The sequence below is a fragment of the Vibrio sp. 1-Bac 57 genome (assembly GCF_037546855.1).
In the GTDB taxonomy this organism is placed as follows: Bacteria; Pseudomonadota; Gammaproteobacteria; order Enterobacterales; family Psychromonadaceae; genus Psychromonas.
Window position 1 is genome coordinate 1 of the sequence record NZ_JALAAC010000033.1, and the last position, 49192, is coordinate 49192.

Annotated in this window: 40 protein-coding genes, 1 pseudogene and 1 riboswitch; of the genes and pseudogenes, 17 read left to right on the forward strand and 24 right to left on the reverse strand. The window is 38.5% G+C overall.

Annotated features, from left to right (window positions below):
- Positions 1-260: 260 nt before the first annotated feature.
- Positions 261-358, forward strand: a riboswitch (guanidine-I (ykkC/yxkD leader).
- Positions 359-407: 49 nt separating this feature from the next.
- The 11 genes from MT391_RS16685 to MT391_RS16735 all read left to right on the forward strand — a co-directional run bounded on the left by MT391_RS16685 (position 408) and on the right by MT391_RS16735 (position 13174).
- Positions 408-1511, forward strand: a complete 1104-nt coding sequence (locus tag MT391_RS16685; protein WP_499440980.1) for a putative urea ABC transporter substrate-binding protein — start codon at positions 408-410, stop codon at positions 1509-1511.
- A 177-nt stretch (positions 1512-1688) separates the two neighbouring features.
- Positions 1689-2501: an ABC transporter permease gene (locus MT391_RS16690; RefSeq protein ID WP_499499097.1), complete on the forward strand. Its 813-nt coding sequence runs from the start codon at positions 1689-1691 to the stop codon at positions 2499-2501.
- Entirely contained in the window at positions 2501-3289 is a 789-nt protein-coding gene (locus MT391_RS16695; protein WP_499440981.1) for an ATP-binding cassette domain-containing protein, read from the forward strand. The genes MT391_RS16690 and MT391_RS16695 overlap by 1 nt, the downstream gene beginning before the upstream one ends.
- A gap of 8 nt (positions 3290-3297) precedes the next feature.
- Positions 3298-4068, forward strand: coding sequence for an urea amidolyase associated protein UAAP1 (locus MT391_RS16700; RefSeq protein WP_299665378.1), 771 nt, complete (start codon positions 3298-3300; stop codon positions 4066-4068).
- Positions 4065-4703, forward strand: a complete 639-nt coding sequence (locus tag MT391_RS16705; protein WP_499499099.1) for an urea amidolyase associated protein UAAP2 — start codon at positions 4065-4067, stop codon at positions 4701-4703. The genes MT391_RS16700 and MT391_RS16705 overlap by 4 nt, the downstream gene beginning before the upstream one ends.
- Positions 4704-4804: 101 nt before the next feature.
- Positions 4805-8407 (forward strand): urea carboxylase, encoded by a 3603-nt coding sequence (gene uca, locus MT391_RS16710; RefSeq protein WP_499499101.1) that lies wholly within the window; start codon positions 4805-4807, stop codon positions 8405-8407.
- 11 nt (positions 8408-8418) lie between these two features.
- Positions 8419-10236, forward strand: coding sequence for an allophanate hydrolase (gene atzF, locus MT391_RS16715; protein WP_499499102.1), 1818 nt, complete (start codon positions 8419-8421; stop codon positions 10234-10236).
- Between the two features lie 135 nt (positions 10237-10371).
- A complete protein-coding gene (locus MT391_RS16720) occupies positions 10372-10533 on the forward strand; it encodes a helix-turn-helix domain-containing protein (protein ID WP_499499104.1) in 162 nt (53 codons plus the stop codon).
- A 40-nt stretch (positions 10534-10573) separates the two neighbouring features.
- On the forward strand, positions 10574-11281 hold the full coding sequence (locus MT391_RS16725) for a substrate-binding domain-containing protein (protein WP_499499106.1): 708 nt from the start codon (positions 10574-10576) through the stop codon (positions 11279-11281).
- Positions 11282-11387: 106 nt separating this feature from the next.
- Positions 11388-12476 (forward strand): putative urea ABC transporter substrate-binding protein, encoded by a 1089-nt coding sequence (locus tag MT391_RS16730; RefSeq protein ID WP_499499108.1) that lies wholly within the window; start codon positions 11388-11390, stop codon positions 12474-12476.
- Positions 12477-12481: 5 nt separating this feature from the next.
- On the forward strand, positions 12482-13174 hold the full coding sequence (locus MT391_RS16735) for a cysteine hydrolase family protein (RefSeq protein WP_499499109.1): 693 nt from the start codon (positions 12482-12484) through the stop codon (positions 13172-13174).
- 117 nt (positions 13175-13291) lie between these two features.
- On the opposite strand, the gene MT391_RS16740 is transcribed toward MT391_RS16735, so the two are convergent.
- The 3 genes from MT391_RS16740 to MT391_RS16750 all read right to left on the reverse strand — a co-directional run bounded on the left by MT391_RS16740 (position 13292) and on the right by MT391_RS16750 (position 18368).
- The gene (locus MT391_RS16740; protein WP_499499111.1) at positions 13292-16624 is read right to left on the reverse strand and encodes a mechanosensitive ion channel domain-containing protein; all 3333 of its coding nucleotides are present in this window, start codon (positions 16622-16624) and stop codon (positions 13292-13294) included.
- 424 nt (positions 16625-17048) lie between these two features.
- Positions 17049-17972 carry a VOC family protein gene (locus MT391_RS16745; protein WP_499499113.1) on the reverse strand — a complete coding sequence of 308 codons (924 nt, stop codon included), beginning with the start codon at positions 17970-17972 and terminating at the stop codon, positions 17049-17051.
- 12 nt (positions 17973-17984) lie between these two features.
- On the reverse strand, positions 17985-18368 hold the full coding sequence (locus MT391_RS16750; protein ID WP_499499114.1) for a YybH family protein: 384 nt from the start codon (positions 18366-18368) through the stop codon (positions 17985-17987).
- Positions 18369-18497: 129 nt separating this feature from the next.
- Between MT391_RS16750 and MT391_RS16755 the strand changes: the two genes are divergently transcribed.
- Both MT391_RS16755 and MT391_RS16760 read left to right on the forward strand, forming a co-directional pair.
- Positions 18498-19424: a LysR family transcriptional regulator gene (locus MT391_RS16755; RefSeq protein ID WP_499499151.1), complete on the forward strand. Its 927-nt coding sequence runs from the start codon at positions 18498-18500 to the stop codon at positions 19422-19424.
- A 263-nt stretch (positions 19425-19687) separates the two neighbouring features.
- The gene (locus MT391_RS16760) at positions 19688-21139 is read left to right on the forward strand and encodes a hypothetical protein (protein ID WP_499499115.1); all 1452 of its coding nucleotides are present in this window, start codon (positions 19688-19690) and stop codon (positions 21137-21139) included.
- Between the two features lie 799 nt (positions 21140-21938).
- On the opposite strand, the gene MT391_RS16765 is transcribed toward MT391_RS16760, so the two are convergent.
- The 14 genes and pseudogenes from MT391_RS16765 to MT391_RS16830 form a co-directional block, all read right to left on the reverse strand.
- Positions 21939-22544, reverse strand: a complete 606-nt coding sequence (locus MT391_RS16765; RefSeq protein ID WP_499499117.1) for a DUF3157 family protein — start codon at positions 22542-22544, stop codon at positions 21939-21941.
- 765 nt (positions 22545-23309) lie between these two features.
- On the reverse strand, positions 23310-23711 hold the full coding sequence (locus MT391_RS16770) for a hypothetical protein (RefSeq protein WP_499499119.1): 402 nt from the start codon (positions 23709-23711) through the stop codon (positions 23310-23312).
- A gap of 204 nt (positions 23712-23915) precedes the next feature.
- A complete protein-coding gene (locus tag MT391_RS16775; RefSeq protein ID WP_499499121.1) occupies positions 23916-24743 on the reverse strand; it encodes an HNH endonuclease in 828 nt (275 codons plus the stop codon).
- Between the two features lie 16 nt (positions 24744-24759).
- Entirely contained in the window at positions 24760-24933 is a 174-nt protein-coding gene (locus MT391_RS16780; RefSeq protein WP_499499123.1) for a hypothetical protein, read from the reverse strand.
- Between the two features lie 12 nt (positions 24934-24945).
- The gene (locus MT391_RS16785; RefSeq protein WP_499499124.1) at positions 24946-25872 is read right to left on the reverse strand and encodes a COG2958 family protein; all 927 of its coding nucleotides are present in this window, start codon (positions 25870-25872) and stop codon (positions 24946-24948) included.
- 8 nt (positions 25873-25880) lie between these two features.
- Positions 25881-26657, reverse strand: coding sequence for a M48 family metallopeptidase (locus MT391_RS16790; RefSeq protein ID WP_499499126.1), 777 nt, complete (start codon positions 26655-26657; stop codon positions 25881-25883).
- Entirely contained in the window at positions 26657-29935 is a 3279-nt protein-coding gene (locus MT391_RS16795) for a type I restriction endonuclease subunit R (protein ID WP_499499127.1), read from the reverse strand. The genes MT391_RS16790 and MT391_RS16795 overlap by 1 nt, the downstream gene beginning before the upstream one ends.
- 14 nt (positions 29936-29949) lie before the next feature.
- Positions 29950-32892, reverse strand: a complete 2943-nt coding sequence (locus tag MT391_RS16800; protein WP_499499129.1) for a reverse transcriptase domain-containing protein — start codon at positions 32890-32892, stop codon at positions 29950-29952.
- A gap of 34 nt (positions 32893-32926) precedes the next feature.
- A pseudogene (locus MT391_RS16805) lies at positions 32927-33130 on the reverse strand (hypothetical protein); the annotation flags it as partial.
- A gap of 20 nt (positions 33131-33150) precedes the next feature.
- Entirely contained in the window at positions 33151-33852 is a 702-nt protein-coding gene (locus tag MT391_RS16810; RefSeq protein WP_499499131.1) for a DUF6933 domain-containing protein, read from the reverse strand.
- Positions 33853-33863: 11 nt separating this feature from the next.
- Positions 33864-34907: a PDDEXK nuclease domain-containing protein gene (locus tag MT391_RS16815; RefSeq protein WP_499499132.1), complete on the reverse strand. Its 1044-nt coding sequence runs from the start codon at positions 34905-34907 to the stop codon at positions 33864-33866.
- The gene (locus MT391_RS16820) at positions 34907-36175 is read right to left on the reverse strand and encodes a restriction endonuclease subunit S (RefSeq protein WP_499499133.1); all 1269 of its coding nucleotides are present in this window, start codon (positions 36173-36175) and stop codon (positions 34907-34909) included. Before MT391_RS16820 ends, MT391_RS16815 begins: the two co-directional genes overlap by 1 nt.
- Positions 36165-37676, reverse strand: a complete 1512-nt coding sequence (locus MT391_RS16825; RefSeq protein ID WP_499499134.1) for a type I restriction-modification system subunit M — start codon at positions 37674-37676, stop codon at positions 36165-36167. The genes MT391_RS16820 and MT391_RS16825 overlap by 11 nt, the downstream gene beginning before the upstream one ends.
- 13 nt (positions 37677-37689) lie before the next feature.
- Entirely contained in the window at positions 37690-38253 is a 564-nt protein-coding gene (locus MT391_RS16830; RefSeq protein ID WP_499499153.1) for a restriction endonuclease subunit S, read from the reverse strand.
- A gap of 205 nt (positions 38254-38458) precedes the next feature.
- Here MT391_RS16830 and MT391_RS16835 point away from each other — a divergent pair, with 205 nt between their 5' ends.
- The 3 genes from MT391_RS16835 to MT391_RS16845 are packed head-to-tail and all read left to right on the forward strand — an operon-like array spanning position 38459 to position 40609.
- Positions 38459-38749, forward strand: coding sequence for a hypothetical protein (locus tag MT391_RS16835; RefSeq protein ID WP_499499136.1), 291 nt, complete (start codon positions 38459-38461; stop codon positions 38747-38749).
- Between the two features lie 15 nt (positions 38750-38764).
- Positions 38765-39100, forward strand: coding sequence for a hypothetical protein (locus tag MT391_RS16840; protein ID WP_499499137.1), 336 nt, complete (start codon positions 38765-38767; stop codon positions 39098-39100).
- A gap of 42 nt (positions 39101-39142) precedes the next feature.
- Positions 39143-40609 carry an HNH endonuclease signature motif containing protein gene (locus MT391_RS16845; protein WP_499499139.1) on the forward strand — a complete coding sequence of 489 codons (1467 nt, stop codon included), beginning with the start codon at positions 39143-39145 and terminating at the stop codon, positions 40607-40609.
- Positions 40610-40921: 312 nt separating this feature from the next.
- Here MT391_RS16845 and MT391_RS16850 read toward each other — a convergent pair whose 3' ends face one another.
- Both MT391_RS16850 and MT391_RS16855 read right to left on the reverse strand, forming a co-directional pair.
- Positions 40922-42325 (reverse strand): DEAD/DEAH box helicase, encoded by a 1404-nt coding sequence (locus MT391_RS16850; RefSeq protein WP_499499140.1) that lies wholly within the window; start codon positions 42323-42325, stop codon positions 40922-40924.
- Entirely contained in the window at positions 42316-42870 is a 555-nt protein-coding gene (locus MT391_RS16855; RefSeq protein WP_499499142.1) for a VspR family transcription factor, read from the reverse strand. Before MT391_RS16855 ends, MT391_RS16850 begins: the two co-directional genes overlap by 10 nt.
- A gap of 97 nt (positions 42871-42967) precedes the next feature.
- On the opposite strand from MT391_RS16855, the gene MT391_RS16860 reads away from it, so the two are divergent.
- On the forward strand, positions 42968-43186 hold the full coding sequence (locus tag MT391_RS16860) for a helix-turn-helix domain-containing protein (RefSeq protein ID WP_499499144.1): 219 nt from the start codon (positions 42968-42970) through the stop codon (positions 43184-43186).
- Positions 43187-43440: 254 nt separating this feature from the next.
- Here MT391_RS16860 and MT391_RS16865 read toward each other — a convergent pair whose 3' ends face one another.
- The 5 genes from MT391_RS16865 to MT391_RS16885 form a co-directional block, all read right to left on the reverse strand.
- Entirely contained in the window at positions 43441-45615 is a 2175-nt protein-coding gene (locus MT391_RS16865; RefSeq protein WP_499499146.1) for an AAA family ATPase, read from the reverse strand.
- On the reverse strand, positions 45612-46049 hold the full coding sequence (locus MT391_RS16870; protein WP_238740584.1) for a VPA1267 family protein: 438 nt from the start codon (positions 46047-46049) through the stop codon (positions 45612-45614). Before MT391_RS16870 ends, MT391_RS16865 begins: the two co-directional genes overlap by 4 nt.
- A gap of 56 nt (positions 46050-46105) precedes the next feature.
- Positions 46106-46528, reverse strand: coding sequence for a hypothetical protein (locus tag MT391_RS16875; RefSeq protein ID WP_499499147.1), 423 nt, complete (start codon positions 46526-46528; stop codon positions 46106-46108).
- A gap of 9 nt (positions 46529-46537) precedes the next feature.
- Positions 46538-48853 carry a hypothetical protein gene (locus MT391_RS16880; RefSeq protein WP_499499148.1) on the reverse strand — a complete coding sequence of 772 codons (2316 nt, stop codon included), beginning with the start codon at positions 48851-48853 and terminating at the stop codon, positions 46538-46540.
- A gap of 2 nt (positions 48854-48855) precedes the next feature.
- Positions 48856-49192: hypothetical protein (locus tag MT391_RS16885; protein ID WP_499499150.1), on the reverse strand; the 337-nt coding region annotated here is incomplete at its 5' end.

Below are 49192 nucleotides of genomic sequence, written 5' to 3' on the forward strand. Positions count from 1 at the left end.
ATTAATCTTTTAGCGAACTTTTAAGTGGGCTTTTCAATTAGTTGATCTGAGATAGAAAAATTATGAGTTAAAATATGTTTATTTCAGCTCTATTTTGGTGCCTTGATTGTGCTCTTTCGGTGCGTAAATATATTTGAAAATCAAACTCTATATTCTTAGTTATTGATAATTAATAGTTTTTAAGGGTGGCACAGTTGTTGCTAAAGTTAATTAACTCGTATGAGAGATATTGGTAAGTCAATTGTCAATATGAAAATTTAATAATAGACATCTAGGGTTCCGACTATATTTTTAGTGACTGGACCGAGAGTTGTCGACCTTTTCTAAGGTTACACGGAGGGATAAAAGCCCGGGAGATGACAATTCAATGTCTCTCATGCTTTTAATGTGTAACTAAGGAGAAAAAAATGGAATTTACAACAAAGCTATTTACTAAGTACCTATGTAATTCAACCTCAAAACTACTTTCTATTAGCGCCTTATGCGCAGTGTTAATTTTCGCCCCTTCTACTGCATCTGCAGAGTCAAAACCTAAATTTCGTTTAGCTTGGACTATTTATGTTGGTTGGATGCCTTGGGATTACGGTGCAACCTCTGGCATTGTTAAAAAATGGGCTGATAAGTACGAGATAGACATCGAAATTGTACAAATCAATGATTATGTCGAATCAATCAATCAATATACTGCTGGTCAATTTGATGCAACTGTAATGACAAATATGGATGCTCTGACTATTCCTGCTGCAAGTGGTGTTGACTCTACGGCGGTAATCATTGGCGACTTCTCAAATGGTAATGATGCTGTTGTACTAAAAGGTGCAGCTAAATTAACTGATGTCGAAGGGAAAAACGTTAACCTAGTCGAACTCAGTGTTTCTCATTATTTACTTGCTCGTGCATTAGAAACTGTTTCATTAACAGAGCGAGATATTCGCGTTGTGAATACTTCTGATGCGGACTTAGTAGCTGCCTTTACTACCGATGATGTAACTGCGGTTACAACATGGAACCCTCTTTTAAGTGAAATCACTGCGATGCCAAATAATACTAAAGTATTTGACTCATCAATGATTCCTGGTGAAATCATTGATCTGTTAGTTGTAAACAGCAAAACCCTTTCTGAAAACCCTAAACTAGGTAAAGCATTAACGGGGGCTTGGTATGAGATCATGTCCACGATGAAAGGAACTGATAAAGCGGCGTTAGCAGCGCGTACTGAAATGGCTGAAGCTTCAGGTACTGACTTAGCTGGCTATGATGCTCAACTTGCATCTACAAAAATGTTTTTTGAAGCAAAAGACGCAGTTGATTTTAATAACAGCTCAGCGTTAACAACAACAATGGGGAAAGTTGCTGAATTCTCATTTAAACATGGTTTATTAGGTGAAGGTGCTGCCGACGCTAAATTTATTGGTGTAGAAACGCCAACGGGTGTTTACGGTGATAAAAGTAATATTAAATTACGCTTTGACCCAACTTATATGCAAATGGCTGTTGACGGTAAACTATAAGTTTTAGATTGTGTGTCTTATGAACACTAGCCGTGAACGATTAATAATATAGAAAAACGCTACATGATCATTCTTGCATGTTTGCCGGATCATTGAGTCATGTTTTCTTTCCTCAATTATAGGTAAGTTAAAACTCCAACTTATACTAAAGGATTAAATTTTTAGCCTATGCGTTTAATGAATAGCAAGCCGAGTCGTAGTATGCGACTCGCTTTAACCTTACTGCCATTTGCGTTGCTAGTGATTGTTTATACACTCGCCTCAGATGCGCGCTTATTAGAAAACCCAAGTGATAAGTTGTTACCCGCTTGGTCTAGTTTCTATGATGCGATACAGCGTATGGCTTTTGAACCAAGCAAACGCACGGGGGAATACCTATTATGGGTCGATACTGCCGCTAGTTTACAGCGCTTATTATTAGGTGTTGGTATTAGTGCGCTAATTGGTTTAGTCATTGGTGTCGTTAATGGCATGTTACCTATCATGCGAGCAACGTTTTCACCTCTAATTACAGCCATTTCATTGATTCCTCCAATGGCTATTTTACCCATTCTGTTTATATCATTTGGTTTAGGTGAGCTATCCAAAGTGATGCTAATTATTATTGGCATTTGTCCAATACTCATTCGTGACCTACAAATGCAAACGCAATCATTACCATCTGAGCAACTGCTTAAAGCGCAAACTTTAGGTGCTAATAGTTGGCAAATAATGGTTCGTGTCGTACTACCACAAGTATTACCTGCTTTATTTAATGCAATACGTTTAACGTTAGGTAGTGCATGGTTGTTTTTAATTGCTGGTGAAGCAATTGCTGCAACAGAAGGGTTAGGTTACAGAATATTCCTTATCCGTCGTTACTTATCGATGGATGTGATTTTGCCTTATGTTTTTTGGATTGCAGTTTTGGCTTTCATAATGGATGCATTATTACGCCTATTTTCAAATCGTGCATTCCCTTGGTATCACGGTAAACGAGGGAGTGAATAATGGATAATGCAATTATTAAAATGAATCAAGTGTGGAAAGAATATGGAGCCCATGTGGTGCTAGAGAAGTTAGATCTAACAGTACAAGCAGGAGAGTTTGTAAGTATTGTTGGTGCCTCTGGGTGCGGTAAAACATCCTTGTTAAATATGCTACTCGGTACTGAATCACCAAGCCGAGGCAGTATTTTACTTGATGGTAAAACAATGCCTAAAGAGCCTAATGAAAGTCGTGGGATTGTGTTTCAAAAGTACTCTGCTTTTCCACATTTAAACGCACTAGAAAACGTCATGTTGGGTGGTGAATTTTCTGCTTCTCCATTACTTGGAAAAGTTTTCGGTAGCAAACGCCAAAAACTAAAAGAAGATGCATTAGAAATGTTAGTTGCAGTTGGTTTAGGTGATGCAGCTTTGCGTTATCCAAATGAATTGTCTGGTGGGATGCAACAACGTCTTGCTATTGCTCAAGCACTAATTAAAGAACCTCGAATACTATTATTAGATGAACCTTTTGGGGCGCTGGATCCTGGCATTCGAAAAGACATGCATAAGCTAATTCGCGAATTATGGAAAAAACGAGGTTTAACCATTTTCATGATCACACATGATCTATCTGAAGGTTTTAGTCTTGGGTCGAGAGTTTGGGTATTAGATAAACCACGTATCGACCCTCAGGAGCCAGATCGTTTTGGAGCGCAAATTGTCTATGATATCCAACTCGATTCTAAACAAAAAATACCAAGTTCATTACAGCATTTAATGAGTATAGAAACACAGCCAGAAGCTGTTTAGGAAAAAATATGACAAATTTAAATACAAGCATTATTTATGAAGAAACTATTCCCGGTGCAAGTCATTGGTCAATGGTTGTTCCTGCAGGGCATACGTTAACCTTAACTGACCCGGAAGGTGGCAGTAATGTTTCTATGTTGTTTTATAACCCAAATAACTTATTAGAACGTTATAACGCGCCTGATACTTTAAAATGTCAGCACACTTTTAAGCTCACTAAAGGTCATTGCTTGTATTCAGATATGGGGCGTATTTTTTGCTCTATTATTCATGATGATACGCAGTGGATTGATAGTGTTGGTGGCGTTGCTAATAAGCAAAAAGTACAAGACAAATGGGGTGCTCGTGATTACCAAACAGATCGTAATGCCTGGTTACAAAATGGCTATGACAGTCTATTAGTTGAAGTGGCTAAATACGGATTAGGTAAACGCGATTTGGCTGCTAACATTAATATTTTCAGTAAAGTGAAAACCGATGATGAAGGTGCATTAAGTTTTGTTGAAAGTCATAGCAAAGCAGGCGACCAAGTCCAATTACGCTTTGAAATGGATACCTTAGTGGTATTAACAACTTGTCCTCATCCTATGAATCCTGCAAGTGAATATCCGAACTTGCCGACTGAATTATGCTTAACTAAATCCGCACCAATCAGTGAAAATGATGAATGTCTGACCTCATGTGATGAAAATGGCCGAGGTTTTGAAAATAATCGTCGTTACCAGTGTACTCACTCTCACCATCATACTTCACCTACTTTATCGGGAGCACAATCATGATCACACCAAGTTCTTTACAAGCTGAACAAGCCATTCGTCGTGACATCGTACCTGCTGGCGATTATTACATGAAAGTCTTAAAAGCAGGTGAAACACTACGTATTTTAGATATCGAAGGTAACCAAGCCGCGGATACTTTATTTTATAACGCTAAGGATCCGAGTGAACGTTACAGCGCAATGGATACGATTCGCGAACAAGGTAATGTTTACCTTACTGCGGGTACTAAGTTGTTATCCAATGATGGCAATGCCATGTTAGAAATCACCGCAGATACCTGTGGTCGACATGATACTTTAGGTGGTGCCTGTGCTACGGAAAGTAATACCGTACGATATGCGATTGAAAAAAAATGTATGCATGCCTGTCGCGATAGTTGGTTGTTAGCGGTAGCTGAAAACCCACAATACGGGTTAAGTAAGCGCGATATTACCCACAATATTAATTTCTTTATGAACGTGCCAGTTAATAGTGAAGGTGGTTTAAGTTTTGCTGATGGGATCAGTGGTGCAGGTAAATACGTAGAAATGAAAGCATCAATGGATGTAATTGTTTTACTGTCTAACTGTCCTCAATTGAATAACCCTTGTAATGCTTATAATCCCACACCTGTTGAAATGATTGTCTGGAATTAAATAACACGTCATTCAAAATTACTAAATGAGAAAATTGGGACGGCCCAATTTGTCAATCTCAGTTTGTTTCGGGACGACCCTACCTTAATAAGGTCAACAATATGTTTACTAAAATATTAATTGCCAACCGTGGCGCGATTGCTTGCCGCATCATCAGAACATTATCAGCAATGGGCATCGAAAGTGTTTCTATTTACAGCCAAGCTGATGCAGATAGTTTACATGTTTCACAAGCCGACCATGCTTATTCATTAGGTGAAGGCGGTGCAAAACAAACTTACCTAGATATTGATAAAGTCATTGCCATCGCCAAAGAGTCTGGTGCTCAAGCGATTCATCCTGGTTATGGATTTTTAAGTGAAAATGTTGAGTTTGTAACAGCCTGCGAAGCAAATGGTTTAGTATTTTTAGGCCCCACAACAGAGCAAATGCTTCAGTTTGGTTTAAAGCATCGGGCTCGTGAATTAGCTGAACAAGCAAATGTTCCTCTCCTACCTGGTAGTGACCTTTTAGTGGACCTTGATGATGCGCTTAAATGTGCAGAAAAAATTGGTTATCCAGTGATGTTAAAAAGTACAGCTGGCGGCGGTGGTATTGGCATGCAACGCTGTAATAGTGCCTTGGAATTAAGCCAAGCTTATGACTCAGTTAAACGATTAAGTGAAAATAACTTTAGTAACAGTGCGCTCTTCTTAGAAAAATTTATCGTTCAAGCTCGCCATATAGAAGTACAAGTTTTTGGTGATGGCAATGGTAATGCTATCGCATTAGGTGAACGAGATTGTTCTGCACAACGTCGTAATCAAAAAGTAATCGAAGAAAGTCCTGCGCCAAATTTAAGCGATGAATTAAGAGAGCAATTGCATTCAACGGCAACACGTTTAGCTGCTATGGTAAATTACCGTAGTGCAGGTACTGTTGAGTTTGTATTCGATCAACAAGCGCAACAATTTTATTTTCTCGAAGTAAATACTCGCTTACAAGTAGAGCACGGTGTGACTGAAATGGTTTATAACGTCGATATCGTAAAGTGGATGGTAAGCCTTGCTGCACAAACATTAGCGCCATTATCTGAACTTGAGAATAATCTAGTCGCAACGGGACATGCCATTCAAGTGCGTTTGTATGCGGAAGATGCAAATAAAGACTTCCAACCCAGTGCAGGATTAATCAGCCATGTGAAATGGGCGACTGAGGTTGATCAAGGTAAATTACGAATTGATCACTGGTTAGAAAGTGGCACAGAAGTATCTCCTTTCTTTGACCCAATGCTAGCAAAAGTCATTTGTCATAGTGAAACTCGTGAGCAAGCATTAAACGGTTTAAAACAAGCCTTGATACAGAGTGAAGTTTACGGCATAGAGAGCAATAAAGATTATCTCTATCAACTGCTTGGAAATGAAATTGTTGAAGCAGGTTTATTACTGACTCAAACATTGAACCAACTTACTTATTATCCTACCTCGATTGATGTGCTTGCTGGTGGCACGCAAACAACCATTCAAGATTATCCGGGCCGTAAAGGTTATTGGGATATTGGTGTTCCACCATCAGGTCCAATGGACAGTGTTAGCTTTTGTCTTGCTAATACCATTCTAGGTAACAGTGAAAAAGAAGCGGGTTTAGAGATCACAATAAGTGGTCCAACATTACGTTTTAACAGTGCAACCCGTATTGTGATCACGGGGGCAACAATTCAAGCTGAATTAGATGATGTTAAAGTGGCTAATGGCCAAGTTATTGAAATAGCTGCCGGTCAAACCTTAACGCTGGGTAACATCATTAGTGCAGGTGCACGTGCTTATCTTGCTGTGCAAGGTGGTATCCAATGTCCTGATTATCTAGGTAGTAAATCAACCTTTACGCTTGGTCAATTTGGTGGTCATGCGGGTCGTGCTATTCGTACCGGTGATGTATTACATCTTGATAGTTCGGTTGAACCTTCATTAACCACTATTACAACACCTAAACTTCCAGAAATTAGTGACGAATGGATTATCCGTGTTATTTATGGCCCACATGGTGCACCTGATTTCTTTTGTCCTGAAGACATCGATGCCTTCTTCGATGCAACGTGGAAAGTACATTTTAACTCAAGCCGTACCGGTGTTCGTTTAATGGGGCCTAAACCTAAATGGGCCCGTAATGATGGTGGCGAAGCTGGATTACATCCTTCAAATATCCATGATAACGCTTATGCAGTGGGCACAATCGACTTTACCGGAGATATGCCTGTTATTTTGGGGCCGGATGGCCCAAGTCTAGGTGGTTTTGTTTGCCCTGTAACAATTATAAAAGCTGATTTATGGAAAGTAGGGCAGTTAAAAGCTGGCGCAACAATCTGTTTCCAAGCTGTGTCGATCGACGATGCTCAGCAGTTTGAGCGTCAACAATTAGATTTAATGGCTAAAGGCGAATATGTTGCCGCTGAAATGGCAACGGAACAACCAAAAAGTGCGGTTATTAAAACCATAGAAAAAACAGCGGAAAATGAAAAAGTTGTTTATAGAGCGAGCGGTGAAGATTACTTATTAGTTGAATATGGTGATCAAATTTTAGATGTGGCACTTCGTTTTCGTGTTCATGCACTAATGCTTAAACTGCAGAATATGGATGTTGCTGGCGTTCAAGAGTTAACGCCGGGTATTCGTTCATTACAAATCCATTATGATAATTTACAGTTACCTTTAACTGCACTGTTAGCAATTTTAGCCGAAGCAGAAGATGCATTAGGTGATGTAAGCCAATTAACAGTGCCTTCAAGAATCGTTAATATTCCTTTGTCATGGGATGATTACGCAACACGCCTAGCAATCAAAAAATACGATGAGCTAGTGCGTAAAGATGCGCCATGGTGCCCTGATAATATCGAATTCATTCGCCGTATCAACGGACTGGAATCTGTTGAGCAAGTGAAAGAGATCGTATTTAACGCAAGTTATTTAGTAATGGGTTTAGGTGATGTTTACTTAGGTGCACCAGTAGCAACGCCACTTGATCCTCGTCATCGTTTAGTCACAACGAAATATAACCCAGCTAGAACATGGACACCTGAAAATGCAGTAGGTATCGGTGGTGCTTATCTTTGTGTCTATGGCATGGAAGGGCCGGGTGGTTATCAGTTTGTTGGGCGTACATTACAAATGTGGAATCGTTACCGTCAAACAGAAGAGTTTAAAAAACCGTGGTTATTACGTTTCTTTGACCAAATTCGTTTTTACCCTGTAAGCAGTGAAGAGTTAACACAAATACGTAGCGATTTTCCGCGTGGTGATTACCCGTTAAAAATCGAAGAAACCACTTTTAGTCTTGCTGATTATCAAGCGCAGCTCGTTGAAAATGAAGAATCGATAGTGAGCTTCAAAGAAACGCAGCAAAAATCATTTGAAGCAGAACGCCAGCGCTGGCAGGAAACTGGGCAGGCTAACTTTGTGGCAAAAGAAATGACGCAAATTGAAACTGATATTGCGACGTTAACAACACAACAGCGTGGTGTTGATAGTCATGTTGCCGGTAATATCTGGCAAGTTTTAGTTAAACCTGGAGATGTGGTTAAAGCGGGACAAACATTATTGATTCTTGAAGCAATGAAAATGGAAATTGAAGTTGTTTCGCCTGCTGCTGGGAAAGTAGTGAGTGTTGTACAAAAAGAAGGTTCACAAGTACATGCAGGACAACGCTTAATGATTTTGGAAAAACTATAATGGAAAATTTAATGATAGAACAAAACATGAACATCAATGTGCTGCAAAATGCTTATCGTAGTGGTGAGTTAAATGTAAAAGACTTTTTATTAGCAAAATTAGCACAGGCTAAAAGTGATACAAGTAACGTTTGGATCAGTACTATTTCTGAATCTCAACTAGTAAAAATGTTGGATGTGCTTGATGGTAAATCAATTGATGAATTACCTTTGTATGGTGTGCCATTTGCAGTTAAAGACAATATTGATTTTGCTATGTTACCAACCACAGCAGGTTGTGAAGCATATACTTTTCAGCCAGATAAATCATCGACGGTTGTACAGTTATTAATTGATGCGGGTGCAATTCCATTCGGTAAAACTAATTTAGATCAGTTTGCTACTGGGCTTGTTGGAGTTCGCAGTCCTTGGGGAGCAGTTAACAATAGTTTTGATTCTGAATATGTTTCCGGCGGCTCAAGCTCAGGCAGTGCGGTGGCAGTAGCAACAGGTCAGGTGAGCTTTTCATTAGGGACTGATACAGCTGGCTCTGGAAGAGTACCTGCTGCCTTAAATAATATTGTTGGTATGAAAGCGACAAAAGGGTTACTAAGTTGCACTGGAGTCGTACCTGCTTGTAAAAGCTTAGATTGTGTCACTATTTTTGCCAATAGCGCTAATGAAGTTAATTTATTGCTTAATATTACAGGTCAATGGGATGAAACAGATTGTTTCTCTCGTGAAAATAAAGTTACTAATAGCATTGATTATTTCCAACCTAACAAAAAATTATCAGGGCTAAAAGTTGGGTTACCTGCCCCTGAACAGTTAAGTTTTTTTGGCGACCAGAGTGCGCAAATATTATTCTCAGAAAGCGTTAAACGCCTTAAAAAAGAAGGTGTTGAGATTGTTAATATTAACTTTCAACCTTTCTTGGATGCAGCAAAATTATTGTATGAAGGTCCTTGGGTCGCAGAACGATATGCAGCAATAGAAGACTTTTTTAAAGCTGATCCAAAACAATGTTTACCTGTGATTGAAACTATTATTGGTGGGGCAACGGCATATACAGCTGTGGACACCTTTAAAGCAATGTATCGTTTACAAGCTTATAAAATACAATGTGATGCTATTTTAGCGCAAGTAGATTGTGTGCTCACACCAACAGCAGGCTGTGCATATCGAATTAAAGATGTTGAAGCAGATCCCATTCAATTAAATTCAAATTTAGGTTATTACACTAACTTTATGAATTTATTAGATTATGCCGCTATAGCATTGCCTGCTGGAATATTAGCTTCTGGATTACCATTTGGTATTACATTATTTGGTCCTGCTTTTAGTGACCGTTTATTACTTAGTGTTGGCGCTCAATGGCAAAAATTAACTGACTTAACGCTAGGTGCAACTCAACAAAAAGTGATTAATACAGCGCAGGTATTAAGTTCAAGTGCAGCAGATAGCCAAATTGATATCGCGGTTTGTGGTGCACATTTATCTGGTTTCCCATTAAATAATCAATTAACAGAGCGTGGAGGTGTGTTAGTTAAAACGTGTAATACTTCTACAGACTATCGTTTTTATGCACTGGCTGGTGGCCCTCCATTCCGCCCTGGTCTTATACGTGTTGATGATGAATCAGGCTCTGCTATTGAAGTAGAAGTTTGGCGTTTGCCTGTCTCAAATATTGGCACTTTTTTACAAGGCATCGAACAACCTCTTGGATTAGGAAAAGTACAGTTAGATGATAATTCTTGGGTAAGTAGTTTTATCTGTGAAGGTTATGCGATTAACACTGCCGAAGATATTACTCATTTTGGTGGCTGGAAAGCTTATATAAAAGCGAAGTAAAGCTGATTAAAAACATACCCTCATGTTTATCCTGCGGGTATGTTTTGAAAAATAGCTTCAAATAATAAATAATAAGTGCTTAATAATAAGGAGGGCTGCAAACAATTTATATCTAATTAACAAGAGGGATAAATAATGCACATGGATAGTAGTTATATTAAGGATCTGCAAATATTCCTAGCAGTCGTTAATGCGAATGGAGTATCTAATGCTCAGTCAGTACTGAATAAAGATGCTTCAGCGATTAGTCGTTCACTTAATACGCTTGAAACACGTCTGGGGATTGATACTGTGTGAACGTGGGCGGCAAGGGTTTAAAATTACACCTGAAGGAAGTGTGATAATAGAACAAACACAAGTTTTGTTTGGTGCTTTTCGAACTTTTGAAAACAATGTGATGATTGCCTGTGGTCAAAGTGCGAGTCGTCTTTCAATTGGCATTATTGATAACATTATTACTGATGATAATTGTCCTCTTCAATCTGCTCTTAATCGTATTCATGATCAGTTTTCATCTGACTTTGAGCTAGCTATACATACTAAAAGCCCACATAGGTTAGAAAAATTATTATTAAATAAAGAGATAGATATCGCACTCGGTATATTTGATAATCATCATCGTTCCCTGAATTATTCCGCCTTATATTCTGAAACAGATTATTTATATTGTGCGTCACATAACCCGGTTGCAAGGTTACTTGAACAGGGGGGAAAGCAAAAGCAGTTAATCGACTGTATCAGAACACAAAATTTTTGTGCACGTAGTTTTTTAAATGAAGCTGACATTAAATGTCTTGGTTTTCAATTATTAGGTAAAACGACTTTTACTTCTAATTTAGAGGCAATTACTTTTCTGATTTTAAGTGGATCTTATATTGGCTTTATCCCGCACCATTTTGCTCAGCGTTTTGTAGATGAAGGCAAATTAACTCCTATATTAGCGTCGACTATTAAGCGAGTTTCAACATTGGAATTAGTTCACCGAAGAGATGAAGACAAAAATAGTAGTGTACTAAAGCGAACCCTTGAACTATTAAGAATATAGATAAAAGCTACATGATCATTAGTGCATGTTTGCAGGATCATTACGTCATGTTTTCTTTCTTCAATGATAGGTAAGTTATAACTCTAACTTACACTTAAAGGACTAAATGATGACTTTATCCAAATTATGCACCCTAGCATCAGGCGTGTTACTTGCAACAAGCCTTTCTTTTAATGCCCATGCTAAAGAAACTTATAAGATAGCCTGGACTATTTATGCAGGCACTATGCCCCTTGGTTATGCACAAGATCATCAAATATTAAAAAAGTGGGGTGATAAATTTGGGTTTAATTTAGAAGCTGTCCAGCTTAATGATTATATTGAAGCACAAACTCAATTTACGGCTGGTAGTTTTGCTGGCTCAGTCGCTATTACACTTGATGCATTAACAATACCTGCAGGCTCTGGTGTTGATACAACCGTGTTAGCACCATTAAGCACATCGATGGGTAGTGACGGTATCGTGCTCCGTGGTAAAGGAAAAACCGTTGCAGACTTAAAGGGGAAATCAATTAATTTAGTTGAGCTATCTGGCTCGCATTATATGTTAGCGCGTGCTTTAGATACAGTTGGTTTGAGCGAACGAGATGTAAATATTATTAATACATCAGATAGTGATATAGGTTCGATATTTTTTGATAGTAGTGCAGAGGCTGTTGCTACATGGAAGCCTCAATTAAGTGAAATTTTAACGCAGTTTCCTGACAGTACATTAGTTTTTGATTCTTCAGATATTGCAGGTGAGATAGTTGACCAATTAATAGTACATACAGCCTTACTGAAAAAAGAACCGAATTTGGGTAAAGCAATTATAGGTGCTTGGTATGAAACAATAGCGATGCTTGAACCAAGTCACCCTAAGCATAACGAGATCATGGCTTACATGAGTAATGCTTTAAATACGGATCAGGCTAACCTTAAGTCTCAGTTATCTACAATAGATTTTTTTAATCCTAAAACTGCGCAAACTTATATTAAAAGTAACTCTTTTAAGCAATCCTTAAAGGATATCTCTACTTTTGCTTTCGCGCATGGCTTACTTGGTGACAATGTACCTGATGCGGGATATATCGGAATGGAAGCTGGTGATGGAACACTGATTGGTAACAGCAACAATATTAAACTACGTTTTTCAGATACATGGATCTCTCCTTGGGCTGATAAATTTAATACGCCTGCTTTGGTTAAGGAGTAAATATAATGAGCCAATTTTCAGCACTTGAATTTTCGATTCCTTATTCTTGGCCTTTGTCTGGTTGTTGGGATAGTAGTAATACAGCTGTGATTGTGATTGATATGCAGCGAGATTTTCTAGATCCACTTGGCTATTTTAGTAGTCTAGGAGAAGATGTAAGCCATTTACAACGCACCATTGAACCTGCAAAAAAATTACTCAAAGCGGTGAGAAAGCACGATTTTTTAGTATTGCATACGCGTGAAAGCCATCGTCCTGAATTGGTTGATGTTACTGCTAATAAAGGCTTAAAAGCTGCTAGCCAAGGCGCTGCGATAGGTAAACAGGGACCGTTAGGACGTTTGCTTGTACGAGGTGAGGAAGGCTCTGATTTTTATGATGGCTTTGTGCCTGAGCCAGGAGAAATAACCATTGATAAACCTGGTAATAGTGCATTTTATGCTACTGACTTAGAGCATATATTAAGGGTACAACAGATACGTCATTTGGTGATTCTTGGAGTGACATCAGATGTGTGCGTATCAGCAACGATGAGAGAAGCAAACGATCGTGGATTTGATTGTTTGTTGCTAGAGGATTGTTGCGGTGCGGCAACCAGCGATTTGCATGATTCATTGATTGCTAGCCTTGAGCATGAAGGTGGTATTTTTGGCGCACAAGCTCAAAGTCAGGAATTTATTGAATACTTAAAAAATTAACAAATCTAATGGGAGAGAATTAAGATTTAAAACTCAATTCAACTAGGTTGGATTGAGTTTTTTGATAAGGAGCTTTTAACTAATAATTAAATTTCTTTTAAATTTAAAAGAAATTTATTATGTCTCACCTTGTTCGCCTATTTGCCCTGAAACAATATGTAGATCTCGCTGTGGGAAAGGTATCGATATATTGTGTTGTGCAAGGATTCGATTAAAACCAGTGTTAATAGCATGGGTCATTGGTAGGCGATGCTCAGTTCTTTCAACAAATACTCGCGCTTCAAAATTAAGCGAACTATCCCCATGTTCTAAAAAGAAAACCTGTGGCGCAGGTTGAGTTAATATATCTTCTTTATCCGTAAGCACTTGCATCAACAGGTCTCGCACTTTATCCACATCAGAGCCATAAGCAACGCCTATTTTAATCACTACGCGCGTAATAGCATCATTTAAGGTCCAATTAGTCACGTTCTCAGTGATAATCGACTTATTTGGAAGTAGAACCTCACGGTTGTCGAAATCAGTTAGTGTTGTCGCTCTAATAGCAATATTGGTGACGGTGCCCGATTGATCGCCAATGGTAACTAAATCACCGACTCTAATCGGCCTCTCAAATAAGATGATGATACCCGAAACAAAGTTAGCCACAATTTCTTGTAAACCAAAACCTAAACCGACACCCAAAGCGGCAACAATCCATTGTAATTTTGACCAATCTATCCCTAATAAAGAGAAGCCAACAACAACACCTGTTCCTATTAATACATAGCCTAAAATAGTCACTATTGCATAACGCGCACCGTTATCCATAGCAAACCGTTCAAAGAATCCAATTTCAATGACGCCGCGAATATTTCTGGCCGCGACCACGCCTCCAACCATAAAACCAATTCCTAGAATAACTTGCCACAATGTCACACCGCTAGATAACTCTACGCCATCGACAATGGTAGTTTGTTGCCAAAGCACAATGTCTTCAACAATGCCTAATGCGGGCAATAAGGGTTTCCAGACAAACCACAAGCAAACTATAAACAGTAATCTGGTGATCCAGTGTATAACTGCTCTGCTTTGCCGAACGACTTCGTCTTTATTTATATTGTTATTTATGGTCTGTGGTGGGATTAAATCATCACTGTTTTGTGCTGCAGATTCTTCTTGCTGAAGTTTCGCTTCTAATGCTTCTAAGCGTTTCTTTCTTACTATATAACGTCGAAAAGTAACCAAAAAGGTACGCAACATAATGCCATATACCACCGCGGCCAGCACCAGTAAGATACCTGACAAAAATAATTTTGATTGCAATTCGACTGCCGTATCAAAAAAGCCAAATAATGGAAGTAAGCCAATTGCGAACGGAGAAATAACAACAATTGGGAAAGATAAAATAGCTAAGGTGCTGGCTGCGGTACGTCCTTCGACACTGGTTGCTACACCGCTTTTAGGTTGAAAGAACTGATAACTAAATATTGTAATAAAAATAGACCCAATGATGAATGCAATAATAGCGATACCATATCGCAAGTCTGGTTCATCACTGGCGATGGCACTTGCGAAGATAAAGGTTACCAAAGACTGTATCCACACAAACCACGTTAACATTTTTCGAAGTTTATCTCGTGCAATATCACTCCAACCAAAATGTTTATCAAATATGCCATCTTCACGACACATTGAGTGAAAAAATAGTAAAATCAAACTTACAGATGCCATTGATGCAAGGCCTGTGGCAATGCCTGTTGAAAAGCTGCTAGGTTCAGCATTATTGAAGATAATTCCTGCAATCGTGAATAAAAAAATGGGTAGGGGGAAGGCTAAGATAAAGGTTAATACTAGAGCAAGAGGGGTTGTAAGATAAGTATCTTTTCCTACTTTACCAACTTGTTCAACCAATGACCGTAAAACACCTTTAATTCTAGATTGTAGCAGCAAAATTGTAATGGGGAGGGTGAGTAAAAGTAAAGCAGGTACCGTTAATACACCAGCATACACGATATTGATTAAATTCCACCAAGAACTGGGCGATGTATACCACTCAATATTATTAACGAAATTAATGAGCAGATCACCAGATTTTTCTGAGTTTGAAGGTAACCAAATAAGTCTTCGATCTAGAAGTTCTCTCAGCTCGGCACTTGATAACAACAACTGGTTAATCAGTAATTTTTCTTCTGCTATGCTATCAGATTGTTCACTTGATACTTCAATTAAAAGGGTCAATAACTCACGACGCGCTTGCACCAGATTTTTAGCCACTTCTATATCAGCGTTTGTGAATTCAATATCGATATCACTTTTTTCTTTTACTAAATTATCTTTATTTTCTTGACGTGCATCGGTCAGAAATTGTTTAGCGGCAACTTCAATTTGAGCTGTATTACGTAAACTTTCTTGCCACAATATGACATCAAGTTGATTACGAACAGCATCTTCCTCAATTTTATATTTACGTTTCTCAATACGTGCTTCGTTGGGTAAAGACGTTCGTAATCTACGTAATAATTCCCCTAGTTCATCGGTTACTCTTCCTGTTGCCAATACGCGCTCGATGGTTTCAGATGATTGTTCAACTTCTCGTTTTTGGCTACGTAAAGCACTTATGTTTTTTTTGTTATGAGATGAATTGGCCTGCTTGTTGGCGAGTAGTTCTGCAAGCGACAAGTTTTCTTTCGCAATAACAGAAAGCGTTGGCTTTAGTTCAAGTTGACTCAGCATTTCTTTGCTTTGTTTTAAGGTGTTCTCTACTTCTACATTACGGCTTTGCGATAAATAATTTTGTACCCCCAAAATTTTCTTTTCAGAAAGTTCACTTTGTAACCGCATCTGCATAAGTTCTGCATCTACTAATGCTTCTCTTACAGGGATGGTGGCTATTTCTCGTTCAAGTGCTTTTATTGTTGCCGCAAGCTTCTCAATAGTTGCACTTTTTTTATAAAAATCAGCTCTCTCATCAGGACTTGTATCTTGGTTTGGCTGCTTGGTGATCGTATCACTAATTGCTTTTTTATCTGCTAGGGCAGCACTCAGTTCATTTGCAATTTCACTCGCGCGAACACTCAAGTTATCTTGCTCTGTCTGCTTTTCACCCTGTACCCTCAAACGGTTTTCTTGTTCCGCAAGGTCTATTAATAGTTGGTTTTCTAATTTATCAGTCGATTGATCGGGGGTGATTGTTATTGTTTGATTTTTTAAGCGATTATTTTCATTTTGAATCGCTAATATTTTTTGAGGTGCGGTAGCGGCTTTTTCACTGAAGGTATTAGCTAACTTTGTTTGCTCGTCTGCTTTGGTAAGTATTTTTCGAGCATCTTCTAGTGTCGTGAGAATTGGTTTTTTTTGTTCATCAAGTAATTCTGTGTTTTTGTCTAAACGTTCTATTTCGTTAACTATTTTTTTATCGAGACTATTTTGCTGTGCAAATCCAAACGGGGCAAATAAGGTAAGGCTCATCAATAGGAGTATAAAAAATTTTATGTTGTAAAATCCGTTGTATGATTTTTTTATCTTGTACAAAAGCACTCCGAAAGCGTTAGTTATGATTTTATGGTATTTATTATGCAAATCTAGGAATAGAATAAATTAATATGTCATCATAATTAATCTACCTTAAATCCCAATCGTTAATCTACCCTAACCCTCAAAAATTATTTCATACTATGGTCACAGGTAAGCGTTTTGATTGGTTCAGATATAAATAATTAGATCGAAGTAAACTCGATTATTACTATGGGTTTATGCATTAACACCGGGCAGTTGACTGTGGTTACCCTATTTATATTGATACTCTCTCATAAAGAAAAGGCAGAACCTGACCTCCCTGAACCTTTTTTAAAGGGCTCATGGGAAAGTGATTAGGGTGCTTGTAAGTTGTGTATCAAAGTCGTTTAGGTGAGAATTCAGCATTAATTATGAGATACCCATCAGGATCAATTAAATGACTCTTTGTTTGAAGGTTCTGCTCACTGGTTTGAATTGAGGAAAGGTTACTTTGTCTGGGGTTTTTGTTATTAGTGATCGTTAAACCTAAAAAACCATTTTTAATATCAGTGTTATAGCTAAAATTAACATCCTCTTGTGTCCCATCAAATTGTTGAAATTCTAATAGGGTGTCAGAGTATTGCCATAATGTTTCTACAATATTATCTGAATGTTTTATTTCATTAAATGAATCAGACTGCTTATTTGCTAAAAAATACAATGTCATCGCGCGTTCATCGGAGCGGTAGGTATAAACCAGTTCAAAGCCTAATCGTTGATAGAAGGGTAAGCTATGTTTCAGATCTTTGATTCTAAGTGTTGATAAGTTTATATGTGCAACCGAACCTAAGGGAAAATCGATGTCGTCTAGTTTAATTAAATCAGTCTGTGTGTTTTCAATTAAATGAGTTTGAATTAATTCAATACAATAACCATCGGGATCTGTTAGATGGCATAAATAAGCTAAATTAGGAATGACCGTACATAAGCTGACTTTAATACCATTATCTAATAATTTCTGGTGCGCAGTCGCTAAGTGACCAACCGCGATAGTGAATTTCCAATAACCTGATTGTCGATTAGGCTGAGCGGGTACTGAAAATTTTTGTTGTGGATTGAAAACCAGCTCAAGTTGAGCATGGAGAGTCTTATTTATTGTTTCATCACTGCAGCCTCTTTGGTCATAACAATATTCAAGAATATAATGAAGGCCTTGTGTTGATTCATAATGATGAATCAACTGCATACCCATAATATCTAGATAAAAGGTTAATGACTTTTCAGGATTACTGATTTGTAAACGGTGCTGAGTTATCTGCATTTTATGCTCCTTTTAGCGTTCACCTTGTACTTCGAATTCGTCACTAGCAAGTCTAGCATGGCCATCTGCTTCTAAGACCCAGTGCTCACGATGGACAACCCCGAATGCATTATTCATGGTCCAATGTGATGTTAAAATATAACCTTCATCCTCAGCTTCCCAAGTGACCTGTGTGTAATTCACATCTTTAAAACCTTGATCCATTATACCTTGCCAAAAGTCTTGAATTGCCTGACGCCCCTCAAACACGCCGAAAGGTCTTGCTGTCATTACGCAATGTTCTTGGTATTGTGCTGCGCACCCTTTAGCATCTGAATTGTTGAAAGCAGTTTGCCAAGCTGAAATACCTTTTTTACATGCGATTAACGTTATGTTGTCTGTTGTTGCATTAGTCATATAATTATCCTTGATAGAAGTAGTGCCCTGATTGAAATGAACAATAGCTGAGACGAACAATAGCGCTATAATTACTGAAGAAAAACAGCTATATTCATAAACACTGTTTAATAAAAGTAAACAATGACCATGATTAGATTACGTCAAATGTCGGTTTTTGCGCATATAGTGGAAACAGGATCAATCACCGCAGCTGCTGAATTACTCACATTATCAAAGTCTGTGGTGAGTCAGCACCTCAAGTCTCTAGAGACTGAATTAGGCATCATGTTGTTAAAACGTACGACGCGTAAACAAATATTGACCGTCGCTGGGCAACTGTTTTATCAACAGTGTAAAACCCTTAATCAAGTGGCCAGTGATGCATGGAATGATGCTCAACAAATGAAAGCTATCCCGCAAGGAAGAATTAGGATCACCGCTCCCAATGCGCTAATGGAAACCTTAGTCACGCCCGCCATAGCAGATTTATTAGCACAATATCCGTTATTAAACCCAGAGTTAATTAGTCATGATCATCACTTGGATCTGATATCGGAAGATATCGATTTAGCAATAAGAGTAGGGCAATCCCAAGAAAGCGGGCTAAAGCAAAAACGCATTGGTGAGTTTCGAGATGTACTTTGTGGGAGACCTGAATATATTGCTTCTAAGCCGTGGCAAGAGCTAGCGTATATTGGTAATACTTGGCAAGGACATCAGATACGCCATCAGTTTAATCATCATGCAAAGTATCAAGCTGTTTCTTCTAAAGCACTAAAAGTTAAGCAAGGAGATCAAAAAATCGATAGTTTTATTTACAATACTAATAGCCATTGTATTTCAAACTCTTTTTATACTTGCTTAGCATTAATTAAATCTGCATCGGGGATAGGAATTATACCTGATTTTCATTTGAAAAATTTAGTGACAGAACTGCATGAAGTGTTTCCGGAACATCAATTACCATTGAATACTGTCTATGCACTGCATCCCTTTAATAACCAAATGCCGCTGAGTGTTAAGGTCTGTTTACAAGCCATTACGGCTCAATTGAATAACACTACGGAAATGTAGTCGTATTGGCTAAACAGCCAGATGATGGTCGCGCAGTTAGTTTAAACACGATGCTGCGGGACTTAGTTTCCTAATGTTCTTTGGGACATAAACGAAGATAGCCAATTTATATTCAGCCATTAAAAAGGCCACCATTTTTAGGTGACCTCGAAGTTGTGCGTAAAACGGGTCTTATGGTAAATACTGAAATATGCCTAAGGTACTTTCTCCCCTGATGGTATTATTTTACATTCAATAAGTTATCTCTAAATGAGAATGAAAGAATGTTAAAAAGTAAAGTTTATGCATCAGAGTTAATTATTAAGGCTGCACGTAAAGCCCCTTTACTATTCCCTAAGTGGTTAGTAGAGAATATTTGTGAAGAACGACCTGAAGGGTTTGAAAAATCTGATAGGGAAAAAACTCAGGATGGATATAAAACAGCTAGTTTTTTAGAAGGTGATTTTAACTGGAAAGCTATAGCAGTAACCGTTCGAGTTAGTGAATCGGATATTCACTCGATGCATAGATGGATGAAAAAACACACATCGAATTTTAACTATGTTTTAGGCCGGTTTGATGATATTTCCCCTAAATATACAAGCAGAGGAAATGAGAATACCGTTGGATGGGTGCAATATAATAAACCAGAACAGTTATACCATTCCCTTATGAATGTCGAAGATGTTAACTCATATTGCAAGTCTTGTTATGTGTCTATATCCACATTATCAAAAGGATTTAGTTACCTAAACCTATATTTTTTCCTCACAGAAAAAGCTACTAGCGAAGTTCATAATGTCAACGTTGAACATATAAAAAAAAGAACAGAGTTCTACACACTGAATCCATTTTCTAAACAGTTTAAAATTTTAAATTTCTATGATCGTACTCACCTGATCAATAAACTAATTAATCAAAGAATGGAGTGTATAACCAGTAATGTCGTAACAAATGCCAGTGACTTGCTAAAAATATGGGGAATTAGAAAGTCTAATTCTGAATTTGTTGTTATTTCAGATATCTATAGAAACAACGAGTCTCCATACTTTTCTAGTAATAGGAAAATTAAAGCTTGTTCAGAAGTTTTTTTAATAGAAAAGTACTTTGAACACTATGACCTAAATATTTCTGAGGATACGTCCGAAAGCTTTTGTCAATTTAACAAACACGATGAAATTAATACTGGCGCTGATGCAATCTATATAAAAAGCCAATTAAAAGAAACATTTGTTCAACACGAAGATTTTAGCATTAATGGAATGACTGCCTATAATTCACATTTAGTCATAGCTTTACTTATCGATTGTCAAAAACAATACAGAGGTATTTCAGCCAGAGTAAACTCTGTTCTTTTAGATAACTCGAAATCCCCAGAGTCTAATCACAAAACTTTATTTAAGGCATTACTAGACTTAAATAAACTTAATGAAAATCTAACATCGACAAGGAAAATAGCCAATAACGGTTGTCGTAAGAAATACTCTAAGTTTGTAATAACCTCTTCCGAATATTTGCTCAAATTGACAGAAGAGCTTATCGATAGTGTAAAAATAAGAAAAGAAAGTTCCAGAGATGATTTAGAGGTGAAAAATATTCAATTCCACAAATGGTATGCAGGAGGAGTCGGTTTATTAGTTGTTGTTCAAATAATTATTGGTGTCTTGAGTATTGATTGGAAACGGTGGCCAACGATTAAAGGATTTTTTGAATATTTATATGGATTATTTAGTTAACCTTTTTATTGGGGAAATGAAAAAATAAGAAATAAGAAATAAGAAATAAAAAAGAAAACAACGTTAACTATTACGTTCAATCTCAATGCACAAAATGACTCTTATGTTAAGTAGTCGTTTTTTGTTATACAAATAATCGCTTCATTATTAAATCAACACAAAATACTTAAAACTAGTATCGATTAGTAGTTATCAGCTTTAATTAGTATGGTAAAAAATTGAATTAAATGAATTTTTTATTCTAAATATACTATTTTCATTTAGCTTCTTTTCCAATTCCAAGTCCCTAAATAAACTTATTTACTCTCCATATTTGTGGATGTCACGCAAAGGTCGCTGAGGCGTTTTGGAGGGGAAACGACTTAATTAACTATCCTACGACTACTACTGAAAAAGTATAGGGGGTTAATACGGCACGTTAATCAATGTACTGGAATGGAATTCTGAATCGCTGGTTTTTTCTTTGAAGGCTTTTTAGCGGAGAGTACCCCGGTACAGACATAAATCTTCTATTAAACATGATCCGAAGCGTTATTTTCCACATCATCAACATAATCAAAAAAATTTACCTATGGTTAACTTAACACGCTCAGATACTCGGAAAAGAAGTGTATCAAGGCCTGTGATTGGCTAACCAAAGGTGGTTTTAACATCGTATTTACGGTTTTTAGATTTGCGGCTTTCCTGCCTACTGCTGTTAATTTTTACAATATTTCTATCATTATTAAGATTCAAAACTCTTAATTTATGATAATTGTTAACTCATGATAATTGTTGATTCATGATAACTATTTTGAAATTAACGAGTTTCTACCTCAATTACCTTCAAACTCAACAATTTATTTGTCCAACTTGTTTTGTCGATGCCATCAATCCAAATGATTCGACTGTTTCGTGTTTCGCCTTTTCGCAAATAGGTGTTAGGTAATCGATAGCTTGCTTGCCAAACATTAACGGTTTGTTCTGTTATTTTATTGGTTTTATCATCATAAAAACTGATGGCCACCTTAACAATAACAACGCCATCAGTATTATCACTGGATAGTATAAACTTCAAACCAAGGGATTGGTCTCGCCAAATTGAATCACTATAGGTTACTTTTACGTCATTTTTAACGCTAGTATTCAATAAACCCGAGCGTAGCAGTGAAGATCTGTTTTTTAAAGCTTGCTCAGAATTAGCAGGGCTTATTGCATTTGAATTAATGTTGTTTGATGAAATAGTATTATTCACTCCATCTACTGCGTCAGCACTAATGGCGACATATTCCCAAGTGTAATCATCGTGGAATGATATTATGGCTCCGTTATCAAGTGTAGCCGTGCCAATGCTAGCTGCGGACAGCCCTAAAGTGACAGAGCCGAGTAATAAAAATAGTGTGTACTGTAGATAATGAAAAGGCATAAATTTCAACTTTTTATATGGTTTGATTTGATATCAAACATACAGGGTATCTATATGTTCAATCAAAGTTCTGGAACTCAAAGTATTAAACTCACTGTATTAACCTCTCTATATTAACCCCAAAGTATTAAATCCTAAGCTTAGATAAAGTCTTGGAAACAAATTTTTGAAAATTGATATTTTCAATTATTCTTTTATCTGCTTATAGCAACAATAAGTGCTTTGCTAGTTATGCTGTTTGAGAAGATAAGCGAACGTTAAAAGAGTATTAAAGCTTATTGATATTGTATCAAGGTGAATGTGTTAATCGCTGGTTTTTTCTTTGAATTCATGTTATATCCACTAAAAAACATTAAAATCGGGTGAGTGAGTGAGTGACCGTCCAGTCTAGTCATAGCTTAATGCAAAGTTTTCCATTCAATATTTATTACAAAAAAAGATAATTTTGTAAAGTCATGCAGTTCGCGGTGTAAAAAATGGAAAATAACACCATAAATACTTTACAAAAATAGCCGTAAAGACGACTGCTTCACTGCGTAAAACCATCCCTCCTAACACGGTTTTGACTACTCGAATCTCACTTAGGGACAAAAGTGAGTTAGGATCGCTGTCATAAATTTTTTTTGTTCCGTTTCTTCTTAGAGTTTTGCTCGTAAGATTCTTAGTAATTCTTATTTGACCCTATTTATCTAATGCCACCTACAATTAGTTGCTTAAAGTGTCACTCAGTAATTAGATATTTTTTTAGCCTAATAAGTGACCGTGTCACACTTCTTCTGTTTGTTTTTCTCTTCGCTCTAAAATTAATTGCTCAATTAACTGGGTTTTAGTTAGTTTTAATTCTTTTGCTAAAGATTCTAAGGCGAGGTGTGCAGGTAAGGAAATATTGAGATCCAAGCGTCGCGTAGTTAGTTTTTGATTATTCCGTTTTTTATAGGTTCTTAATGAAGAAGATAGTTTGGTTTTTCCAGATTTCGATAAATGCTTTTCTCTAAATTTAGCCGTTTCTTCAGGAGTGGCAAAAGCGGTAATACCTGCTGCTTCAATTTCTTTTTGTGCAAGATAAAGATCAACAAATGAGTCATGTTTAAAATGATCTATTTGTCTTCTAATCCACGCTTCTTGAATATGATAGTGGTCATCAAATGCAGTTACTCTTTTAGTCATATTTCCCCCTATTTGAAATATAACTATAGAACATTGGCGTGACCGTGTCACGATTTTTTGTGTAAGAAACTATATCTCATTTACTCAAAAAAGAGGCTAATAGCACGCAACGGGGAACAAGGATCTTAGTGTTTTTGACTTGTTTACGTACTTATCCCTCTTAGTGAGCATTAATGGTAAAGGCAATCCCCCATTAATTAATGGTTACCTATCCGCAAACCACTTCTTCAACTCTTCTAAGTTATTCTCTGCATCTTTAGTTCGATGTACCATTCGATGGCAGTTAGGGCATAGTAGTATCAAGTCATCTAGGTGAGTCGGTGTATGTTCATCGAGTGAGGAAATTGGCTTGATATGGTGAACTTCAATATAGCCATCGGCCAAATAAGCTGGATATATATCATTAAGATTTGAGTTGCATAGTTCGCAATGAATGAAAGCGTGAGTTTTTAAAAAATTATCTACTTTTGCTTTACGTAAAGCACTTGAACGTTCTCTTTTTTTATGAAGAATGAAGCGATATTTACCTTCCAAATCCATTTTTATTTCAGATGAATGGTCTTCATGACCTGTATCACCATCAACTGGATCTGCCCAAGCAGAATAGATAGCATTAGCGACATCTTCATCTACTTGAAAAACTGTACCTGTAGGGTTAGTGATAATCCGATGCGCACTAACTATGGGATTTAATTTAAAACTCTCCCTGGAGACATCTACATCAGAGAGTCGAACCTCATGGATTTTAATACCAACTTTTATGTCATTTTTATCCACTTCATCTGAAGTCCAGAATTGCTGCCCTAACAAGTCAGGAAAATGAATATCTGAAGCTCGAGTGGGAGCTTCTACGATTTCACCAATAGCAATCATTCCAGCGTCCTTACCTGCTCTCCACAATATCGCTTTGTCACCAATTTTAATTTGGTCTTTATAGTTTGGGCTGCGCCAATAAATATAGGGATGGGTCGCTAGATAGGCATCCATATCATAATATTTGGGATTGCCTTGAAATAAGTAAACATTGCTCATAATAGTGATCCTTATCCTAATCATCCACAACTTCAATGGTCACATGTTTTGCACCAAGGTAAGTACCTTCATCTATTTCATACCGAAGTGTTTCGTCACAATGCGGACAGTCAAAATCTAGATTTGGCTCGATGGATTCATCTTCAATCCAGTCTAAGCCAATGTGTTTTTCACAAGTTGGGCATTCCATATTATTTTTCCTTTAATTGTTCCAATCTCGGGCACGCACACGACCTGTTTGATAGTAGTTAGAAACTAGATCTGTAAAATCTTTAAAATCAGCGTTTTCTTCAACAATACGGTTAACAGATTGCCAATCAATATCAGTTCGTTTTTGTGCAGGAAGAAGTAGTTCACTTTCAGATGGGTTCTCAACAGAAAGCAGAATCACACCAATTCCATTCAGTGCACTCAACATGCGCAGCTCTTGCTCAACACGGCTATCTGCAATGGAGGTTGCCACTAAGTAGCCCTCACTCGCCCATGAGGAGTTACTGACTGCTTGAAAGAATGATTTGCGGACATTACCCATCGTTAGTGCTTTTTTAACTTCAAACGACCATAGGCGAACACTTTGTCCTCCACCTTGTAAAACACAGGTTTTCACATGTGGGTGCCACGTTTGAGCGACAGGCTCCATGGCAACAATGTCAGGGTGCAACCATTGGTTACCGCCATTGCCAAGGCTGTTCTTAGATCGTTTTTCATCTATACGTAAGCAATATAGCTGATGTTCTGAATTCAGGTAGTCCATCAATATGGGGTACAGGTCGTGCTCACTATAGGTGCGGGCTACTTTTTCAGTCTCAATTGTTTCATCATCATGCTCGGAGTCATCAATATTTTCCTGCGCTTGATCGTCGTACCAATAGACTCTTGGGCGAGGTTTATCTTGCCATTTGATATTTGCAGATTGCTTAAGGATACCTTGCTTTTGAGCCCCAATTTCGGCGACAACTTGAGATATAAAATCTCGTTCAGTTTCAAAGCGAGGATTTGCTCGTTTATCAAGATAATCTTCTGGGTAACGTTCAGTGACGGCTAGGGCAATCTGTTTGGCTGTATAGCGTTGGTTTGGGCTCTCTTGAAGAAGTAGAGCAATCTTTTTAGATTGTGATAACTTACTCATTGTGTTCCTTATTCATTCAAATACAACTCCGCCATACCGTCTAAACGGTTTTTAACTTCTTTCCAGTTGGGCATCACGCTGGTCAGTAAGCGCCAGAATTTGTCGCTGTGGTTATGCTCAGCAATATGACAAAGCTCATGCAGAATCACGTAATCAATACACTCTTTGGGTGCTTTAATCAGGTGAGGATTAAGCATCAAATTACCTTTTGCTGAGCAGCTGCCCCATTGTTTGCTCATGGCGAGTACACGAAAGCTCGGGATGCCTTTAACCCACGTTGCTTGGGGTAACAGTTCTGCAACTCGCAGATGAAAGACATGCTCAGCGTGTACCTTGTACCATTTTTTAACGAGGGTTTTGGTCAGTGCTTGTTTATCTTCATTGAAATTTTTCAAGGTAACCAGTAGTTTGCCTCGGGTCATTTTAACGTTAGAGGCAGATTTAGGATCTTCAACTACTTTAAGTACATACCGGCGACCTAAATAGAACTGCATTTCGCCGCTTACATAGTTTTTTGCCTGAACATATTCAAGGTGAACACGGAAGGCTTGCAGCGCATCAACGATCCACTTGGCTCGCTTTATCACTGCTTCATGAAGTTCTTCGCGCAGTGCATCTTCAGGAGCGCTGATCATGACGTCGCAATTAGGGTGAACCTTGATGGTTATTTTTCGTTTTTTGCCTTCGGCTAGCTTCTTACGGATTACCTGATAAGTAACAGCCTGATCCCCATAGACAAAGCCGTATTCCTCTTTATCAGCTTCACTCGCGTTGAATGATGTCATTAGTGATGACCCGCCACACCTAAACGGGTGATCTGAATAATATCCGTGATAACGACTTTAGCTTTATCCATACCGATGCTTTTAAATAATACTGGCAGTAGCTTACGTCGGATCTGATTTTCAATCTCCTGTGGGTTAATTGAAAACTCAGCAACGGCAGCGGTGACGATTTCATCAATCAAAATGGCTGAGTCAAAACACTCATCTTCAGATAATCCGTTTGCACTGTCCAAATGCTTTAAGAACAAGCCGTAATAGGCTTGCACATGGCGTTTAATAGCGGGATCAAGTTCGCTAAATCGGTCGTTTGGAATACCTTCGACTTTGCGCTCTTTAACTTGCTCTTCAAAATCAGCAAATAACAGGTACTGTTTTACGGGTGCATCAAACATCTCTTTGGTTTTATCGATAGCCTGTTTCAGTAGGTTAGAAAAATACTCCTGTGCGTAGGGATCATCAGCTAAGTCCTGATCAATCATCTTGGTGATACGGCCGGTGATCGCATCTTTTTTATTACGCGCTTCATCGTCGCTCATCTCTTCAGGTTTAGCCGCTTTTCCCATATTACCGACCAAATAGATACCTTGCGATTCCTGAATTTCAACACCACCGATATGCTTATCCAGCATCGCTCGAATATTTTCAGAGTACTCATCGTACTTAACCGTTTCTTCGGCATCTTCACGCACTTGTTTACGCAGTTCAGACATGGATTTCAGTGTCTTTTTGTATAATTCACGCTTATCGTCAAAGCTCTTATCTTCAAAGTAGGTAGCCGATTGCAATGCAACTTTCAGACAGTTTGCAAAACTTGTGAGCGCAGAGTAAAAATCCTCTCGTTTCTTTTGATTGGTATCGGTCAGCTGACCATCAATGGTATGGATCTTCGGTGTTAATACTTGGCGTAGCGCAGGCCCATCTTGTTTATTCTGTACACTATCAAAAATAGCCCATAAATCACGGTATAAACCGGGGAGCTTTTTATATTCGGTCTCCATACGATTATATAGACCTTTCAGATCATCAAGATCAAAGCCACCTTTGGTGCGCTCTGCTAATTCTTGATAATCGGCAATGGTGGCATCTAATTCTTTTAAAATACCTCGATAATCAATCAGGTAACCAAACTGTTTCTTTTCGTGCAAGCGGTTGACGCGGGCAATCGCCTGAATCAGGCTGTGCTGTCTTAGCTGTTTATCGATATAAAGCACAGTGTTCTTGGGTTCATCAAAGCCGGTGAGTAGCTTATCAACCACAATCATCAAGTCAGGACCCTCATCTTTGCTAAATTCATCGATGATATGTTTGGTATAGGCTTTTTCATCTAGCCCATAGCCAGCATCATTAACGTTTTCCTTCCACCAATTTTGTACAATATCATTACTTTTAGCATCGACTTTCTCATGGTTCTCACGCGTATCAGGCGGCGACATGGCGACAACGGAGGTTACCTTACCAATCTTATCTAAAAGCATCTTATAGTGAATGGCTGAGGCTTTTGAGTCACAGGCGAGCTGGCCTTTTAGCCCTTGGTGCTTAAAATTCTGGAAATGATCTGAAATATCATGGGCAATCAGCTCTAATCGACCTTCTGTTTGATAGATTTGTCCCTTTTGTGAAAACTTCTTCTTCAGATCGGTACGTTGCTTTTCAGAGAGTTTATCGGTGATGCGGTTAAACCACGCATCAATCGCTTTATCATTGGTACTGAGATCTGCAATACGCTCTTCATATAACAGCGGTGTGACGGTTTTATCTTCGACCGCTTGTTGCATGGTATAGGAGTGGATGATCTTACCGAACTTGTTCTCGGTTTTATCATCTTGCAATAGGGGCGTGCCCGTAAAACCAATATAGGCGGCTTTAGGCAGAGCTTGCTGCATGCGAATATTGTTTTCACCGTTTTGGCTGCGATGGCCTTCATCGACCAACACAATCATATCTGGGCTGTTGTTGTAACACTCAGGTAGCTCAATTGCGGTACCAAACTTGTTGATGATAGAGAAGATAATGCGCTCATTGCCTTTACCTATCTGTTGGGCTAAACGGCGTCCGGTGGTTGCCATTGCGGATTTTTTATCTTTATCTGATAACGCACCACCTGAGGCGAAGGTACGCGCGAGTTGATCTTCTAAATCCACTCGGTCAGTCACCACAATAACACGGCACTTTGCCAACTCTTTAAGCCATACCAAAGCTTTAGAGAGAAATACCATGGTGAACGATTTACCCGAGCCAGTGGTATGCCAGATTACGCCGCCATTACGCGCGCCTTTCTCATCAAAGGAGGTCACGCGTTTAATTAACGCTTTAATGCCAAATACCTGCTGATAACGGGCGACAATTTTGCCGACTTTTTTATCGAACAGAGTATAAAGTCGGGTCATCTCTAACAGGCGATCCGGACGCAACAATGAAACCAATAAACGGTCTTGGTCAGTCACCATTAAATCACCGCGCGCAATCAGTGCAAGGTACTCATCACGTACTTTAGCAGGGCGATGGTTAAAGATTAAATCGCGTTTATTTTGTGTTAATGGCGTGTTCTTTAAGCGAGCAAAGGTGGTTTCAGCAATCTCTTCCTCTTTCCATTTTGCCCAGAACTTATCGCTTGTGCCGCAGGTCGCATACAAACCTTCGTGGCCATTTACCGACATGACCAGTTGACTGTAAGCAAACAGGTGCGGGATCTCATCATTGCCTTGATTGCGAATTGTCTGTGAGACGCCTTCATGAATAGTTGGTTTACCTTCATGCGAAGAGTCAGGACGTTTCGCTTCAATCACCACCCACGGCAAACCATTAACAAAACAGACCAGATCAGGAATACGCTTGCCCGTACCGTGTGCGTTTTCAACCTCCATCTCTTCGGTAAAGTGGAATTGATTATTCTCTGGCGTTTCCCAATCAATCACTTGAATGGTTGGATTGGCTTTTTTGCCCGCGACAAATTCAGTTACACCAATGCCATAGGTAAGCGCGTTATAGAGTTTTTCATTGGCGGCTTTTAGCCCTTCATTCATAGCAGGGTTAGCAAGCTCTTGAATGATATGGTCAATTGCCGCTTGGGAAAGTTTCTGATCTTTCCCCATAAATGAATAGGTTTTATTGACAAGGGCACTGCGCAGCACATCAGGCAGAATAACCGTTGAGCGATTGCCACGCTGCACCAAACATTTACTCGGTGGGATAAACTGGTAGCCAAGGTTAGTGAGTAAAGTGAGCGCAGGAATTTTAGCGCTTTGTTCTTCACGGAAATTGGGTAAAGTATTTTTCATATAAGACTAAATTCCTACCTGTTAGTTAATTTTTCATGGTCAAAACCAGGGGGTAAATGCTTAAAAGTCTCTCGGTCACCTGGTTTTGATTTAAATTGAAAGTATCTTAAACCAGCTATATCTATATCAACCGTTAATACACTTGCATTGTTTCCACCCTTTACGTAAAGCATTGTTTTACTCTCTGTTTTGGTTGGGCGAAGCACACAAGAACCGCCATATTGTGATGTGTTAGATTGCACTACATAACAATGTAAGTCTCTTACTGCTGACTCTAAAATGTGTTGATAGTAATTTGTATCTCTATTCCAAACACATGCAAACAGTAGGTCGACTTCAGATTTAAAGAGGGTTCTATGTTGAATATCGGAAAGTTCAAAACAATTGTAGGTGGCAAAGTTAATACCTTTCCAACGAACATTATGATAATAATCGTATGGCTTTTGCACACTATTAGCAGGTTTAAGGCGTAAAGAATCAATAAGCTCTAGCTCAGCTGGAGCATAGTGATTTTTTAATCTCGCATTTAAAGTGCAAGACTTATATTTACCTGACACTTTAAAGGGTAAAACTTCTATAAGTAAGTTATATGCGTAGTCACCACTTACCCAGTGTTCTAGTCCAAAAATAATTCCTATTTGGTGTCTACGTGCATGTGCAACCATAAAAGGAAGCCAGCTTACTGGAATGGAAACTTCCGGCATTAAAAGCAAGTCAGCTTTTTCTTTTATTGCGGAGTTAAGAACTTCGTAAAGCGTTTTCTGACGAGAGAAACTAACATTAGGTAGCTTATCATTTCTAATTGCAGAGTCTATATCTGATGCTTTAACAACGATATTAGCCAGAGCAACACGGAGACTGTTTGTTTTAACTTTATCACCAACAGTTAAAGTAGATTTTTTTGTTCTTTCATCATATTTGTCATCGGCTATAAAACTGACAGGAAGGTTAGTGCTTGATGATCTAACTTTGTAAGAATGTAAAGTATCAGTTTGCCACTGATTTAAGCTTTCTTCTGGCGAAGTCAGAGAGTTAGGAAGATGAAATAGTTGCCATTCATCTAAATGAATATAACGAGGTGACAATTTTAGCTTATCATCACAAAGTCCCTGTGCTGTTACCCCAATAAATGACTGCTCATCTGTCAAATCATTTTCTAAAGAGCTGTAGTTTGCAAGAGGCCAAGAAACCAAATGATGCCTAAGTAAATTAGATTGTCTAAATCTCCAAGCATATAAGTATAAATTTTGTTCAATGACTATTGCCGATAAAATATCTCTACTTGAGCTATGAAATACTTTATTTACGGGGCCAAATTGAAATGTGCTTGGTTTTTTTAGGTCTAATAGAGCAACCGTTAATGATAAAGATAGGTTGTTGTAGTGTGATAAATCGCGTTTTAACTCATTAGTAAGCTGTTTTCTAACTTTTTTACTATCGGGGTTAATCCCTTCAATTTTTAGTATTTCTGAATTTAAATACTGTAAGAAAGAGCGAATATAATCATACCGTTTAGTAACGAGAGCATACTGATATACCTTTTCCCACAAACGGCTAAATTGAAGCGCACTAGAGCCTTTGAAAAAGAGCTTTAACTCAGGTAATACACTGTTATTATTATCTAACTTGCAGAGTCGGTGGGCAGTAATATGGCTTGATAAATATTTAGCTAACTCCGTTTCATTCTTGGATAATCCTACTATGCTCCGAAGTTTATTAGCAGATCCATCATAGAGAACATCATAGGCAAACTTGCCAAGTTCTTTGTCAATATGTTCACTAGGTAAAAACTTAAATGCACTGCTTCTTTCATCGAGCTCTTGCTTAAAAACTTCTAAGCCAGCTTTACTATGATTCTTTTCAAAATACTGGAATATTAATTTATCTCGTTGAAGTGGCAACTTATTATTATCGACAGTAATATAATAATTATTAGTTTTGCTATCTTGTTGAAGTAATCCATTTAAATAACGTTCAATGAAGCTTTCAATCGGCTTATCTTCATCGAATTTAGGTCTCTTAAAAACAAGCAGAATATCATCTACATATCGCCCATAATAAGCAGGGCGAACAACATCTGAAATGCTGCTGTCGAACTCAGACAAGTACCAATTGGCGATTATAGATGAAGATGAAAACCCGATAGGTAACCAATATTTCTCTTTACAATCAGGATGAGTTTGTTTGGCTAGAAGTGCTGTTTTATGATTGAAATCATCGAAAATATCTTCTAAAAGTATTGTTAGTTTTTCTACTTTTGATCTCTCTTCAGAGTCAGAAATATGAGCATCATACACTTGATTAAATTTAGAAAAATCATAATCTACCTGATAGTAATACGACTTTAAATCAAGTGAAAGTATTGCAACATCATCCTGTTCATTGGATAGCTCAGTTGCAATGTTGATAGCTTGGTCTCGCCATTGATTATACTGTTCTATATATCGTTTAAAAATTTCATGTGAGCAAACACTAGCTTTATTGTTTTCTGGATCTAATTTGGATTTTCTCATCCGATTGCCATAGCAATCTTTAGTAAGGTTGTTATCTAATAAAGAGCCTGCCTTTAAGCTCCACAACACGTCAATAATATGCAATTCTATTGGCGCATTAATAAAATAATTAACCTTACTAACTTGGTATTTTTCAGAAACAGTTACATTAGATATAAATAAACCGTTTCGTTTATTATGTTTTTTTTGAAGTTTATCTTCAGGTCTAACAACCTCTTTGGGCATGAGGTGATAATCAATTGCTGATAGCCATCCTTTAAAAGTAACATTTTCAGAAGGATCCTCATCATTTAATACATCAGTAATCGCTTGGATGGCAGCTTCATACCGATCACATTCAAATTCAGCAACACGCTGCTTCAGGAATAAATTTAAGTTTTCATGATAGGCATAGCTTTTTAAATATAAATAAGCCTGTTCTACAACTGTTTTGCTAAATTCCATCTATATTAACCCTCAATTTTTACGCGATGTATACTGCATCGGAAAGTCTGTGTGTTTCACCCATAAACGAATAGTTTTTGTGTTTAAGTACGTCAGACAGAATAACGGTTGAGCGATTACCTCGTTTTAGCAAGCACTCGCTCGGTGGGATAAACGTATAACCTAAGTTGGTCAGCAAGGTGAGCGCGGGAATTTTGACGCTCTGCTCTTCTCTAAAGTTCGGTAATGGTTGAGTCATGGTTTAATCTTCTTTTGCTATCAATGCAGTTGTCTGCCTTGATTGATATTGATGACGTTGTTTGTTGTCGCTGGCGACTGAGGCGAAAAGGAGGCTAACCAGTAAGCGTAGAAATCTTCATTAGCTTGGAAGTAATCCTTTTCGTTTGGTCTTTTTCTTAATATCTTTGATGCAGTCACGCTAAACAGCAGACAATCCAACCGTTCGGTGATAGGACCTTGCTTTTCGCAAAGGCCTTCCAAATGCCACACCACCTCTTTCATATGTGCTTGTACGCTACGATCGCCACGTTGATGAAAAACACAGGTATTAACAGCGGTATTATACTGTTCGATATAGCCTGTTGCTTCACTCTGATCGATTTTTGGAGCCATTGGCGTGTTATCTACCCAATAACGAAAGTTTGCTTTCAGGTTTGTTTCAAAGCTATTAAGAAACGCAATATCATCGCCTTTTTTGCCCGCAGGAAACAGGATGCAATAACGTGAATGATAGTCCATCACTAGCAGATATTTTTTGCGCTTGATAGACACACAATGCACCACCCATTGCCATTGGAATTCATCGTTTTCAGTACTATCGAAACCATCAGGAAAAACAGGCGTAGCCACTGATTCAGCAATGGTTTTATGTGGTGCTGGCTCAATACAGCTCTGTTTTTTACCTTGTCGAGTCACGCTAAAAAACTCAGCGGCAGCTTTGGTGCAGTTAAATACTAACATTCGCGGTTTCCTTATTGCTCTGTGGCTTGCGCTAATAAGTGCTGACGTTCTTTTTCTAGTTGCAGACGAAGCTCTTCTTCACTGGGTAACTCTGTCATATATTTAGAGGCAAACAGATGCTCGCTATCATTAAGGACGGAGTATTTCGCGACGGTGTGATTGTTTTCGGTACATAAGATCAAGCCGATAGTGGGATTGTCGTCAGCGCGGCGTTTTTTCTCTTCGTACATGCGCACATACATATCCATTTGTCCGACATCTTGGTGGGACAGTTTATGCATTTTTAGATCAATCAGCAGGAAGCATTTCAGGTGGAAGTTGTAGAACACCAAGTCGATGTAGTAGTCGCCATCATCGGTTGCAATGCGCTGTTGACGTTCAACAAAGGCAAAACCTTTACCGAGCTCCAGTAAGAATTTTTGCAGGTTATCAATAAGCGCTTGCTCTAACTCGCTTTCCTGTAAATGCCCGCTGGGCAAACCTAAAAAGTCAAAGATATAGGGATCGCGTAGATAATCTTTAGGGCAGAGCGCTAACGCTTGAGTCTTTTGTTTCGCTTCATCTAACACCGGCTTTAAATCGTTTTTACCCGCTTGTGTGGCAAGTAATCGCTCATAATAAAGCGAACCGATTTGTCGCTCTAATGCGCGTGCCGACCATGCCTGCTCAATGGCTTCATTTAGATACCACTGCCGAGCGTTTTCATTTTCAATACGAGTAAGGGTACGATAATGGGTCCATGATAATTCGAGACGCAGTGCGTCTCGAATTGGAAAACAAAGGTAAAGTGCGCGCATTTTACGCAGATTCGTCAGATCAAAGCCTTTGCCAAATTCTTTGGTTAGCGATATCGATAATGCTTTTAATACGGCTTTGCCATATTCAGCCCGACGTTCGCCTTGTTGCTCATCTTCAACAATGAGTTGACCTATCTGCCAATAGGTTTGCACCATCGCTGAATTGACGGCCTGAACAACCTGCTTGCGACTTTGGTTTAATAGTGTGCGAATATTAACAAATAACGCCTCACTATTTTGGGTTAGCTGATTTGCCATTATGCAGCCTCCGATTTAACTCTTTTTTTACCCGTTAACAGTTGCTGCATCAACGCTTTTTTCTCTTGTTTAAGATGTGTAAGTTTAGCTTGTAATAGTTCGATCTCTTTATCGGCAGCGGTGAGCACAGAAGCGATTTTCTGTTGTTCCTGTAAGATTTTTGGAATTAATAATTTAAGTTTTTTTGAGCCTTGAACATCTAAATGCAATACAGTAGATCCACTTGCTCGGGCTCTCATGAAATTACGATTACAAGGTAACTTTAGTGAATAGTAAATAAACTGCTTATTGACAGAGGCATTAAGTTGTAATTTCACTAAATCCATCGATATATAACTGTTATTAAATGGTAATTTAGGTACAAAGATTGGAGCACCTACAACTTCAGCATTTCTAGTTAAATCTGTTACAGCAAATACAACATCCCCTTTAACTACTGCAAATTTTTCATCCACATTAGATAATAAGTATTTAATCCCTTTCGGACTGTAACCTCCACCTCTTTGAATACTTTTTAATGTAAGAAATCCATTTGCAGTAGCTTTTTCTGAATACTCGCTAGATTTATAGGTATAACCTTTTTGATATTTGGCTATATCACCTAAGCGAATCTCTTCCCAATCCCCCTCAAACACCATCCCCGTTTCAGGGTTGAGTAAACGTTTTTTCCCCGTCAACAACTGCTGCATCAGTGCTTTTTTCTGCTGCTGGCTGGTTGCAATCAGCTTTTCAGTGGTGGTAATCGCTTTATCCCAAGTGGAAAGGATTTTGGCGATTTTGCGTTGTTCTGGGAGGGGGGGGAGTAAACAAATAACCGATTTAAGCCTGTCGGGAGATGTGTGTTTTACTTTTGTACCTGTTGACTGCTCTGTAATTTGCTTTCGGATATACGGCGAATTGTAGGTCAAATAGAGAAATTCAGAACAAACTGATTCATGAGACTTTATTTGGATTAAACCAAGTCGTTGATTGTGCAAGTAACGGTTGTTCTCCGGTACAAATAATGTACTACCTAATAGCCCTGCACCTTGCTCTGTCATTGCTATTAATAGATCGTCTTTAGAAAGCAGGTATCCCTCTGGAATCTCACCGATATAGTATTTGGTTTTATTTTTTTGATTCCGGAAACCTCCTGGTTCATAGAAACTACCTGGAGTTAAAAGAACATAGCTACCTTCTTCTCTAAAATACTCACTTTTAAAAGCAAAACCATGCTTTATATGAATATAATTCTGAAGGTTTGTTTTTAACCACCCATTAGGCACCATAACCCAACTCCTCTAGATAACCCGCCATTTCTGCTTCCAGATTCGCTAATTCACCTTGCAGCGCCAAACGCTCGCCACGCACTGCCATTAAATCAATCTCGGCTTCCTCTTCAAAGGTATCGACATAACGCGGAATATTAAGGTTAAAATCGTTCTCGGCTATCTCATCAAGCGTGGCAAGGTAAGCATATTTATCCACGCTTTCCCGTTTTTTGTAGGTATCAATTACCTTCTGAATGTTCTCTGTGGTGAGTAGGTTTTGATTTTTGCCAGATTTAAACTCACGGGAGGCATCAATAAACAATACTTTGTTATCATCTTTATGCTTTTTGAACAGCAAGATAGCAGCAGGGATACCGGTGCCAAAGAACAGTTTTTCAGGTAAGCCGATCACCGTATCTAACAGGTTTTCTTCAATCAGTTGTTTACGGATCTTACCTTCACTCGATGCTCGGAACAGTACACCATGTGGCACGACCACACCCATACGCCCTGTGTGTGGTTTAAGGGTTTCAATCATGTGTGAGATAAAAGCGTAATCGCCCTTGGTTTTGGGTGGCACACCACGGCGAAAACGACCAAAGTGGTCATCGGCGGCATTTTCATGGCCCCATTTATCTAATGAGAATGGCGGATTTGCCGTTACCACATCAAAGTGCAATAAACCGCCTTCTTTGTCCTGTAGCTTAGGGTTACGAATGGTATCGCCCCATTCAATGCGGTGGTTATCTTCACCGTGCAGGAACATATTCATCTTAGCCAGAGACCAAGTTGAGCCAATTGCTTCTTGTCCAAATAGCGCATATTGCTTAGATCCATTGAAGTTCAGTTGGATCTGTTTACCACACTTCATCAATAGTGAGCCGGAGCCACAAGCGGGATCGCAAATCGTATCGCCTTCAGCGGGTTCAAGAATGATAGAGAGTAGATCCGACACTTCAGGTGGCGTATAGAACTCGCCCGCCGATTTACCGCTGCTTGCCGCAAAATGTTTGATCAGGTATTCGTAAGCGTTACCAATCACATCTAACGAGCCAACACGACTTGGACGTAGGTTAAGGGTTGGCTTGCCAAAGTCTTCGAGTAGGTGGCGAAGAATATCGTTCTTCTGTTTTTCATCACCGAGTTTATCGGTATTAAAGCTGATATCTTGGAAGACATTTTTTAGCTTAGTGCCGTTGGCTTCTTCAATCGCATGCAACGCTTGGTCGATACGTGAGCCGTTACCTGCGGTATTGCGCAGCTCATAAAGATTCCAAAAAGTAGCACCCGCTGGAATTTTGAAAGACTGACTTTCCATCATTGCAGCAATTAGCTCTGGTTCATCACCATGCTCCGCTTTGAGTTGTTCGGCTTTATCTTGATGCACATCGGAGATGTATTTCAAAAACAACATGGTCAGAATGAAGTCTTTATAGATGGAAGGGTCTATCGTACCACGGAACGTGTCACACGCCGACCATACGGCTTTGTTGATATCATCTTGGTTTATCTGATCCATTTTTATATTCCAATTATTTTAATAAATTTTGAGTAATTGCAGCCAACTGCTGCTTGCGGTTTTCAATAAGTTTTAAATGCACCTGTTTCTCTTTAAGCGCACATTTTACAACAGCCATCACCTTTCGCTGCGTCGCCAAATCAGGAAAAGCTAAAGGAGTTTCTTCAAGCACGCTCCGCCTGATACTAACCTGAGCACTTCCTTCCGCAGTTTGCTGAAAATAATTCTGCACCGGCAATTGATTTAACTGCCAGGCTAAAAATTCCGGATCAACCTGCTCACTTGTAACATTGATTACAAAGAAATGCTGTGAACAAACAGCCTGTTTTACTGGGGTATCAATGGCTGCTGCCGTTATTCTCGGCCCTCTGGAAACAAATACTATATCTCCGGTTTTTAACCACTCAGGCTCGTTCCTACCAGATACATGAGCTTTAATAAGGTTCTCCCAGTCAACCTGACTGTCCCCATTTATATTTTTTACTTGAATAACAAATCCATTACCTTCGCTATCTTCTTTTATCGCTCCGCGAAAAGGGTGACCCGCTTTGATATTTGCTATCTCTTTAAGTAACATTTTCACAAATAAAACTCCGCACCATTTCAATGATGTAAATAATTACTTGTTATTGTTAACTTGTCAAGTAAATTAAGTGGTTATTTAGCACCATCCTAATGATGCAGATGGTAATTGACACTGTCGTTTTATCAATGTAATTTAAAAAGACACAGAAGTGCATCATTGGAATGGTGCTTTATTTAATGAGGGTGGAGGAGGTTGTATGAAAGAAGAAGCGATAATTTATGAAGTAACAATTGAGTGGTTAGAAGATAGAAAATTAGTCAATACATCTTTTGACCCAATCAAAATGGATTATGCGCCAAGGGTTGGTGATGTCATCAATGTCGATGGCATTTATAACGAAGTAATATCTATTGTTTACAAATCGAATCAGCCTATTTGGTTAACAGCGTATGTAAATATTATTGGCGACTCGCTTGAGCATGAAAAATGGGTTAAGGAAAAATTAATTGATGTAACGCCCTCTAACCCACAAATTACATTTATTTAATAAAGGAGAAACATTATGAGTAGCGAACAAATTATTAACGGTCTGTTAGATCAAGGTATTTTAGATAACGAAGAACAAAAAGTTAGTGGAATTGCTAAGTTAGCTGTAGATAAAGGATACGATACTTTATCACATGCACAAAAATCCGTTATAGCCCCATGGTTAACTGCAAACTGTAGCGGTTCAACTGATCCTGGTGGGCATCATAATGGATGCTCTGTAGAGTTAATAGGAGATGAATTAGTTGACGCTCTGGATTTAGCCGAAGATTATGAGTCTATTCAATGTGAAAGCTGTCGATCTGATGATTCATATTATGGTCACCAATACAGTAAATTAATGGAGAAATGATACAGTCTTAAACGAGAAATTTAAAAAAAGTAGGAGGAGGTTATGAGGCAAGCATTTAAAACCGTTAGTAAATCAAAATTGAGAAACTATGGCAATGATGATTTCTTTTATCTCTCAGACGAAAAATTTAAAAGATTATCAAAAGCTTTAAATAAAGAGGAAAAATCATTCGCTTTTAACTTGAGAAAGCGAGATAAAAAAGGTAACCCGTTACTTTCTGATTCGGACAGAGAGGCTTTTAATAGAATATTAATTAAGCTTAGAAACGCGATTCATGGAACTTATTTTAAAGAGGTATTGAAGGCTGCGAAGTATTACACTGATTGCGGTAAGGGTAAGTACTCACAAGAAGTAGACCGACTTATGCATCTAGCTATGATCAAATACTCAATGGGTAATTGGTTTCCAAGTGAGCAGCAAATACAGAACTATGAAGTATTCGATGACTTGCCTTATAGTGAGCCTTCAAAGAGTGAATTAAAAACACCAAAGCTTACTAAATACGAGCTAAAAAAAATAAAGTTCATTTTATATGCAGCTTATTTGATCTCAATAGTTCATAGAATATCGGTTAAAGATAATGACTCGAAAACTCCTTTTAAATTAATTAGATTTGATTTTGATTCATTTGATTTACAACTAGGTTATACAGCCTTTAATGAAAACTATACAAGTTTTGGAATGGATTTACGCGAGATATTATTATCAGCACAAGGTGATTCCATAGAGCATTTTAGTGATAAGTGGAACTTTGGCCAGGCATTCGATATCGCTGAAGGCAGAAGTTTTGACGATACCTGTAAAATTTGTAATCTTGGCTATGTGGTAAGGGATATTTTTACTGGATTTACTAATTGTAAAACATGTGAAAGAAGAAAAATATTCTCAGAAATGGGGATCACTTTGAACGATGATGTAAATGCAGATAAAGCTGATGTTTTATTAAAAGCGACCTGTAGTTTTTGTGGTTGCGATATCCACAATGCCTTAACTTTTACCAAACGAAAACAAAAACGTTTTATATGTGATTGTCGAAAGCCGCAGAAAAAAAAAGCAGTTAAACAGATTACAAAAGTTAAGCCGGTAACTAAAAACAAACCAAACCAGACAACAACATCGGTAACCAGTGATGGGCGTATAGGGCAAGACTATTTTAAATCGGAAGTAACGAAAGTCTGTAATGGTTGCTGCGTGGTAACCGGAGTGCAAGATCAAACTCCGAGCATATTGATTGGTAGCCATATAAAATCTTGGGCTGATTCTAGTGATGAAGAGCGAATGGATGGACATAATGGTCTTCTATTGGCACCTCATATAGACAAGTTATACGACAAGCACTTAATAACTTTTTCAAAGTCGGGAAAAATTTTAGTATCTAAATTATTAAATGAGAGCGTGTTAATTGTCTGGGGAATAGATATCGAAAAACAGTATTCGCTAACAGATATACAACACGAATATATGAAATGGCATCGCGAGATATTCAAGAAAAAGCAAGAAAATATTTAGCTTAAGTGATTCATGTTATGGACACCAATACAGTAAATTAATGAAGGAGTGATATCATTTTAGACTGCACTAAGGCTGCTATTTGATAATAAACGGTAAGATTAAATAGGGATTCCAATTGAATGACAAAAATGAATCCCATTTATTATTAGTATTCTATCTATTTAAAGAAAAAAATTTAAATAGTTACAGTGTAACTCTAGGTTTATATGGATTGCGTCATAAGCAATTTAATGTGTATGATAGTTTATCTATCATTCTCTTTTTGGTTTACCTGAATATTCAGTAAGTTAATAATTTAGAGAGTGTTGTTCAAAAATGATCTGCAAAAGTTGCAATAATTTGTTCTCTAAACATACCAAGCATTTCAATAGTAGGTTGCTCTATGCTAGTCATATTTCCTGTCGAGGGGACATTATCTCCGATTGACTGATGGGGTGCTTCATCTGTGAAGTTGTCCCACTCAAACAATGAATTCGTTGATATTTCACTTTTTTTCTTGGACTTATTTAAATTATCACGATCCTCGATCTGCAGATCCACTGTCGTAATTACATTGTAATCAGGTAAATCATCTTTAATGCGATTAGCAAAATCAGAAAGCTTTGGTTCGGCAAATGTGTATAACCATGCTTCTTGATTTTGTGCATCACTGATTCTTAAAATACGACCTAATACTTGCCTGAAGTACAGTTCTGTTTTTATTCGGCTCAAATGGCAACAAACTTGTAAACGCGGAATATCAGTACCTTCAGACACCATACCAACACTTACAATCCATTGAGTATTCGAATATCGAAAGTGTTCAATAATTTCTGAAGGCTTTGCTTGCTTATAAGTAACCAACACCGCAGTTTGGTTAAATGTTTCTCGAAGTAATCTAACAATTTCAATGGCATGTTCGACAGATGCAGCGACCACTAGTGCTCCTGCATTAGGGTTACTGTTTCGTATTTCCTTTAACTTATTACACCCGCGATTAAGAATATCTTTCATTACATAATCATTAGTGATGACGGAATGATAGGAAACTATTGATTGATTCAATAATTCTTGAATACCTGTAAATACTTTCTTTTGGTTATCTTCATCTGTAACAGATATTTTTTCGTTATCAATTAATACTAAGGTAGGTATTCGGCACACACCATCTTGTACAGCATCTTTTAAGCCATAGATATAATCACACTGAATTAACCCATCAGGATCACTGTAGTTTGATAAAACTATTGGTGCATTATCAGATCGCCATGGTGTACCTGTTAACGCGAGGGTGAAATTTGCTTGCTGTTGAATGTTTTGAATTATTTCTTCACCCCATGCATTAGCATTTTCCAGTGAAGATCCTGAACAATGATGGATTTCATCAAACACGACTAATACGCGATACTTTTTAAGTAATTGCCAAAAATCTTCTTTAAAAAACATTATGTTTTGGTAAGTATAGGAGCAACCAACTGCACCGATAACGCCATCAAACCGAGCGGCAAACCTTTTGCTAAAAGTATACGTTATGCTTTGAGCGACAGTTATTGAGGGAGAGAAACAAAGAACAAAATCAATTTTATCTTGCTCATGCAGTTTTGCTGCAACTTCAGCAGCCATTACTGTTTTTCCTGCTCCGGGTGTAGCTAAGCATAGAAAATGCTTACTAATTTCCTGATAATGTTCCAGTGCTAACTTAACGCTCTCGGCTTGCCACTTTCTTAATTGCATTGTGTTTCCGATTGAATAGCTATGATTGTTTGTAGGGCTTTTATTTTTCCTAAAAGTTTTGAGCTTTTATCACGAGCTAGATGGTACTTCTCTCTAAGTTGTTCTTTCATTTCAGGAACAGAGTCTAATAAACGGATATACTCTTCCGATTCGCCAATAGCTGACATCATGTCAACTTTGTACTCTTTTAGGGTTTTTTCTAACATTTTTATTGAAGACTCATTTAATTTTTTTTCATTAGAAATGGGGGATGGCTTTTCATCTAAAACCTCTTGGGAAGAATTAGAAAGAAAAGTGACTTCGTTAAATAGAACCGTTTTTTTATAAGTTATCTTATGCGAATTTTTTGCACCATTCTTAATTAACAAGTCAAGCTTAACTAACCTCACAATCTGTCTGTAAACATATTTACGCGTTTCATTTACGCATAAAGTTTCTTGTGAGTGACGCAGATACTCATCTCTCAGCTTAACTACTGTAAATTTATTGAATGCCTCATTCTGTAAAATATTAGCAAGAAGAACATTCATTTTTATATTCATCATAAGTTTTTAACACACCAAATTCATTTGCTCCGATAGCGGAGCAATTTTAGGTGTTTTCTCTGTGACAATCAAGCTCTGATAACGGAGCAAAGAGTCGATGAATATTGTTGGTGAGAATGTTAGAAAAATACGAGAAAAAAATAGTTGGACCCAAACACAATTAGCTGCGAAATGTAACTTATTAGAATGGAATATAAGCAGGGGAACTTTAGCAAAAATTGAGGCTAAAGTGAGGCGTGTTACTGATATTGAAGTGAAGTTGTTGGCTGAGGCTCTAGAAACGAATATAGAAGCTTTATTTTTGAATAGACAATAAAAGTCACAACCAATTTAGCTTACAGATGAATACTTTTGAAATTGTGATAATTAGTTTTAAATTTAAATGTCCATCGACATCTCTTTAAATTATTATCATATTCGAGAACATTGTTTAGATAGACAGACACAAAGGTCGCTCAACTACAGGTACATCTTGCTACGCAAGAGTGCAGAATAAGATGTGGACAACGCTTCGCGTTGACACACAACTTATTTCCGCTTGCACCCGTAGTCACTCCTTAAAGTTATAAATTATTTTTTGTTTTTTAAAAGATCAACCAAATAGCTGTTACGTTTGTGGGAGTTGCTTGGTAGTTTTGTGATCTCATTAAAGTCTTGTTGTGAACCTACAATATGAATTTCGCTCTCAGCCCTAGTAATAGCGGTATAAAGCCACGCTCTATCAACTATCCTACCTTTTTGTAACGCGATAATAATGCGTGGAAATTGCGATCCTTGCGCTTTGTGGAGCGTAATGCAGTAACCTAATTCCATACAGTCCAATACAGCCTGCGTAACTTCAACTTTATCACCTGTATCTAGCACAACAGATCCATAGCTTTCACCAACGAATTCCACTGATGACAACACTCCCAATGAGCCGTTTTGAATGCCTTTATCATAATTGTTTTGCGTGAATAGAATAACGTCACCCTGACGTAGGTCACGGAAGAACTTTTCACCATGCAACTCAAACTCAAGTCTTTGCCCGTTAAGGTTTGTAGCGTTTTGAGTCAGATTGTTAATGTCAGCAACCATCGCCTTTGTTGCTCCCATTATACGGCTATTATCAGGGGAAGCTTGGAATAGCGTTGTACAGGTTTGAGCAATTTCATTTTTCTGTGTTTCATGAAAAGTAATCGCCCCAGTGCTAATGTTTTCAGGCACAATCCCAGCGTTAATTAACTTTGAATACTCAGGTATCCCAGTTGATCCGTCTTGTCGTTTAACAATGTCTAACATGGTATTTGCGATGACCTTTGACTCAACGATATCTGATAACACCTTGCCACAGCCGATCGGTGGTAATTGGTCTGGATCACCTGTGAATATAATGTGTGTTGAGGGATGTAAATGGATGACCAATCGGTACATGGTCGGCAGATCAATCATTGAAGCTTCATCGATGACTAACAGGTTTTTAGATTGTTCATTGCTTGGTTCAATGACTTCCTTACGTAGTAAAGCCGCAATCGTCATTGTTTTGAATCCAATCGATTCATGCAAACGCATAGCCGCTCGGCCTGATAGTGCTACCGCATGAATCTCATAGCCTAATTGATGATAAGCCCGAAGTGCGGTTCTTAACACCGTTGTTTTGCCCGTCCCTGCACCGCCTGTAATACAAGCTACCGCATTATCTAAAGCAGTCATTACAGCTTCGCTTTGGCGTTCTGTTAACTCATAGGGCAATTCATTAGCCGCAGACAAATAGGCCAAATTTGCATGCTCATTATATAAGTTTTTTTGCTTAGCAAGTGCTAATAGTCGTTTTGCGACTACAGATTCCATCAGGAGCTGAGCTGTTGGATGGTAGGTGCCAGTCTCATTATTTACAATGAATTGTGCCTTTTGATGACCAGTCACAAATGCTTGGCTTGTCAGTTCGGCATTACCAAGAAGTTTCTTAACGGTTGGTTTAATGGCGTTCCGTGTGATGTAAGTATGACCTTTTTCAATCTCTTTTCGGATTGCCATTTCCAGTGCGGCACTAAGTCTTCTTGGGTCATCCTGTGTAACATCGCTCTTAAAACCTGTTGTCTTAATGATATCGTCAATGGCACTAAAAGACAGACCAAAACCAATCAGTGCGTAGGGATTACCCTTGATAACGTCTATGGAGGCTTCGCCATGATGTTTAAGTAGCCGTTGCTGTACACTGGCGGGGACTTTGTGCTCACTCATCCAGTTGCAATACGACAGATTCTTATACTTGGCGTAGCCTTTAAAGAGCGCCTCTATTGAGCCTTCGTTTAGAAGCGGTGTCAGGCGTTCTCTGGACTCAGACGTATCTTTTCTCAAGGTAGCATGGAAGTCTTTACCTAGGAGCTGCCAGAGCGCTCTGGCTTTGCTTTCACCAATCCCTTTGAATACATTTTCCTTTGCGATAAAGCGTATCAGTTGCTCACCTGTTTCGGGTAAGGCACATTCAATATGCTCTGGTGATTCATAGGTGTGTTGCTGCATTACATAATCGCCAGTTTCGACATCTTTAATTTGGCGAGTGCCTTTGACTGACCAATGCTGACCTAGCGTGGGTTGAATTGGGATGCTATCTGGGTTAGCTTTGATGGTGACATAATATTTGCCATTATTGGTTTTGTAAGAGTCTAGCGCCAGTGGCACACCGCTAAATATCACCAATTTAGTTGAGCGATAAGGGATGCTTGTAACGCGCATTTTGTCTTCATTCAAAACGGTATTCATCGTGGCATTAACCCCATTTCAGATAGAGTTTCAGACAGCTCACCAAAGCGCTCAAGTCGCTTTTCAAGCTCTTTAACCTTGGCTTTCAATTCAATGTTCTCTACCTCTAATGACGACACGCGCTTTGAATCTAATAACTTACGATTTGTCGTGCTGTCGTAGGCTTTAGGTTTATCCGCATTCTTCTTGGCCGATTCCGTTAAAGGAGGGAGCACACCTTTGTCACGTAGTTCATCTTCTAATGCCTTGAGTGTTTTCTTGAGGGCTGGGTTTTGATTTAGGGCTGATTTTCCACAGCCGATACTTTTCGCCACTTCGATGCGGTTAAGCTGACCTCTGAACACGATTTGTTTAAAGTCATCATCCGTCTGTGTAGCTTTCCATACTTCAAATGCCTCAAGGTTTTGCTGCGCTTTCTGCTGACCACTTGCCATATTGCCTCTCGCTATTTCCTGATTTGTGGTTTAATACGTTATAAATTGTTGGGTTTTTACTTATTGCTGCGCTTAACGTCTTGTAATGTCTTTTGAAACACATCCATGATACTTGGGTTAGCTTTACCAATGCTGGATAGTTTTTGAATGAAAGCTTGAAGCTTTCCAATTTCTGATTGTGCCACTGCAAGTTCTGCTTCTAGTTGGATTACCTTCTCAGCTAAATCCACATCTTTCTGTAAGTAAGCAATAAGCTCTTTGTTGTCAGATGCAACAGGCTTGCCCCTTAATACTTGCTTTTTTTCCTTAAACTCGTGCTTGATATTCGCGTATTTATCGAGTGTCTGTCGAGTTGTGGTAATGCCTAAACTGGATTCCACTTTTGTAATGAGCAAATCCCAAGTTAACTTACCTTCCCAGCTTCTAATAAGGGCTTGGATGGAAATTTGCTGTTCTGTTTCTAATGATTTAATTGCCATATTATTCCTCTAAAATGAGCCTAAGAAGCCCAAGAAGTTATTCGTAGCTTCATCTTTGATTTTATCCTTATTTGCCTCTATCGCAGCTTGAAGGGCATGCTCAGGATTAGGGAGTGACAACTTTCGTTCTTCTACGGTTTTTGTGTCTAAATTGGTGATCCTCATGCTGTTTGAGCGAGTTAGAAATCGCACCATACTGCCTTCTTCTATAGTGTCATCGGACAGCACTTCAATCAGGTTTTTTAGCATACATGTATTGCGATAATGGGTTCTGTACCACTCCTGCATCCCTTTACTCGTTTCAAAGTTAATAGCCTCTTGTACCTTTTTCAAGTTATGAGTTTGTACCTTTAAATCCTTCAGTAACAAGTCTATGGCATCACTATCATGTGTTACATGGCAAGATGATGAGCATAGCGTACATTGCGTTTCAAACTCCGTCATATAAGTGCAGGGTGAGAGTGCTAAATTCTGAGTGCAAAATCCTGATTCGTGAACAAAGGTCGGGGTTTCGTTGTTGATAGCCTCGTTATAATTATTCATGGTCACAAGACGACGACTTACCTTTTCTTCGACATTGCTTGATAGCTCATCAGAGAAAGAAATATCACAAATCACAGAAGCGTTCTGTGCATCCGTTGTATGGATGTATGTCAGCGTTTGCTCTGCGCTCTTTCGGCCTGATAGCATGGAAATGAGATGGTGAGGAAGTCCTTTTTTCGCAAGGTAATCATTTTGCCAATGACGTAATTGGTGCGGCTTGAGCAAAAAGCTTGATGAAAAACCGTGTCGCTCAAAGATGGAAAGTCTAGTTTTAGTTGCTTTTATTAAATCGTCAGAGAATAAATCACTTAGCGAGCTAATGGGTGCTAAAAGGAAAGGGTTTTTGATTTGGCCGCCTAACTGTTTTTGGGTGTAAGCAAATAATGCGTTATCAAAGTCCACATACTTACTTTGGTTCTTATTGTAACCCTTTAGTTGGCTTTGATTCTTTTCGATGGTGAAATTCTGAAACTCAGCCACAGTGAGTTCTTGCTTGCCTCCTGTGTAATTACTGTACTGCGCTAAGGAGATGTGATTACAACCTGTAAGCAAATTATTGTAAGGGCAGTTAGACTTAAAGCTTAGTGTATCGAACGCTTTAAGCTGTGCGATGGACTTGATGAATACGCCATCGCCTCGAATTGTTTTACAGATAGCCCCCTTGGTAGTCGGTGTAACTCGAACGTATTTGTCGCTATCGTCAAAAAAACCTAGCAGTAAACCAAGATGCAAAAGGTTTGTTGATTTATTCATCGAAGGTCTAATGAGTGCGAGGTTTTCGTCGCTAGGTTTAAATTCACCCAGCACTTCCTTTAAGGGGCGTGCTGGCTTTCGATAGAATCTTGCTAATGCCCTTGTTGGTTCAGTCGCAAGGATGGTGTAGTGCAGTGCTCTATCTAGGCTATCAACCATTTCTGCATTAATGTGATTTTGGTTGTCCTTCCAGCCCTTTGAACCTCGCCAGTTTAGAAAGTGAACGGTTTTTTCTTGCCCCTCAACAACCTGTGTATGTGACTGTATGCGCTGCGGAGTGAGAAGGACTTGCTCTGCACCGATTCGATTAGGCGAAGCCATTCCAAGCGCTCCCATGGTACAAGTAAAGCTGTCTCGTTGCCCTTGCGCATAAGATAAAAGCGGTTCCCAAGCATCAATATTTTCCTTGTCATCATCCTGATAGCGTGGAATGACATCATAGAAGATAGCTCCGAGCGCGAGTAGCGCCTTTTCCGAAGGCAGTTTTTTTTGTTCCGCCTCCAGCGCATCATCGCCACTCTTACTTCGTGTTGTATTGACTGTGTTGTTAATATAGGGCTGACAGCTTTTTGCTAGCATTTGGTGTTGATGTAGCCAGTTGATGAAATTTGGTAGATTAGCGAGATATTTCATCGAATCAATGGAATGTTGAATTTCATCAAGGGTAGCCGTAGCGACATTTTCATCGAGGTTGCAAAGGAAATATCTCGCCGCCGTTATTTTGCCTTGTTTTATTTTTTGGGCTACATTTTCTTTTAACACATCAAGCATATAGGCAAACAATAACTTGTGTATCTCAGGCTTTAATCGGTCATCGTCAGTGAAGCGTGTACCTATTTTGGGATTATTTCTGTTTAGATTACAAAACAAAATATTGATGCGCTTATTATCAGCGTCTGTGAAAGTTACAGCAATATCATTCCATGAAGCAGGCTCTCCTTGAGCGTTGCTAAATCCAATGAGTGGCTGCGCTTGCTTTTTGGTAACGTAAGCACGTTGGTTATCAATATAACGGTTAATTATACTCATGTTTATCCTCCAACTTTGATTGTTTTTCGCTCTTTACACAGAGCTATCGTCACTCTGATATAGAGAATAATAGTGTGCAGCCGCTTAACGGTGGCTGGATGGCCTGATTGACTATTTATAGCCAGTTTACGCTCTGCTTTATCTAAATATTGCTGATGATTTGCGGTTTCTAGAGGGCGAAAGTTATCACAAGGGTAACACCCCATTGGCGCTCCCCCTTTTGACTGACAGCTTGAACAGTTGGTTGGATTAAGCTTGTGCCCCATCTCTTCATCAAAAGGGCTTTTTATTTTGAAATCGGGATGCTGCTGTAATTTTTCTGAGGATGTGCTATCAAAT

Bases quoted from the DNA above. Each gene is read 5' to 3' on its own strand.
- MT391_RS16790 (WP_499499126.1), bottom strand. From the start codon at position 26,657: ATGACATCATTCAACGCGAGTGAAGCTGATAAAGAGGAATACGGCTTT.
- MT391_RS16755 (WP_499499151.1), top strand. From the start codon at position 18,498: ATGATTAGATTACGTCAAATGTCGGTTTTTGCGCATATAGTGGAAACA.
- MT391_RS16760 (WP_499499115.1), top strand. From the start codon at position 19,688: ATGTTAAAAAGTAAAGTTTATGCATCAGAGTTAATTATTAAGGCTGCA.
- MT391_RS16845 (WP_499499139.1), top strand. From the start codon at position 39,143: ATGAGGCAAGCATTTAAAACCGTTAGTAAATCAAAATTGAGAAACTAT.
- MT391_RS16850 (WP_499499140.1), bottom strand. From the start codon at position 42,325: ATGCAATTAAGAAAGTGGCAAGCCGAGAGCGTTAAGTTAGCACTGGAA.
- MT391_RS16865 (WP_499499146.1), bottom strand. From the start codon at position 45,615: ATGAATACCGTTTTGAATGAAGACAAAATGCGCGTTACAAGCATCCCT.
- uca (WP_499499101.1), top strand. From the start codon at position 4,805: ATGTTTACTAAAATATTAATTGCCAACCGTGGCGCGATTGCTTGCCGC.
- MT391_RS16780 (WP_499499123.1), bottom strand. From the start codon at position 24,933: ATGGAATGCCCAACTTGTGAAAAACACATTGGCTTAGACTGGATTGAA.
- MT391_RS16775 (WP_499499121.1), bottom strand. From the start codon at position 24,743: ATGAGCAATGTTTACTTATTTCAAGGCAATCCCAAATATTATGATATG.
- MT391_RS16735 (WP_499499109.1), top strand. From the start codon at position 12,482: ATGAGCCAATTTTCAGCACTTGAATTTTCGATTCCTTATTCTTGGCCT.
- MT391_RS16810 (WP_499499131.1), bottom strand. From the start codon at position 33,852: ATGTTAGTATTTAACTGCACCAAAGCTGCCGCTGAGTTTTTTAGCGTG.
- atzF (WP_499499102.1), top strand. From the start codon at position 8,419: ATGATAGAACAAAACATGAACATCAATGTGCTGCAAAATGCTTATCGT.
- MT391_RS16685 (WP_499440980.1), top strand. From the start codon at position 408: ATGGAATTTACAACAAAGCTATTTACTAAGTACCTATGTAATTCAACC.
- MT391_RS16690 (WP_499499097.1), top strand. From the start codon at position 1,689: ATGAATAGCAAGCCGAGTCGTAGTATGCGACTCGCTTTAACCTTACTG.
- MT391_RS16745 (WP_499499113.1), bottom strand. From the start codon at position 17,972: ATGCAGATAACTCAGCACCGTTTACAAATCAGTAATCCTGAAAAGTCA.
- MT391_RS16870 (WP_238740584.1), bottom strand. From the start codon at position 46,049: ATGGCAAGTGGTCAGCAGAAAGCGCAGCAAAACCTTGAGGCATTTGAA.
- MT391_RS16795 (WP_499499127.1), bottom strand. From the start codon at position 29,935: ATGAAAAATACTTTACCCAATTTCCGTGAAGAACAAAGCGCTAAAATT.
- MT391_RS16860 (WP_499499144.1), top strand. From the start codon at position 42,968: ATGAATATTGTTGGTGAGAATGTTAGAAAAATACGAGAAAAAAATAGT.
- MT391_RS16880 (WP_499499148.1), bottom strand. From the start codon at position 48,853: ATGAGTATAATTAACCGTTATATTGATAACCAACGTGCTTACGTTACC.
- MT391_RS16730 (WP_499499108.1), top strand. From the start codon at position 11,388: ATGATGACTTTATCCAAATTATGCACCCTAGCATCAGGCGTGTTACTT.
- MT391_RS16875 (WP_499499147.1), bottom strand. From the start codon at position 46,528: ATGGCAATTAAATCATTAGAAACAGAACAGCAAATTTCCATCCAAGCC.
- MT391_RS16840 (WP_499499137.1), top strand. From the start codon at position 38,765: ATGAGTAGCGAACAAATTATTAACGGTCTGTTAGATCAAGGTATTTTA.
- MT391_RS16800 (WP_499499129.1), bottom strand. From the start codon at position 32,892: ATGGAATTTAGCAAAACAGTTGTAGAACAGGCTTATTTATATTTAAAA.
- MT391_RS16785 (WP_499499124.1), bottom strand. From the start codon at position 25,872: ATGAGTAAGTTATCACAATCTAAAAAGATTGCTCTACTTCTTCAAGAG.
- MT391_RS16700 (WP_299665378.1), top strand. From the start codon at position 3,298: ATGACAAATTTAAATACAAGCATTATTTATGAAGAAACTATTCCCGGT.
- MT391_RS16720 (WP_499499104.1), top strand. From the start codon at position 10,372: ATGCACATGGATAGTAGTTATATTAAGGATCTGCAAATATTCCTAGCA.
- MT391_RS16740 (WP_499499111.1), bottom strand. From the start codon at position 16,624: ATGAGCCTTACCTTATTTGCCCCGTTTGGATTTGCACAGCAAAATAGT.
- MT391_RS16770 (WP_499499119.1), bottom strand. From the start codon at position 23,711: ATGACTAAAAGAGTAACTGCATTTGATGACCACTATCATATTCAAGAA.
- MT391_RS16820 (WP_499499133.1), bottom strand. From the start codon at position 36,175: ATGGTGCCTAATGGGTGGTTAAAAACAAACCTTCAGAATTATATTCAT.
- MT391_RS16830 (WP_499499153.1), bottom strand. From the start codon at position 38,253: ATGTTACTTAAAGAGATAGCAAATATCAAAGCGGGTCACCCTTTTCGC.
- MT391_RS16825 (WP_499499134.1), bottom strand. From the start codon at position 37,676: ATGGATCAGATAAACCAAGATGATATCAACAAAGCCGTATGGTCGGCG.
- MT391_RS16815 (WP_499499132.1), bottom strand. From the start codon at position 34,907: ATGGCAAATCAGCTAACCCAAAATAGTGAGGCGTTATTTGTTAATATT.
- MT391_RS16835 (WP_499499136.1), top strand. From the start codon at position 38,459: ATGAAAGAAGAAGCGATAATTTATGAAGTAACAATTGAGTGGTTAGAA.
- MT391_RS16750 (WP_499499114.1), bottom strand. From the start codon at position 18,368: ATGACTAATGCAACAACAGACAACATAACGTTAATCGCATGTAAAAAA.
- MT391_RS16855 (WP_499499142.1), bottom strand. From the start codon at position 42,870: ATGATGAATATAAAAATGAATGTTCTTCTTGCTAATATTTTACAGAAT.
- MT391_RS16695 (WP_499440981.1), top strand. From the start codon at position 2,501: ATGGATAATGCAATTATTAAAATGAATCAAGTGTGGAAAGAATATGGA.
- MT391_RS16705 (WP_499499099.1), top strand. From the start codon at position 4,065: ATGATCACACCAAGTTCTTTACAAGCTGAACAAGCCATTCGTCGTGAC.
- MT391_RS16765 (WP_499499117.1), bottom strand. From the start codon at position 22,544: ATGCCTTTTCATTATCTACAGTACACACTATTTTTATTACTCGGCTCT.